This window comes from Kitasatospora cystarginea (assembly GCF_039533515.1).
In the GTDB taxonomy this organism is placed as follows: Bacteria; Actinomycetota; Actinomycetes; order Streptomycetales; family Streptomycetaceae; genus Kitasatospora; species Kitasatospora cystarginea.
On sequence record NZ_BAAATR010000019.1, the window covers coordinates 56,300 to 112,791 of the forward strand.

The following is a 56,492-nucleotide window of genomic DNA, read 5'->3' on the forward strand; positions in this document are numbered from 1 at the left end:
CCGGCCGGCGTCCCGGACCAGCACCCGGAGCAGCTCGAACTCCTTGGCGGAGAGGGTCAGCTCCTCGTCGCCGAGCCAGGCGCGGTGCGACTCGATGTCGATCTTCACGCCGTGCGCGCCGGTGGTGAGCTGGTCCACGTTGCCGCGCCGCAGCAGCGCCCGGACCCGGGCGAGCAGCTCGGCCAGCCGGAAGGGCTTGGTGACGTAGTCGTCCGCGCCGGCGTCCAGGCCGACGACGGTGTCCACCTCGTCGGCGCGCGCGGTCAGCACCAGCACCGGGCAGCTGCGGCCGTCGGCGCGCAGCCGCCGGCAGACTTCAAGGCCGTCCATCTCGGGCAGGCCGAGATCGAGGACGACGAGGTCGACCTCCTCGGTCAGGGCGGCGCCGAGCGCGGACGGGCCGTCCTCGCGAACGAGGACCTCGTAACCCTCGCGGCGCAGCGCGCGGGCCAGCGGTTCGGAGATTGCCGGGTCGTCCTCGGCCAGCAGCACACAGGTCATGGGGCGATGGTAGTCGGCTTGGCGGCCCGCGATCAGGCCCCCCGGAGTGCGGATTCTCCTCGGACGGCGCAATCCCGTCCGGTCCTGCCCGGCTCACCGGACGCCGGATCCCGACGTGATCTCTCACCGACGGCGGGCTCGGGAGGGCGAATGGTGGGCAGCACAGCCGAGTTGCGGGGCGGACGAGGTCCCGGTCGGCTCCCCGCGCCGGGCGCACCGCGCTGATCCGCGTGCCGGCCGTCCTGGGCGGCTGGGTGTCGGACCGCCTCTGCGGCGCCCGCCGGGCGGTGCTGGCCGGCGCGCTGACCACCATGACCGGGAAGCCGAACGTCTCGACGATCGCCGGCCGGCTGGCTCCGGCGAAGTGCGGCAGCCAGATGCCGGGTACGCGGTTCCTCTCGATGGCGACCGGGGACGCGTGGCCGGCTGGACGACACGGCTGCGGCGGCTGGTCGGTGGGTCCCCGTACTTCTGGCTCCAGGGCGCGCCGGCGGCGCTCGCCGGGGCCGTGTTCCTGCTGGCGGCGGGCCGGATCCGACGACTGACGGGCGCTGTGAGGTAGTTCACAGAGCGTGATTGTTATCAATCGTTGCCATGCCCCCCTTCAACCCGAAGGTCGCTCGGGGATGGCCAAAAATCCTCCCGCATAAACCTGCGGTTCGAAGGAATAGTCACCGACTTGCCATGGAACTCGTCAGTCAAGTGCCTTGATCCTTTACTTGGGCAATACGCTCATAGCCCGTTTTGTCCTCCGATTGAGAGGAATACCGCCACGTACAGTGGCCTGGTACCCGTTCGCCCCAACCCCCCTCATGGGCGAACGCTTCAGGCAAGGAACCACTTACCTATGGCGTCTACGACCGTGGCTGCCGACCTCCAGTCGGCTCCCTCCAGCGGCAAGACCTTCCTCGGGCACCCCCGGGGCCTCGCCACGCTCTTCATGAGCGAGATGTGGGAGCGCTTCAGCTACTACGGCATGCGTGCCCTGCTGGTGCTCTACATGACCGCCTCCGTGGCCGAGGGCGGCCTCGGAATGAAGGTGGCCATCGCCAGCGCGGTGTACAGCGTGTACACGGCCATGGTCTACCTGCTGGCCCTGCCCGGCGGCTGGATCGCTGACCGCTTCCTCGGTGCGCGCAAGACGGTCGCGGTCGGCGGCACGATCATCATGATCGGCCACTTCCTGCTGGCCGTCCCGGCCTCCGTGTCGTTCTTCGTCGGCCTGGCCTTCATCGCCATCGGCTCCGGTCTGCTCAAGGCCAACATCTCCACGATGGTCGGCCACCTGTACGACGGCCCGAACGATCCCCGCCGCGACGGTGGCTTCACCGTCTTCTACATGGGCATCAACCTCGGTGCCTTCGCGGCCCCGCTGGTCATCGGCACCGTCGGCCAGAGCGTCAACTGGCACCTGGGCTTCGCCCTCGCCGGTGTCGGCATGGCCCTGGGTCTGGGCCAGTTCCTGCTGGGCACCCGCCACCTGAGCGCCAAGAGCGACGTGGTGACCTCGCCGATCTCCGCCGAGGAGAAGAGCGCGATCTTCCGCAAGGCCGGCATGTGGCTGGCCGCGGCCGTGGTCTTCTACGGCGTCGTCGTGGCGACCGGCTCCTTCACCATCGACTGGGCGGTCTGGCCGCTGTCGATCGCCGGCATCGCGATCCCGGTGTTCGTCTTCGCCAAGGTGAAGAAGGACCAGGACCTCAACTCGGACGAGCAGTCCAAGATGAGCGGCTACATCTGGTTCTTCATCGCCGCCGCCGTGTTCTGGATGATCTACGACCAGTCCGGCTCGACGCTGAACGTCTTCGCCGACAAGAACACCGCCTCGGACCTGTTCGGGATCAACTTCCCGTCCAGCTGGTTCCAGTCGCTGAACCCGCTCTACATCATGGCGCTGGCCCCGGTCTTCGCCTGGCTCTGGGTCTGGCTGTCCAAGCGCGGCAAGAACCCCAGCACCACCATGAAGTTCGCCATCGGTCTGCTGATGATCGGCGCCTCCTTCCTGGTGATGATGATGGCGATGGCCGCCGCCTCCGGTGGCGTCAAGGTCACCCCGCTGTGGCTGGCCATGGTCTACCTGATCCAGACCGTCGGTGAGCTGACCCTCTCCCCGGTCGGCCTCTCGGTCACCACCAAGCTGGCCCCGACCAAGTACGCCAGCCAGATGATGGGTGTCTGGTTCCTCGCCGTCACCGCCGGTGACTGCGTGGCCGCCATCTTCCAGCTGGTCCTCGGCGACGCCGCCGTCGGCAGCACCTGGTACTTCGCGGTCCAGGGCGTGATGGCCCTCATCGCCGGTGTCGCCCTGACGATGTACCGCAAGAAGGTCGTCGCCCTGATGGGTGACGTGCACTGACGCACCGCTGATCCCCACCGGCGAAGGGTCGGTACCCCCACGGGTACCGGCCCTTCGCCGCTTTGGCTCAGACCATCCGCACGCCCGCGCGCCAGACCGCCGCCGTGAGCGGCACGCCGGGACGGTAGGCCAGGTGCACGTGCGAGGGGGCGTCGAGCAGCTGCAGGTCGGCCCGGGCTCCCACGGTGATGCCGCCGACGTCGGTGCGCCGCAGCGCCCGGGCGCCGCCGGCGGTCGCGGCGTACACGGCCTCGTCCGGGGTCATGCCCATCTCGCGGACGGCCACCGCGATGCAGAAGGCCATCGAGCTGGTGAAGCTGGAGCCCGGGTTGCAGTCCGTGGACAGCGCGACGGTGGCGCCCGCATCCAGCAGCCGGCGCGCGTCGGGGTACTTCGCGCGGGTGGAGAACTCCGCGCCGGGGAGCAGGGTGGCCACGGTGTCCGACTCCGCCAGCGCGGCCACGTCGGCGTCGGAGAGATGGGTGCAGTGGTCGGCCGAGGCCGCGCCGAGCTCCACGGCCAGCTGCACCCCGGGCCCGTGGGACAGCTGGTTGGCGTGCACCCGGGGGATCAGTCCGCGCTCGGCCCCGGCGGTGAGGACGGCCCGGGCCTGGTCCCCGTCGAAGGCGCCCTGCTCGCAGAAGACGTCCACCCAGCGGGCGTGCGGAGCGCAGGCGTCCAACATCTCGCCGGTCACCAGCTCCACGTAGGCCGCCGGGTCGTCGGCGAACTCGGGGGCCACCACATGGGCGCCCAGGTAGGTGGTCTCGGGGGTGTGCGAGGCGGCGATCCGCAGCGCGCGTGCCTCGTCGGCGACCGTGAGGCCGTAGCCGGACTTGCACTCCACGGTGGTGGTGCCCTGGCGGAGCGCCTCGTTCAGGAAGCGGACCAGGTTGGCGTCCAGCTCCTCGTCGCTCGCGGCGCGGGTGGCGGCGACGGTGGTCCGGATGCCGCCGGCGCTGTAGGACTGGCCGGACATCCGGGCGTTGAACTCGGCGGTACGGTCACCGGCGAAGACCAGGTGCGCGTGCGAGTCCACGAAGCCCGGCAGTAGCGCCCGGCCGCCCGCCTCGTACCGCTCGTCGGCGGCGGGCGCCGAGGCCGCCGGGCCGACCCACGCCACCCGCCCGGCCTCGACCAGCACGGCGGCGTCCTCCAGCAGGCCCAGCGGGCCGGTGCCGTGCGCGGGGTCGTTGGTGACCAGACTGCCGACATCGGTGATCAGGAGAGTGCTCAAGGGAAGCCTTTCGGGGGGTTTCGGGGCGCGGAAGGTGCACCACCGGGGGCGCTGCGACTTCCCGCGCCCGTGGCCGCGAACCGTCCGCGCGCCTGGCAGGACTCAGGACTGCAGTGCGGCGATGGAGTCGCGCAGCGCCGCCGGAACGTCCGCGACCAGCTGGTGCACCCCGTCGCGGACGATCTGCCGGCCGCCCACCACCACGTGCCGGACGTCGGCGGCCGAGGCCGCGAAGACGGCCGTCTCGGCACCGAGCGCGGGGGCGGGCCCGGCGGTGCGTACCGAGTCCAGCGCGACCACGGCGAGGTCCGCCAGCGCACCGGCCTCGATCCGGCCCGCCTCGGGCCAGCCGAGCGAGGCGTGGCCGTCCTCGGTGCCGGCCCGCAGCAGGGCGCCGGCCGTCCAGTGGCCCCGGGTGCGGCTGTGCAGGCGCTCGTTCAGCTCCAGCGCCCGGGCCTCCTCGAACGGGTCGATGACGGCGTGGCTGTCGCTGCCCAGGGTGATCGGGCAGCCGCCGCTGGCCAGCCGCCGGGCCGGTCCGATGCCGTCCGCGAGGTCGCGTTCGGTGGTCGGGCACATGCAGATGTTGGTCGAGGAGTCGGTGAGCAGCCGGATGTCCTCGTCGGTGAGGTGGGTGGCGTGCACGGCCGAGGTGCGCGGGCCGAGGACGCCGTGGTCGGCGAGCAGCCGGGTCGGGGTGACGCCGTGGGCGGTGAGGCAGGCGTCGTTCTCGGCGGTCTGCTCGGAGAGGTGGACGTGCAGCGGTGCCCTGCGCATCGCCGCCCAGTGCGCGACGGTGGCCAGCTGGTCGGCCGGGACGGCCCGGACCGAGTGGATGGCCGCGCCGATCCTGGCGTGCCCGCGCTCCTTGAGCTCGCCGGCCCGCGCCGCCCAGGCGTCCGCGTCGCCGTCGCTGAACCGCAGCTGCGGCTCGGTGGGCTCGGCGCCGAACCCGGAGGAGAGGTAGCAGGTGTCCAGCAGGGTGATCCGGATGCCGGCCCGGGCCGCCGCCTCGATCAGCGCCTCACCCATGGCGTTGGCATCGCCGTAGCGGCCGCCGCCGGGCGCGTGGTGCAGGTAGTGGAACTCGCCGACGGCGGTGATCCCGGCGAGGGCCATCTCCGCGTACACGGCGGTGGCCAGCGCCAGGTAGCTGTCCGGGTCGAGCGCCCCGGCGAACCGGTACATGGTGTCCCGCCAGGTCCAGAAGGTGCCCGAGCCGATCTGGACGTGGCCGCGCAGGGCGCGGTGGAAGGCGTGCGAGTGGGCGTTGGCCTGGCCCGGCAGGGTCAGGCCGGTGAGCTTGACGGCGTCCGGCGGGCAGGGCCCGCTGTCCGGGGTGACCTCGGTGATCCTGCCGTCCGGGCCGACACCGATCAGCACCTCGTGCCCGACCACCGGACCGCCGGCGTGCGGCAGCCAGGCGTGCTCCGCCCAGTACGTGGCTACGGCTGGCATGCGAGGTCCTCCAGTACGTCGGCGAGGGCGGCCACTCCGGCGAGGCAGTCGGGCTCCTCGGCGTGCTCGGCCGGGGAGTGCGAGACTCCGCTCGGGTTCCGCACGAACAGCATGGCGGTCGGGATCACCGATGCCAGGATTCCGGCGTCGTGTCCCGCCCCGGTGGGCAGCACGGGGACGTCGCCGAGCAGCTTGGCGAGGCGGTCGCGCAGCGGGGAGTCGAAGTCGACGACCGGCGTGAACGACTCCCGGGTCAGCTCGACCCGCACGCCGTCGCGGGCACCGCGCTCGTACGCCGCCTGCCGGATCTCCTCGACCAGCGCGTCCAGGGTCCGCTCGTCGGCGGCCCGGGAGTCCAGCCAGCCGCGGACCAGGGAGGCGATGGCGTTGGTGCCGTTGGGCTCCACCGCGACCTTGCCGAAGGTGGCCAGCGCACCCGCCAGCTTCGCCTTCTTGCGGGCGGCGAGCACCGTGTTGGCGTAGGTGAGCATCGGGTCGCGGCGGTCCTCGATCCGGGTGGTGCCGGCGTGGTTGGCCTCGCCGTGGAAGTCGAAGCGCCAGCGGCCGTGCGGCCAGATCGCGCTGGCCACCCCGACCGGCTGCCCCTGGGTCAGGTAGCGGCCCTGCTCGACGTGCAGCTCGACGAAGGCGCCGATCCGGGCGAGCCGGTCGCCGTCCGCGCCGATCGCGCCCGGGTCGTGGCCGGCCCGCTCCATCGCGTCGGGCAGCCGCACGCCGTCGGCGTCGCGCAGCTCAAACGCCTGCTCGCGGCTCAGCACCCCCGCGCTCAGCCGCGATCCGACGCAGGCGACGCCGAACCGGGCGCCCTCCTCGTCCCCGAAGTTGACGATCGCCAGCGGCCTGCTGAACTCGGCACCGCGCAAGCGGAGTTCGTCCAGGGCGGCGAAGGAGGAGACCACCCCGAGCGGGCCGTCGAAGGCACCGCCGTCCGGGACGGAGTCCAGGTGCGAGCCGGTGACGACCGCGCCCTCGCCGCTCGGATCGCCCAGCCAGGCCCACTGGTTGCCGTTGCGGTCCAGCTCGTAGGTCAGGCCGCGTGAGCGGGCCTGTTCCTCGAACCAGGCCCGGCACTCGGCGTCGGCGGAGTTCCAGGCGAAGCGGCGGTAGCCGCCGGAGGAGGCGGAGCGGCCCACGGGGAGCAGCTCCGCCCACATCCGTTCGAAACTGCCGGAGGTCACAGCTCGCCCATCGGGACGCGCACCCCGCGCTCGGCCGCGACCTCACTGGCGCGGTCGTAGCCGGCGTCGACGTGCCGGATGACGCCCATGCCCGGGTCGTTGGTGAGCACCCGGCGGATCTTCTCGCCCGCGAGCGCCGTACCGTCGGCGACGGTGACCTGGCCGGCGTGGATCGAGCGGCCGATGCCGACGCCGCCGCCGTGGTGGATGGAGACCCAGGACGCGCCGGAGGCGACGTTGACCATGGCATTGAGCAGCGGCCAGTCGGCGATGGCGTCCGAACCGTCCAGCATCGCCTCGGTCTCGCGGTACGGGGAGGCGACCGAGCCGCAGTCGAGGTGGTCACGGCCGATGACGATCGGGGCGGAGAGCTCGCCGGAGGCGACCATGTCGTTGAAGCGCTCGCCGGCCTTGTCGCGCTCGCCGTAGCCGAGCCAGCAGATGCGCGCCGGGAGGCCCTGGAAGTGCACCTTCTCCTGGGCCATCTTGATCCAGCGGTGCAGCGACTCGTTCTCCGGGAAGAGGTCGAGCACGGCCTTGTCGGTCTTGTGGATGTCCTGCGCGTCACCGGAGAGCGCCGCCCAGCGGAACGGGCCCTTGCCCTCGCAGAACAGCGGGCGGATGTACGCCGGGACGAACCCGGGGAACTCGAAGGCCCGCTGGTAGCCCGCGAGTTGGGCCTCGCCGCGGATCGAGTTGCCGTAGTCGAAGACCTCGGCGCCGGCGTCCTGGAAGCCGACCATCGCCTCGACGTGCCTGGCCATCGACTCTCGGGAGCGCTGGGTGAACTCGGCCGGCTTGGCGGCGGCGTACTCGGCCATGTCGGCGAACTCGACGCCGATCGGCAGGTAGCTCAGCGGGTCGTGGGCGCTGGTCTGGTCGGTGACGATGTCGATCGGGGCGTCCATCGCCAGCAGCTGCGGGACCAGCTCGGCGGCGTTGCCCAGCACGCCGATGGAGAGCGGCTGCTTCTTGTCCCGGGCGGCGGTGGCCAGTTCGAGCGCGTGGGCGAGGTCCTTCGCCTCGACGTCCAGGTAGCGGTGCTCGATCCGGCGGGCGATCCGGGAGGGGTCGCAGTCGATGCAGATCGCCACGCCGCCGTTCATGGTGACGGCCAGCGGCTGGGCGCCGCCCATGCCGCCGAGACCGGCGGTCAGCGTGATGGTGCCCGCCAGCGTGCCGTTGAACTTCTTGGCGGCGACGGCGGCGAAGGTCTCGTAGGTGCCTTGCAGGATGCCCTGGGTGCCGATGTAGATCCAGGAACCGGCGGTCATCTGCCCGTACATGGTGAGCCCGAGGCTCTCCAGCCGGCGGAACTCCTCCCAGTTGGCCCAGTCGCCGACCAGGTTGGAGTTGGCGATCAGGACGCGCGGCGCCCACTCGTGGGTCTGCATCACACCGACCGGGCGGCCCGACTGGACCAGCATGGTCTCGTCCTGCTTGAGCGTCTGCAGGGTGCGGACCATCGCGTCGAACGAGCGCCAGTCGCGCGCGGCCTTGCCGGTGCCACCGTAGACGACCAGCTTGGACGGGTGCTCGGCGACCTCGGGGTCGAGGTTGTTCATGAGCATCCGCATCGCGGCTTCCTGCTGCCAGCCCTGCGCGGTCAGCTGAGTCCCGCGCGCCGCACGCACCTCGCGCGGGCCACTGCCCGCCTGCTGCTGAACCATGCTCCCGGCCTCCTTGCGGATGGATTCATTCAGGATCGAACGCTCTGAATATATCCAAACAAGAGGGCCGAGACCAGAGGGCAGTCCTGAATAGATCCATACAGCAGCAGACGGTCCGCCGGGCGGCCATCCGACGGGCGGGCGGTGGCCCGGCCCCGGCTTCGGCCGCCCGGCTCAGCGACCGGTGGCCAGGGTGGCGCCGCCGGCGCAGTCCAGCACGGTGCCGGTGACGAAGCCGTTGCCCGCGAGGTAGGTGATGGCCCGGGCGATGTCCTCGGGCCGGCCGACCCGGCCGACCGGGAGGCTCGCGGCAACACCCTCGAAGAGCGCGGCACGGTCGGCCTCCGGCATCCCGGCCCACCAGGCGGTGTCGACCACGCCCGGCGAGACCGCGTTGATCCGCAGCGGAGCCAGCTCGGCCGCGAGCGGCGGCACCGCCGACTCCAGCGCCCCGTTGACCGCCGCCAGGCCGGCCGAACCGGGGAGCGCGGCCCGCGCGGAGGCCGCCGTGATCAGCGTGACCGAGCCGTCCCGGCGGATCCTGGGAAGCGCAGCCCGGAGGATGCGCAGGTGCGCGAAGACCTTGCCGTCGAAGGCCGTGCGCAGGTCGGCCTCGGCGAGCTCGGCGAAGGGGCCGAGACCGATCGCACCGGAGCTGAGCGCGATCACCAGGTGGTCCAGCGGCTCGACCGCGGCGAAGAAGGCGGCCACCGAGTCCGGATCGGTGGCGTCCATCTCGGCGACGGCGACCGGGTGGCCGATCCGGGTCGCGGCGGCGTCGAGGCGCACCTTGGCCCGCCCGGTGATGACCACCTGGGCCCCGGCCTCGGCGAACTCCCGAGCGGTGGCTTCGCCGATGCCGTGGCTGGCACCCATGACGGCGACGCGCTGGCCTGCGAAGGATGCGGACATGGTGACTCCCCCGTGAAGAGGCCGGCCCAAGGACCACGGGCCGGCGAGTTGTTGAGACGATCTGTCTCGACAAATCTTTGTCGAGACTCCTAGTCTCGTCAAGGTGTATTCTCGGCACATGGAAGAACCGCAGGTCAGCGCCGTGGAAGAGAGCGGCCGTCCGGCAGCCGCCCGGCCGCACACCGGTCGCAGGCGCAACGAGGCGGCCCGGCAGGCGGTACTGAGCGCGACCATGGAGCTGCTCCGCGACCCCGGGCAGCAGGAGCTGACCATCGACAAGATCGCCCGCGCGGCGGGCGTCGGCAAGCAGACCGTCTACCGCTGGTGGCCCACCAAGGGCGCGGTGGTCGCCGAGGCGATGGACCGGCACGCGTCCGCCGTGGTCGAACTGCCCGACACCGGCTCGTTGTCCGGGGATCTCGCCGAGTTCTTCCGGGCCTCCTTCGCCGCACTGGCGGACCAGGGCATGACCCGGCTGCTCGTCGAAGTGGTGTCCGGGGCGCAGCGCGAGCGGGCGGTCGCCGCGGTACTCGCCGACTTCACCGCCCGGCGCCGCTCCGCGCTCCGGCTGCTGTTCCAACGCGCCCAGGAGCGCGGCGAGTTGAGGCCGGACGCGGACCCGTCCGTACTGGTCGACCTCGGCTACGGCTTCCTCTGGTACCGGCTGCTGGTCGGCCACGAGCCGCTGGACGCGGCGGCCGCCCGGGCACTGGCCGAGCACCTGGCGGCCGCCGCGCGGCGCTGACGCCGAGGATCCGGGGGCAGGTGGCTCAGGCCGCCGCGCCGCCGTCCCAGTCGATGCCGATCTCGGCCAGCCAGGCGCGGTCCTCGGCGTCGGGCCCGACCAGGTCGCCCCGCGCGGCATCGGACCGCACGGCGTCGGGGGCGGCGGGAGCCGGCGGGCGCGGGATCTCCTGGATCGGGCCGAGGCCGTACTTCTCCGCCACCGCCGCGGCGGCCTCGTCCGGCTCGACGAGCCCGACGTGGACGGCGGACTCGTCGCCGACGTCCAGGACCACCACTTCCGTGTCGGGCGGACGCCGCAGCGCGATACGACGGCCGCAGGTGGGGCAGGACCACTCGTCGGCCCCCGAGGCGAGCCGGCCGGTCAGTCTCATCTGGTGGATCGGACGCATGGCTGGCACCCCCGTCCGGCCCCTGCACCGGGGCCTGTTGATGAGATGCCCGCCCACGGGGTGTCAGCAACCGCCCCGGAGCGAGCGGATGTCTCCGTTTCCCGGCCGACCGGAGCGGCCGGGCGGCTATTCCAGGAACAGCCCGCGCGCCGCAGCCGAGTGCTCGATGGCCTCCAACCTGGCTTCCGCACCCGGGAGTTCGTCGCACATGCTCTGCAGCAGGACCCGGCCGAGCATCATCGGCGCGCAGGCGGTGTCGAAGACCAGACCGGTGCCGACCGCCGCCGGGAGGAGGAGGTCGGAGAGCTTGGCGACCGGGGCGAAGGAGCTGTCCGCGACGGTGAGGACGGTCAACCCGCAGTCCCGGGCGACGGCGAGGGCGTCCATCAGCTCGCGCGGGTAGCGCGGCAGGGCGAAGCAGAGCAACGCGCTCGCCCCGGCGGCGGCGGCCTGTTCCAGCCGGTCGGCGAGCATGCTGCCGCCCTCGTCCAGCAGCCGGATGTCCGGGTGCACCTTGGCCGCGAAGTACGCGAAGCCCCTGGCCTGGGCGGAGGCCGCGCGCAGCCCGAGCACCGGCAGCGGACGGGAGGCGGCCAGCAGCCGGGCGGCGCGGACGATCGGCTCGGGGTCGGCCAGCAGCTCGGCGAGGTGGCGCAGGTGCTCGATCTCGGCGAGCACGGCCTGCTGGTGCTCGTTGCGGACCGCGTCGTCGGGCGTCTCGGGCGCCGCCTGCTCGCCCGCGCCCAGATCGCGCAGCTGCCGGCGCAGTGCCGGGTAGCCGTCGAAGCCGAGCGCGACGGCGAAGCGGGTGACCGAGGGCTGGCTGACCCCGGCGAGTTCGGCCACCTCGACGCTGGAGAGGAACGGCGCCTCGTTGGCGTGCCGGACCAGCGAGTGCGCGATCCGCCGCTGGGTCGGGGTGAGCCGGTGGCCCTCGAAGAGCTGCAGCAGTCGGGCGGAGGGGCCGGCCGTGCCGGTCTCGTCCATGGCGGTCATCAGCGGTACCTCCGGGCTCTGGTGGCAGCACACGCCGTCGGCCACGGGACCGGTCACGACGGGTGGGACGACTGTGGCGCAGTCCCGCCCGGGCGGGCAACGACGTATCGAACAGCGGGACGGCCCGCCGGGGGCGTCGGGCCAGGGTATCCGGGCCGCCGAACGGGCCCTTCCGGGCGGTCGGGCGAACCCGCGGGGCGCGGTGCCCGCCCGGTCGACCGCGTACGCGCCGCGGGCTGGCCGGGCAGGGCCTCGCGCCCCTGCTCGGACCGACCGGCGTTAGGGCCCGCGGCCGCGCTCCCTGCTGCCGGTCGGTCTTACACCCCGGGTGCTCAGGCCAGCGGCCCGGTCACCCGCTCGACGGCCCGGACCAGCTCGCCCGAGGCGACCAGCGCCGCGGCGGCCTCCAGGTCGGGCGAGAGGAAGCGGTCCCGCCCGGGCCCGCCGACACCGGCCGCGCGCGCGGCGGCGACGGCGGCGGCGGTGGCGGGCGCGGTCGGCCCGCTGCCGTTGTCGGTACGGATCTCCAACGCACGGGCGGCGGCGGTCAGTTCGACCGCCAGGATCCGGCCGAGGTTGTCCACGGCCGCTCGCAGCTTGCGGGCCGCGGACCAGCCCATCGAGACATGGTCCTCCTGCATCGCCGAGGACGGGATGGAGTCCACCGAGGCCGGGACGGCCAGCCGCTTGTTCTCGCTGACCAGGGCGGCCTGGGTGTACTGGGCGATCATCAGACCGGAGTCCACGCCCGGGTCGTCGGCCAGGAAGGCCGGCAGGCCGTGCGAGCGCGCCTTGTCCAGCAGCCGGTCGGTGCGGCGCTCGGAGATCGAACCCAGGTCGGCGGCGGCGATGGCGAGGAAGTCCAGCACGTACGCGACCGGGGCGCCGTGGAAGTTGCCGTTCGACTCGACCCGGCCGTCCGGCAGCACCACCGGGTTGTCGACCGAGGCGGCCAGTTCGCGGGAGGCGACCAGCTGGGCGTGCGCGAGGGTGTCGCGACCGGCGCCTGCCACCTGCGGGGCGCAGCGGATGGAGTAGGCGTCCTGGACGCGCGGAGCGTCGTCCTGGTGGTGCCCGGTCAGCCCGGAGCCCTGGAGCACGGCGAGCATGTTGGCCGCGCTGAGCGCCTGGCCGGGGTGCGGACGGATCGGGGCGTGCAGCTCGGGGGCGAGCACCTTCTCGGTGCCGAGCAGCGCCTCCAGGGTCATCGCGGCGGTGATGTCGGCGGTGGTGAACAGGCGGGAGAGGTCGGCGATGGCCATCACCAGCATGCCGAGCATGCCGTCGGTGCCGTTGATGAGGGCCAGGCCCTCCTTCTCCAGCAGCTCGACCGGCTCGATGCCGGCCTCCTCCAGCAGCTCACCGGCGGGGCGGATCCCGCCGTCCGGGCCGAACGCCTCGCCCTCGCCCATCAGGACCAGCGCGCAGTGCGACAGCGGGGCCAGGTCGCCGGAGCAGCCCAGCGAGCCGAACTCCCGCACCACCGGGGTGATGCCCGCGTTGAGGATGGCGGCCATGGTCTGCGCGACCAGCGGACGGACACCGGTGCGGCCGGAGGCCAGCGTCTTCATCCGCAGGAACACCAGCGCCCTGACCACCTCCCGCTCCACCGCGGGGCCCATGCCGGCGGCGTGCGAGCGGACCAGCGAACGCTGGAGCTGCGCCCGCAGCTCGGGGCTGATGTGCCGGACGGCGAGCGCACCGAACCCGGTGGAGACGCCGTAGACGGGACGCGGCTCGGCCGCGAGAGCATCGATCCGCGCCCGGGCACCCGCCATCTCGGCGAGCGCGTCGGGGCCGATCTCGACCCGGGCATTGCCCCGCGCGACGGCGATCACGTCCTCGGCGCTGACGTCGGCCTTGCCGACCAGCACGAGCGGCGCGTCGGGGGCCACAGCACTGTGCATATCCATATACATAATCAGAGCAGGTGAATGAGAATATGACAACCATCGTTCCGAGAGATCTCGTCCCACGGGATCCCCGGCCCGGGTCGGTGGCGGCGGCCGACGACGGCGTCCCGCGGGTGGCGGAGCCCGGCGGACCCCGCGGATTTCCGCCGTGGCGGCCGGGTGGCGCAAGCTGAGCGAGGAGACACGGGGAGGCGGAGGGCTGATGGCACGGGCAACGGTGCGGCGTCGGGTGATACGGCTGCGCGGGGACGAGCGGGGCGCACGGCCGGACGCGCTGGCGGCGGAGGAGCCGCTGGAGATCCGGGTCGGCGGCCAGGCGCTGACCGTGACCATGCGCACCCCCGGGCACGACTTCGACCTGGTGGCCGGGTTCCTGGTCGGCGAGGGGATGGTCGAGCGCTCCGACCAGCTCGCCGCGCTCCGCTACTGCGCCGGGACCGACGCCGACGGCGCGAACAGCTACAACGTGGTGGACGCGACCGTACGCGGCGGCGCCACCGCCCTCTCCAGCCACCGCAACCTGCTGACCACCAGCGCCTGCGGCCTGTGCGGCCGGGACACCGTCGACGCGGTGCGGATGCACGTCCGCCATCCGCTCGACCGGGACTCGCTCACGGTCACCCCCGAACTGCTCTACGCCCTGCCGGACCGGCTGCGCGCGGCGCAGCGCACCTTCGAGTCCACCGGCGGACTGCACGCGGCCGGCCTGTTCACCCCGGACGGCGAACTGCTCTGCGCCCGCGAGGACGTCGGCCGGCACAACGCGGTGGACAAGGTGATCGGGTGGGCCCTGCGCGAGGGGCGACTGCCGCTGACCGGCCACCTGCTGCTGGTCAGCGGCCGCGCCTCGTTCGAACTGACCCAGAAGGCGGCCCTCGCCGGGATCCCGCTGCTCGCCGCGGTCTCCGCGCCGTCCTCGCTCGCGGTGGACCTGGCCGAGGAGCTCGGCCTCACCCTGGTCGGCTTCCTGCGCGGTCACGGCGCCAACGTCTACACCCGCCCGGACCGCATCGCGGAGCCGGCCGAAGCCCGTCCGGGGCGCGGGAAGGGCACGACAGAGCCCGACGGGGGAGGGCGCCGGCCCCCTGGAGCGTGAGGCCCACCGGCGGGACACGGCCGGCCGGGCGCCCTCAACCGACCGTCGCAGCCTGCCGGTTCACGCCGGCGGCCCGCTCCGGCAGGGCCCGCGCCGGCGCCACCGGCCGCCCGGAGGCAGGGTCAGCCGGGAAGGTGCGCCTCGATCAGGTCGGCGGCCCTCGCGCTGCCGCCCTCCGCGCGGAGCTCGCTCCGGATCCCCTCCAGCCGCGCGGCGACCTCCGGGTCCGCGGTGAGCTCCAGCAGGGCCGCGCGCAGCTCGGCCGCGGTCGCCTCTGCGGTGTCGATCCGCCGCCCGACCCCGAGTTCGACCAGCCGGTCGGCGTTGGAGAACTGGTCCGCCGCCTGCGGCACGGCGATCATCGGCAGCCCGCAGTACAGCCCCTCGCTCGCACCGCCCATACCGGCATGCGTGACGAACGCGTCGGCCTGTTCCAGCACGGCGAGTTGGGGCACCCACGAGTGCACCTCGACGTTGCCGGGCAGCTCGCCCAGCCCGGCCGGGTCCACGTGCCTGCCGATCTGGAGCACCACGTGCCAGTCGGGCAGGTCACCGAAGGCCTTCAGGCACTCGCGGTAGAACGCGGGCTGCTGGGTGAAGGCCGAACCGAGCGAGATCAGCAGCACCTTCCCGGCGTCCGCCGGCCGCGTCCAACCGCCCTGCGCGGAGCGGTCGCCGAAGCACGGTCCGACGAAGGTGTACCGCCCGGGGTCGACCCGGTCCGCGTTGGGCTGCAGGGCCCGCGGGACGAGTACGAGGCTGCGCTCCGGCCGGCCGGTGAACGCCTTCGGGTCGGGGCGGTCGCCGCCCGCGCCGTTCTCGGCGAGCCAGCGGGCGAAGCGGGCGTAGTGCCCGAGGCCGCGAGGAGTGCCCATGACCGGTTCGAAGACCGGCGCCATCTCCTCCTCGTAGCCCTCCCAGGCGACATAGGTCGGCGAGAGCTGGACGATCGGCAGCCGCCAGCCCTCGGCCAGCACCCGGGCGGCGTAGGCGGCGATGTCGCACAGCACCAGGTCCGGCCTGTCGTCGTCGAAGGCGGCGCGCAGCTGCGGAAGCATCGCGATCGCGTCGTCCAGGAAGAGGTCCTGCACCTCGACCAGGTCATCGGGCCAGCCCGACGGGTCGTCGGCCAGTGGCAGGGTGGAGCCGCAGGGGACGAGGCGGGCACCGGTGGGCTCCACCACTGCGGCGAACGACGGGTCGTTGGCGTAGCTGACGCGGTGTCCGCGCGCGACCAGCTCACGGATGACCGCCAGGCTCGGGTTGACATGGCCGTGGGCCGGGATGGAGACCATGGCGATGTGCGCGGGGCGGGGCATACGTCCTCCAGATCGGGCGATCGATCCTGGCGAGACGCTCCGTCTCGCCACCCCTCCAGGGTGCACGGCTTCCGATGGTTCGTCAATACGAGACGTATCGTCTCGTCTGACTCGCTAGAATTCCCGCATGGCACGCACCAGCAGCACCCCGGACCCGGCCCGCCGCAACGAGCGCTCCAGACAGGCCATCCTCACCGCCGCCGCCGAACTGGCGACCGAGCTCGGGTACGCGAAGCTCACCATCGAGGCGATCGCCGCCCGAGCGGGCGTCGGCAAGCAGACCATCTACCGCTGGTGGCCCTCGAAGGGGGCGGTGGTCTTCGACGCCTTCCTGGCCGCCAACGAGAACGAGGCCGGCGGCCTGGACCTCCCCGACACCGGGGACCTGGCCGCCGACCTACGGGCCCTGCTCCGGCCGGCCGCCGAACAGCTCGCCGATCCCGCGTTCGAACGGGTCGGCCGCGCCATCTCGGCCGAGATCCAGCTCGACCCCACCCTGCTCCGGGAGTACCGGGCCCGACTGCTCGGCCCCCTCCTGGAGGTCACCAGGGACCGGCTGCGCAGCGCCCAGCGGGCCGGGCAGCTGGCCGAGGACCTCGACCTGGACCTCGCCGTGGACCTGGTCTACGGCCCGCTGCACTACCGCTGGCTGCTGGGCACCGGACCGATCGACCAGGCGTACGCGGACGCCATGGTCGAGGCCCTGCTGCGCGCGCTGCGCCCCTGACCGGCCCCGCCGCCGGGTCACCCGTTCTCGCGCCGGCGGCTGCCGCGCCGCGCCACGACCACCAGCACGATGACGACGAACAGGACCACGAACAACGCGACCAGGCCGAAGGCCGTCCCGACCAGCCTCCCGACGAAGCCCCGCTTCCTCCGGATCTTGGACTTGCCCCGTGCCAGCGGAACGGACGCGAGCGACCGTGCCCGGGCCCGCGCCCCGACCGGCCCCACCCCGTCCGACCGCTGTTGACCCTCCGTCGGCAGACTCTCCGTCGCCCGACTCGCCGTCGGCGCCTGGATCGCGAGTGGCGCGGCCGAGGCCGGCGGACCCGCCAAGGTGGCCCCGCCGGCGGCCAGGGCCAGCGCGAGCAGTACCGCGGCCGGACGTGTGCGCATGACATCCCCCGTTCCCAGCCCCGGCCCCGCAGCCAGCGGCAGTGTCGACTGTCGCACCCCGCAAGGCCGCTGCGACAGCACCCGGGTGCGGCCGTGCCACGACCGTGACCCGGCGGGCGCGAGGGCTCAGGGCGGCGGCGAGGTCGGTCCGGACAGGGCCACCGCGACCAGGGCCCGCAGTGCCGCGGTGACCGGGCCGAACGGCAGGGTGGACTCGTCCGCGAACAGCTCCACCAGCCAGCCGCCCGCCGCGTTGCCGCCGCCGGCCGCGAGCATGCCCTTGTAGCCGCTGACCATCATCATCGCCTCCTCCGCCGGGTCGTTCCCGGCGGCGCCGGAGCGCAGAGCGAAGGACCCGCCGCGCACGGCCCGGCGGGTGAGCGGGTAGTAGCCGAGGTCGAACACCGCGTCCGGGGCCTCGATCTGGGCCCGCTGGGTCTCGGCACCGCTGCTGGTCGGCCCGCTGGTCATCCGGTAGACGGCGTGCTGGACGGTGCGCATCAGCTGCGAGCCCGGCGGTACGTAACTGACCCACCAGCCGACCGCGTTCAGCAACCGGGCAGCGGTCCCGGCGACGGTGACCAGCCGGCCGAGGGTGTCCGCGGGGTGGTGGGTGCGGACCGCGCCGTGCTGGTCGAGCGAGGCGAGCACGACGGCGAGCAGCTGCCCCGGGTCGGCGCTGTTCGTGGCGCCCCGGAACCGGCGGCGGTCGCCGACGTGGGCGTGGCCCCGGCCGGGGCGGCGGTCGGTGCGGTGGTGCGGGTCGGCGGAGTCGGCCAGCAGCACGGTCGGGTCGGGGGCGAACCCGGGACCGTGGCCCCGTCCGGCGACCACGGGATGGGTGGCCCGGGCGGCCTTGGCCCGGTACTGGGCTGCGTCGGCGAGCCGGAACAGCCTGTCCGGGGTGGTGACCGGGCCGATCGAATCACCGGTGGAAGCCACCCCGCAGGCGACCCCCTCGCCGTCCGCGAGATCCAGCGAGTGGGCGACCAACTCCTCGGCCACCGCGACAACTTCGTCTGCTTTGCGGCCCTCGACCAGCAGGCAGAACTCGTCACCGCCGAGCCGGGCGGCCAGGCTGCCGGGGAGTTTGGCGGCGGCCAGCGAGAGCTGGTGGGCGAACCGTTCCAGCAGCCGGTCGCCGACCTCGTGGCCGAGCCGGTCGTTGACCCGCTTGAGTCCGTTGACGTCGCAGACCACCAGGCTGACCACGGTGTCGTCCCGGTTGTGGGCCGCCAGGGCGGTCTCCAGCCTGGCGTCGACCGCCCGGCGGTTGGCTAGACCGGTGAGCGGGTCGGTGAAGGCGAGCCGGCGCAGGTCGGTCAGCCGCTCGGTCTGGGCGAGCCCGGCGGAGATCTGGGCCGCCAGTAGCGTCGCGTAGTCGGCGTCCGCGTCGGTGAAGACCGGCAGGTCCGCCTTCCGGGCCAGATAGAGCTCACCCCATGCCTGGCCGTGCAGGACGATCGGCGCGACCAGGCAGCACTTCCGTCCGCGTCGGCGCAATCCCACGGCGCGCTGCTTACAGAACGCGCCGGCGCCCGGGTGCGCGTGCACGGAGTGCGTGGCATCGGCGTGCTCGGCGGTCTGCACCCAGGCGCGCGGGAGGCGGCCGGTGGTCCAGTGCTCCTCCAGATATGTGACGATCTCCGGGAAGTCCGCCACCGGGTAGGACTCGTCCTCCGGCAGCTCCTCCTCGCCCTGGGCCAACTCGCCGTGGTTGACCAGCACCCGCAGCCGGCCCGACTCGCGGTCCCACACCGAGACGGCGGCCATGGTGGCGCCGAGTGCGGTGGTGGCCCGCGCGGCCGCGGCCCGAACGGCGTCCAGCGGGGTGACGGCGACCGCCATGTCCTGGGCCAGCTCGACGACGGCCTGCAGTCGCGGATCGAGGGCCGGCGGTACGGACACGTGCACGGGTTCCGACATGGTCGCCTCGCTCACCGGCTCCGCCTCATCCCTGATCCCCCGGGGCCGCCCGGGAGCACTGGCCCGGGGCCTGCCCGGACGTGCCCAGAACGCTCCAGGACTACCGTCCTGGACCAAGGTTATGGTCCTTCGCCGGGACTTTGCCCCATTTGTCCGCGCGAATATGTGCGAATCCCGTGAGACCGGGTTCAGAGATCGTGGACGTGACGGCTCAGCAGCCAGGGCTCCACCAGGCCGAGCCCGCGCACCGGGCGGCGCCACATCGGCTGCAGGTGGAACCGGTGCTCGGCGGAGCCGGGCGTGTGGTGCTCCTCCAGCCCTTCCATCGAGGCGCAGACCGACGGCGGCACGACCGCGCCGTTCTGCTCCAGCGCGGCGGCGAACTCGCCGTCCACCAGCACCGCGTCCTTGGGCGCGATCGAGGTCAGCCGGCTGGCCAGGTTCACCGTGGTGCCGAAGACGTCGCCCATCCGGGAGGTGACGGTGCCGAAGGCCATCCCGACCCGCAGGGCGGGGATGGTGTCCTCCTTGGCCAGCGCCTCCACCAGGCTGAGCGCGATCTCGGCGGCGGTGGCCGGATCCTCGGTCACGTACAGGATCTCGTCGCCCAGCGTCTTGATCACCCGGCCGCCGAATCCGGCGATCAGGTCGGAGCAGGTGTTCTCGAAGTTCTCGACCAGCGTGCCGAGTTCCTCCTCCTCCAGGCGGCGGGAGAGCCTGGTGAAGCCGACCAGGTCGGCGAAGCCGACGGCGAGCCGGCCGCTGGTGATCTCGGTGTCCTCGGCGGCCTGCACCACCCGGCCGGTGACGGCGGCCAGCTGGCGCCGCCAGACGTACACCAGGAACTGCTCCAGCTCCGGCAGCAGCAGTTCGACCAGCGGGTAGGCCACCTCGGCCCTGGTCATGCCGGGCTCGATGGACTGGGTGAGGCTCTCCAGGAAGGTGTCCATCTGCCAGCCGGCCAGCCGGGCAGTGGTCTGGCCGGTGGAGCGGGCCACCTGGATCGCCATCGGCTCGCTGATCAACCCGGATTCCACCAGGCCGGCCAGCCTGCGCAGGGCGATCACGTCGCCGTCGGTCAGGGCCCGGGACTGGCCGATGTCCGGGAAGCCCATGGCCCGCCAGAAGCGGGTGGCCAGTTCCATCGGCACGTCGGCGGCGCGGGCGGCCTGGTACGGCGTGTACCGGCGCGGCGCGTCGAGGATCAGCCGTTCCAGGTCCAGCGCGACCGTCTGCTCCTCCGAGTCCGCCGCGTCGCCTTTGCCGCCGTTGCCACCGACGTTTTCGCCTACCACCGGTCCATCCCCGTGCGGTTGCCGCACTTGCCTCTCGCCCTGCCCTGTCCAGGGGCGCCCCGACCACCGCTCGGGTAGTGGCGCGCCTCACACCGCTGCCAGGTGGAATGTTCGCACGGAATCACGTGATCCGGGGCATCCGGCCGGGACAAGGCCGGATCAGAACCCCGCCGGGACTCCGCCGTTCCGTCCGCCCGGCCCGGTCACCCCTGGTCCGGCCGTACGTGTACGACGTCCCCGGCGGCGACCGGGTGGCGCTGCCCGTCGGCGGTGCGGACCACCAGCCGGCCGAGGCCGTCCACCGCCACGGCCTCGCCGAGCAGTTCGCGCTCGCCCGGGAGTTGGACCCGCACGGACCGGCCCAGGGTGGTGCAGCGGGCCGTGTAGGCGGGCAGCAGCCCGCTGGCGTACGGGTCGCCCGCCGCCGCCACCCACTCCTGGTACAGCTCGGCGAACTCCCGCAGCAGCGCGCGCAGCAGGGTCTCCCGGTCGGCCACCCCGGCCCCGGCCAGGACCAGCGAAGCGGCGGCGGGAACGGGCAGTTCGGACTCGCGCAGCGAGACGTTGACACCGAGACCGGCGACCACCGCGCCGGCGCTCAGCTCGGTCAGGATGCCGCCCACCTTGCGCTCGACGCCGTCCACGGTGACCAGCAGGTCGTTGGGCCACTTCAGGCCGATCTCCACCTCCGCCACCCGGCCCAGCGTGCTCGCCGCCGCGACACCGACCAGGATCGGCAGCCAGCCGTACCGCTCCATCGGCACGTCGGCGGGGCGCAGCAGCACGGAGAGGAAGAGGCCGGAGCGGGCCGGTGCGCTCCACACCCGTTCGAGCCGGCCACGGCCCGCGTTCTGCGCCTCGGCGACCAGGACGGCGCCCTCCGCTTCGCCCGCCCCGGCCCGGGCGGCGAGGTCGGTGTTGGTGGATCCGGTCTCGTCGACCACGTCCACGGCGGTCCAGAACCCGCCCGGGACCACCAGGTCCCTGGCGAGCCGGGCGCCGTCCAGCGGCGGGCGGTCGAGATCGGTCCAGGGGGACGGTCCGTCGTGGCCGAAGCCACGCAGGCCGCTACGACGAGGGCGGGTCGGCTCGGTCACCAGCTCAGCGTACCCACGCCGGCCCCCGAAACCCCTCAGGTGCACGGATGGGTGGACCGGGTGCCGGATGCCGCCCGGGCCCGGGCCCCCGCACCGCCACCCCAAGAGGCGCCAGGCCGCCCCATGCTCCCGCAGAAAGCCGGATGAACACACTGTGTCGCTGGCCATAACCGCAAGCCGCCCGCGCTGGCTACGCTACCCAACGGTAGTTCGCAGCGCCGCCCTGCCCGCACGCGCCCTCACGCACGGGACCGAACAGGCCGCGGCCCATGGACCAGGGAGAGCCACCGGATGACCGAGGCGCCGTACGACCCGCACACCACCGCCGGAAAGCTTGCCGACCTGCGGCGCAGGCTCGACGAGGCGGTGCACTCCGGCTCCGCCGCCGCGGTCGAGAAGCAGCACGCCAAGGGCAAGCTGACGGCACGTGAGCGAGTGACCGAACTCCTCGACGAGGACTCCTTCGTGGAGTTCGACGAGTTCGCCCGCCACCGTTCCACCAACTTCGGCCAGGAGAAGAACCGACCGTACGGCGACGGCGTGGTGACCGGTTACGGCACCGTCGACGGCCGCCAAGTGGCCGTTTTTGCCCAGGACTTCACCGTTTTCGGCGGTTCCCTCGGCGAGGTCTTCGGCGAGAAGATCGTCAAGGTGATGGACTTCGCGCTGAAGACCGGCTGCCCGGTCATCGGCATCAACGACTCCGGCGGCGCCCGGATCCAGGAGGGCGTGGTCTCGCTCGGCCTCTACGGCGAGATCTTCCGCCGCAACGTGCACGCCTCGGGTGTCATCCCGCAGATCTCGCTGATCATGGGACCGTGCGCGGGCGGCGCGGTCTACTCCCCCGCCGTCACCGACTTCGTGGTGATGGCCGACCAGACCTCGCACATGTTCATCACCGGCCCGGACGTCATCAAGACCGTCACCGGCGAGGACGTCGGCATGGAGGAGCTGGGTGGCGCGCGCACCCACAACACCAAGTCCGGCAACGCGCACTACCTGGCCGCCGACGAGAAGGAGGCCATCGAGTACGTCAAGAACCTCCTCTCCTACCTGCCCTCGAACAACCTCTCCGAGCCGCCGGTCTACCCGGAGCAGGCCGATGTGGCCATCACTGCCGAGGACCTGGAACTCGACACGCTCGTGCCTGACTCGGCGAACCAGCCGTACGACATGCACACGGTGATCGAACACATCCTGGACGACGGCGAGTTCCTGGAGACCCAGCCGCTGTACGCGGGCAACATCATCACCGGCTTCGGCCGGGTCGAGGGCCATGCGGTCGGCGTGGTCGGCAACCAGCCGATGGACCTGGCCGGCTGCCTGGACATCGCCGCCAGCGAGAAGGCCGCCCGCTTCGTGCGCACCTGCGACGCGTTCAACATCCCGGTGCTCACCTTCGTGGACGTCCCCGGCTTCCTGCCCGGCACCGGCCAGGAGTGGGACGGCATCATCCGCCGCGGCGCCAAGCTGATCTACGCCTACGCCGAGGCCACCGTCCCGCTGATCACCGTGATCACCCGCAAGGCCTTCGGCGGCGCCTACGACGTCATGGGCTCCAAGCACCTGGGCGCGGACCTCAACCTGGCATGGCCGACCGCGCAGATCGCCGTGATGGGCGCCCAGGGCGCGGTCAACATCCTGCACCGGCGCGAGATCGCCGAGGCCCAGGCCGCCGGGAACGCCGACGCCAAGCGCGCCGAGCTGCTCGCCTCCTACGAGGACACCCTGCTCAACCCCTACCTGGCCGCCGAACGCGGTTACGTGGACGCCGTGATCGCGCCGAGCGAGACCCGTCGGCACATCGTCCGCGGGCTGCGCGCACTGCGCGGCAAGCGCGAGGTGCTGCCGCCCAAGAAGCACGGCAACATCCCGCTGTAGTCGGACCTTTCGCGCACTTTCGGACCGGTCCGAACAGGAAGAGGATATGAGCATGCCTCCGATTCAGGTGCTGCACGGGCAGCCGACCCCCGAGGAGTTGGCCACCGTCCTGGCGGTGGTCCAAGCCCGGGCCGCCGCCGCACAGGCCGCGCTCGACGCGGCCCGGCAGGCGAGCGGCCCGGCCTCCGCATGGAACGACCGGGCCAGGCTGCTGCGCCGCATCCCACAGCACGGCGCCCACGCCTGGCGCACCTCCGGCTGGGCCGGCTGACCCCGGCAGCGGCCGTCCGCGCCCCGCGCGGCTCCGCGCGGAGCGGACGGCCGCCCGCCGGTCGGGCCACAGGGCGCGAGCGGCCACCACCCGCGGTGTCATGCGCGCACCAGAAAATGTGGACGAACTGAGTACGGATACTCAAGCGCCCGGCACACCTGCCGCCGCAGGCTTGGGGAATGCTGTGGTCAGATCCTCGGGACGAGCCCTCGGCCGAAACCCGCCAGGTGCAGGAGCGGCTGCGCCGGGCCGGCCCGGTGCTCGCCGTTCTCCTTCTGGTGGCCGCCATCGTGCTGATGGTGGTCTGAGGTTGCTGGTGGCCCGGGGTTGCTGGTGGCCCGAGGCTGTTGACGGCGTGGGGACGGCCCGGGCCCGCCCGCGACCGGCTCCACCGCCGAAGCGCATAGGCTTGGCCGCATGACCAAGCGCACCCTCGTCCTCGCCTCCGCATCCCCCGCCCGGCTCGGACTGCTGCGCCAGGCCGGCCTCGACCCGCAGGTGATCATCAGCGGTGTGGACGAGGACGCGCTGACCGCGCCCACGCCCGGCGAGCTGGCGCTGGTGCTGGCCGAGGCCAAGGCCCGCGCGGTCGCCGCCGAGCTCGCCGACGGCCAGCTGGTGGTCGGCTGCGACTCCGTCCTGGAGCTGGACGGCCGAGCCCTCGGCAAGCCCGCCGACGCGGCCGAGGCGCTCGCCCGCTGGCAGTCCATGCGCGGCCGGGACGGCGTGCTGCGGACCGGCCACTGCGTCATCGACACCGCCACCGGCAAGCAGTCCTCGGCGACCGCCTCCACCACCGTCCGCTTCGGCAACCCGGACGACGCCGAGGTCGCCGCGTACATCGCCACCGGTGAACCGCTGCACGTGGCCGGGGCGTTCACCCTGGACGGCCGCTCGGCGCCGTTCATCGACGGCATCGACGGCGACCCGGGCAACGTCATCGGCCTCTCGCTGCCACTGCTGCGCCACCTGCTGGCCGATCTCGACGTCCGGCTGACCGACCTCTGGAGCTGACGCCGGCTCAGGACGCGCCGATCCGGTTGCGCCGCGACGAGCCCCGGGGCCGTCGCGGCGTTTCCGTCCGGGGCTCCCCGCACCGGGGCACCGGAGCCCGGTGAAGCGTTCGGACCGATTCCGGAACCGCGCTGCGGATCCGGACAGATCCCGGCCCCGACATCTGTCACTCCGGTCCAGTCCCACAGGGCGGCCCGGCCGATAGGCTGGCGCCGCTGCCGTCGAGCGACTGTGGCGAAGACCACGACGCCCGACGGGGCGCCACGGGTTGCCGCGGACCACCGACGACCACCGTCCAAGACCTCTCCCACCTGCGAGGCGTCCCGCTCCGTGCTCAACTGATCACGAATCAGCGTCACGCTCCGTGTGGGCAAGCTCACCACCTGGGGCTACTCGCCGGTACGACCCGGCAATCCCTAGACTCAACGAGGTTCAAGAAGGGAGCCACAGTGCGCAAGGTGCTCATCGCCAATCGCGGGGAAATCGCCGTCCGCGTCGCCCGGGCCTGCCGGGATGCCGGTATCGCCAGCGTCGCCGTGTACGCCGAACCGGACCGGGACGCGCTGCACGTCCGCGCGGCCGACGAGGCCTACGCGCTCGGCGGCGACACCCCCGCCACCAGCTACCTGGACATCGCCAAGGTCCTCCAGGCCGCCGCCGACTCGGGTGCCGACGCGGTCCACCCGGGCTACGGCTTCCTGTCGGAGAACGCCGACTTCGCGCAGGCGGTCATCGACGCCGGCCTGACCTGGATCGGCCCGCCGCCGCAGGCCATCCGCGACCTCGGTGACAAGGTCACCGCCCGGCACGTCGCCCAGCGCTCGGGCGCGCCGCTGGTCGCGGGCACCCCGGACCCGGTCTCGGGTGCGGACGAGGTCGTGGCGTTCGCGACCGAGCACGGCTTGCCGGTCGCCATCAAGGCCGCGTTCGGCGGTGGCGGCCGCGGTCTGAAGGTCGCCCGCACGCTGGAGGAGATCCCGGAGCTCTACGAGTCGGCGGTCCGCGAGGCCGTGGCCGCGTTCGGCCGCGGTGAGTGCTTCGTCGAGCGCTACCTGGACAACCCCCGGCACGTGGAGACCCAGTGCCTGGCCGACCAGCACGGCAACGTGGTCGTCGTCTCCACCCGTGACTGCTCGCTGCAGCGCCGCCACCAGAAGCTGGTGGAGGAGGCCCCGGCGCCGTTCCTGACCGAGGAGCAGAACGCCGAGCTGTACCGCGCCTCCAAGGCGATCCTGCGCGAGGCGGGCTACGTCGGCGCCGGCACCTGCGAGTTCCTGGTCGCCCAGGACGGCCTGATCTCCTTCCTCGAGGTCAACACCCGTCTGCAGGTGGAGCACCCGGTCTCCGAGGAGGTCACCGGGATCGACCTGGTCCGCGAGATGTTCCGGATCGCCGACGGCGAGCCGCTCGGCTACGACGACCCCGAGGTGCGCGGCCACTCCATCGAGTTCCGCATCAACGGCGAGGACCCGGGCCGCAACTTCCTTCCGGCGCCGGGCACGGTGACGCTGTTCACCCCGCCGTCGGGCCCGGGCGTCCGGCTGGACGCGGGCGTGGAGAGCGGCTCGGTCATCGGCCCCGCCTGGGACTCGCTGCTGGCCAAGCTGATCGTCACCGGTGCGACCCGCAAGCAGGCGCTCCAGCGGGCCGCCCGCGCCCTGGCCGAGTTCAAGGTCGAGGGCATGGCCACCGCCATCCCGTTCCACCAGGCCGTGGTCACCGACCCCGCGTTCGCGCCCGAACTCACCGGCAGCGACGAGCCGTTCAAGGTCTACACCCGCTGGATCGAGACCGAGTTCAACAACACCATCCCCGCCTTCACCGGCGCGGGTGGCGACGGCGAGGAGCCCGAGGGCCGCGAGACCGTCGTGGTCGAGGTCGGCGGCAAGCGGATCGAGGTCTCCCTGCCGTCCTCGCTCGGCGTCTCGGCCGCACCCGCCGTCGGCGCGGGCGCCGGCAAGGCCGTGGCCAAGCGCCGGGTCGGCGCCAAGAAGGCCGGCTCCGCGATCAGCGGTGACACTCTCGCTTCGCCGATGCAGGGCACCATCGTCAAGGTCGCCGTCGAGGAGGGCCAGACCGTCGCCGAGGGCGAGCTGATCGTCGTCCTGGAGGCGATGAAGATGGAGCAGCCGCTCAACGCCCACAAGGCGGGCACCGTCGTCGGCCTCAAGGCCGAGGTCGGCGCCAGCGTCAGCAGCGGCGCCGCCCTCTGCGAGATCAAGGACTGACACCCTCGCAGCAGCCACGACCGGTCCGTACACCCCCGGGGTGTGCGGGCCGGCCGTCTTTTCACCGGCTGCAGCGCCGGTGACGAGGAGAGGCGGATCGGCCTCGCCCGGGTGGCGGCCGGTCGCCGTGAACCCGCGTCGCTGCGAGGCCCGCGCCGCCAGGCGGGAGGTCCGCGGACTGCCGCCGGCCCGTCACACCCGGCTGACCGCGGGCCCCACCGCGCGCCCGCGATCGGACCGGACAGCGCTCCCCGCGCCCCTGCGGGCTCACCGGTAGCTGAACAGGCCGGCCCGTCCGGGGTGTTGCAGCGCCCGCGCCCCTGCGGGCCCGCCCGTACGGGGGCGCAACGGCTTGGTGGAACGTTCCGCTAGCACTAGCGGCCGCGCGGTGCGCCCAACTCCGCCAGCCGGCCGGGGAGTTGCCCGGGCGGACCGCCGTGCACACCGGGCCGCCGCGGCCCGGGCAGCGGCGCGGGGGCGGACGGCGGCCCGCTGCGCCGCGGCACCACCGGGGCCGTCGACACCGACTGGTGCACCGGCGGCTCGGCGTGCAGCCCGAGCGGCGCCACGGCGATCTGCACGCCGCAGTCGGCCAGCGCGTCCAGCTCGCGCGCGGTCGGGTCCTCCGCGGCGGCCTGCTCGTCCGTCACCAGCCTGGTGATCGCCTCGATGGGCACGGTCTGGAACATGGTGTCCGCGCCGAGCTTGGTGTGGTCGGCGAGGACGATCACCTCGGCGGCCGACTGCACCAGTGCCCGGTCCACGCTCGCGGAGAGCATGTTGGTGGTCGACAGGCCGCGGTCGGCCGTCAGCCCACTGCCGGAGATGAACGCCTTGGCGACCCGCAGGCCGTGCAGCGACTGCTCGGCCCCGCTGCCCACCAGCGCGTAGTTGGAGCCGCGCAGGGTGCCGCCCGTCATCACCACCTCGACCCGGTTGGCGTGCGCCAGGGCCTGGGCGACGAGCAGCGAGTTGGTCACCACCGTCAGACCGGGGACCCGGGCCAGCCGGCGGGCCAGCTCCTGGGTGGTGGTGCCGGCGCCGACCACCACGGCGTCCCCCTCCTCGACCAGCCCCGCCGCGAGGTCGGCGATGGCGCTCTTCTCGGCCGCGGCGAGGTGGGTCTTCTGCGGGTAGCCGGGTTCCCGGGTGAAGCCGCCGGGGAGCACCGCGCCGCCGTGCCGGCGGTCGAGCAGCCCTTCGGCCTCCAGGGCCCGGACGTCTCGGCGTACGGTGACTTCGGAGGTCTGGACGACGCGGGCCAGCTCACGGAGCGACACGGCTCCGTTGGCGCGCACCATTTCGAGGATCAACTGGCGACGTTCTGCAGCAAACACAGAACCGACGGTAACCTGAATGACCGTCTGCTTTCAGGCGTTTGCTCCTGGTAACGGGAAATGCTCACGTCGGAGCAGCGCGCGACCGTACAATGCGCGCCGCCGACAGGCCTGCTCCACGCCCCGCCGCCCGGGTGACGGCGCACGCCCGCGCGAGCGGCGGCCGCGCCGGCGGCCGCCTCAACTCGCTTGGCCGGCTCAGGAGTCCGGGATCTCCCGCTTGCGGATGTGCAGCTGCCGGGCGGCCTCCGCGGTGGAGCCGGAGACGGACGGGTAGACCGTGAACGCGCTGGCCACCTGTTCGACCGTCAAGTTGTTGTCCACGGCGAGCGAGATCGAATGGATGAGTTCGCTGGCCCGGGGGGCGACCACCACGCCGCCGACCACGATGCCGGTGCCGGGGCGGCAGAACAGCTTCACGAAACCGTCCCGGATGCCCTGCATCTTCGCCCGCGGGTTGCCGCGCAGCGGGAGCTTGACCTCGACGGCGTCCATCTTGCCGCAGGAGACGTCCGCGGCGGTGTAGCCGACGGTGGCGATCTCCGGGTCGGTGAAGACGTTGGAGGCCACGGTCTTGAGGTTGAGCGGCTGCACCGCGTCGCCCAGCGCGTGGTACATCGCGATCCGGCCCTGCATCGCGGCGACCGAGGCGAGCATGAAGACACCGGTGCAGTCACCGGCCGCGTACACGCCGGGGGCGGAGGTGCGGGAGACCCGGTCGACCTGGATCTGGCCCCAGTCGTTGAGCTTGACCCCGGCCTCCTCCAGGCCCATGTCGGCGGTGTTGGGGATGGAGCCGACCGCCATCAGGCAGTGGGTGCCGCGGATGACCTTGCCGTCGGAGAGCGTGACCTCGACGTGGTCGCCGACCCGTCCCTCCTCGCCCGCCTCCGGCGAGGAGGGACCCTCCGCAGCGTCCGTCCGTGCCGAGATCCTCTTCACCGTCTCGGCCCGGGAGCGGCTCATCACGTTCATGCCGCGCCGACGGAAGACCTCCTCCAGCACCTCGGCGGCGTCCGGGTCCTCGCCGGGCAGCACGCGGTCGCGGGAGGAGACCAGGGTGACCTCGGAACCGAGCGCCTGGTAGGCGCCGGCGAACTCGGCGCCGGTGACGCCGGAGCCGACCACGATCAGCTCGCGCGGCAGCTCCTCCAGGTCGTAGACCTGGGTCCAGGTCAGGATGCGCTCGCCGTCCGGCTGGGCGTCGGGCAGCTCGCGCGGGTGGCAGCCGGTGGCGATCAGCACGGCGTCCGCACGCAGCGACTCGGCGCTGCCGTCCTCGTGTTCGACGATCACCTCGCGCGAGCCGTCCACGTGCTGGCCGCCGGCGCCCAGGCGACCCTTGCCGCGCAGGACCGTCACGCCCGCCCGGGTCACGGACTGGGTGATGTCGTGGGACTGGGCGATCGCCAGGCGCTTCACCCGTCGGTTGACCTTGCCGAGGTCCACGCTGAGCACCCGGGAGGGGCCCTGGCTGCAGTCAGCGATGGTGATGCCCAGCTCTTCGTAGGAACTGTCGAAGGTGGTCATCACCTCGGCGGTCGCGATGAGGGTCTTGGACGGCACGCAGTCCGTCAGCACCGCCGATCCGCCCAGACCGTCGCGGTCGACGACGGTCACCTCCGCGCCGAGTTGGGCAGCCACCAACGCTGCCTCGTATCCGCCGGGTCCGCCACCGATGATCACGATCCGAGTCACGTCCACCATTGTCCCGCACGCCGGAACCAAAGCCACGCCGGGGGCGTTGCCATATGCTCGCCCCCGAGCCGGTGTGACGGTGGACACTCCCCGCCCCGCACCCGCGCGCACACCTCACGTAGGCTGACGCCCATGCCCCTCTACGCCGCGTACGCCACCAATCTCGACGCCCGGCAGATGAGCCGTCGCGCGCCCCACTCCCCGCTGCGCGGCACGGGCTGGCTAAACGGCTGGCGGCTGACCTTCGGCGGCGAACACCTCGGCTGGGAGGGCTCGTTGGCCACGGTGGTGGAGGACGAGAAGCACCAGGTCTTCGTCTCCCTCTACGACGTGGCGCCGATGGACGAGGACGGTCTGGACCGCTGGGAGGGCCTCCAGCTCGGCCTGTACCGCAAGATCCGGCTGCGCGCCCAGACCCTGGACGGGGACATCCCGGTGTGGACGTACGTCCTCAACGACTACGAGGGCGGACTGCCCGCCGCCCGCTACCTCGGGCTCATCGCGGACGCGGCGGAGAGCGCCGGCGCCCCCGCCGACTACATCACGGAGCTGCGACACCGGCCCTGCTGAGCGCCTTCCAGGGAGAACGGCCGGGCGGGTACCCCCCCTTCGGGCGCGGTGCGCCCCTCACGGGCGCGGGGTGAGCCGCCCGGGGCGTCGCACCGCACCGCACCGCACCGCACCGCACCGCACCGCACCGCACCGCACCGCACCGCACCGCACCGCACCGCACCGCACCGCACCGCACCGCACCGAGAGTGTCCGGGTCCTGCCCCCGGGCGCGCCCGGCGCCCCCTTCTCCGGTGATTCCGGACTCAGAGGTTCCGACAGTCCCAAGTCGCGAATACCGCCCGTGGCCTGTCGTTTCAGGTCGGCCGGGTAACAAATCGGCATGGCTTGAGCGAACTGTCTACGCGCGTAGGCCGAATCTTGTCTATCCTCGGCGATGTGAATGCAACTCCTCAGTCGGTCGTCTCCGCCGACCCCTACGCCGCCGCCCAGGCCGCCGCTGCGCGCCTGCGCGAGCTGACCGGTGCCGAGCGCCACGACTTCGCCCTTGTGATGGGCTCCGGCTGGGTGCCGGCCGCCGACGCGCTGGGCGACCCGTCGGCTCCGGGCAACTTCGAGTTCCCCATCACCGAGCTCCCCGGCTTCCCGGCCCCCGCGGTCGCCGGCCACTCGGGCAAGATCCGCTCCGTCAAGATCGGCGACAAGCGCGCCCTGATCTTCCTCGGCCGCAACCACTACTACGAGGGCTACGGCGTGGCCACCGTGGTCCACGGTGTCCGCACCGCGGCCGCCGCGGGCTGCGAGGTCATCGTGCTGACCAACGGCTGCGGCGGTCTCCGCCGGGGCTGGACCCCCGGCCAGCCGGTCCTGATCAGCGACCACATCAACCTGACCGCGGACTCCCCGATCGTCGGCGCCAACTTCGTCGACCTGACGGACCTGTACTCGCCGCGCCTGCGCCAGCTCTGCCGCGAGGTGGACCCGTCGCTGGACGAGGCCGTGTACGTCCAGTTCCGCGGCCCGCACTACGAGACCCCGGCCGAGGTCAACATGGCCCGGGTGCTCGGCGGTGAGCTGGTCGGCATGTCCACCACCCTGGAGGCCATCGCCGCCCGCGAGGCCGGCGCCGAGGTGCTCGGCATCTCGCTGGTCACCAACCTGGCCGCCGGCATGACCGGCGAGCCGCTCAACCACGAAGAGGTGCTGGAGGCCGGCAAGGCCAGCGCCGAGCGGATGGGCGCGCTGCTGGCCAAGGTCCTTGAGCGGATCTGAGCCGGAGCTGACGCAGAATCAGTAGAGGGGTCTTCGGGTGCAGCTCGCCCGGAGACCCCGTCTGCGCGTCGACGTCCCTCCGACCCCTCGGAGGGAGCCGGCACAGCGTGACTCCGCCCTCCCGGCCCCGAGAGGGCTCCTCGCTCCCGCGACGGTCAGCCCCTGGCCGTTGCCCGAAGACACGCGGCGACCGTACCGCGACGCGCAACGCCTTGACCGGCAGAGCAGCTTCCCCCCTTCGGGTGACACCGAAGGTCTCACGAGAAGAGACGAGATGGCGCAGGCATCCACCACCGACCTCCTCGCCCGGGCCCGGACCTGGCTCGCCGAGGACCCCGACCCGCAGACCCGCGAGGAACTGACCGCACTGCTGGCCGCCGCCGAGGGCCCCGACGCGGAGAGCGAGGAGCGCCTCGCCTGGTCGCACCTGGCCGAGCGCTTCGCCGGCCGGCTCCAGTTCGGCACCGCCGGACTGCGCGGTGAGCTCGGCGCGGGCCCGATGCGGATGAACCGCGCCGTGGTGATCCGCGCCGCCGCCGGCCTCGCCGCCTACGTCAGGAAGCAGCAGCTCGGCGACCTCGTGGTGATCGGCTACGACGCCCGCCACAAGTCGTACGACTTCGCCCGCGACACCGCCGCCGTGATGGTCGGCGCCGGGCTGCGCGCCGCCCTGCTGCCGCGCGCGCTGCCGACCCCGGTCCTGGCCTTCGCGATCCGCCACCTCGGCGCCGCCGCGGGTGTCACGGTGACCGCCAGCCACAACCCGCCGCAGGACAACGGCTACAAGGTCTACCTGGGCGACGGCTCGCAGATCGTCCCGCCCGCCGACGCCGGCATCGCCGACGAGATCGACGCCATCGCCTCGCTCTCCGACGTGCCGCGCGCCGAGAGCGGCTGGGAGGTGCTCGGCGAGGAGGTCGTCGATGCCTACCTGAACCGCGCCGTCTCCACCGTCGAGGCCGGCGGCGCCCGCGACCTGAACGTCGTCTACACCCCGCTGCACGGCGTCGGCCGGGACGTCCTGCTGTCCGCCTTCGAGCGGGCCGGCTTCCCCGCCCCCACCGTGGTCGCCGAACAGGCCGACCCGGACCCGGACTTCCCGACCGTGGCCTTCCCCAACCCGGAGGAGCCGGGCGCGATGGACCTCGCGTTCGCCACCGCCGCCTCCGTCGGCCCGGACGTCGTCATCGCCAACGACCCGGACGCCGACCGCTGCGCCGTGGCCGTGCCCACCGGCGACAACGGCGGCTGGCGGATGCTGCGCGGCGACGAGGTGGGCGCGCTGCTCGGCGAGGCCCTGGTCGCCAAGAAGGCCGTCGGCACCTTCGCCACCACCATCGTCTCCTCCACCCTGCTGGGTCGGATCGCCGCCGCGGCCGGGCTGGACTACACCGAGACGCTCACCGGCTTCAAGTGGATCTCCCGTGCCGACGGCCTGCGCTACGGCTACGAGGAGGCGCTCGGCTACTGCGTCGACCCGTCCGGCGTCCGCGACAAGGACGGCATCACCGCCGCCCTGCTGGTCGCCGAACTGGCCGCCACCCTCAAGCAGTCCGGCCGCACCCTGACCGACCTGCTGGACGACCTGGCGCTGGCACACGGCCTGCACGCCACCGACCAGCTCTCCGTCCGGGTGCAGGACCTCTCGCTGATCGCCGACGCGATGCGGCGCCTGCGCGAGCAGCCGCCGACCGTGCTGGCCGGTCTGCAGGTCACCCGGGCCGACGACCTGGCCGCCGGCTCCGCCGAGCTGCCGCCCACCGACGGCCTGCGCTACTACCTGGCCGGCGACGGCGTGACCTCGGCCCGGATCGTGGTCCGGCCGTCCGGCACCGAGCCCAAGCTGAAGTGCTACCTGGAGGTCGTCCTCCCGGTCGCCTCCGCCGCCGAGCTCGCCGAGACCCGCCGCCGGGCCGCCGAGGTCCTGGACGCCGTCAAGCGCGACCTCGCCGCCGCGGCCGGCATCTGACCGCGGCGCGGCACGCGAACGGGCCCGGTGCCCCGACCTCCTTCGGTCGGGGCACCGGGCCCGTCGTACGTCCTGCGCCGCCAGCGCGGCCCGGCCCGGCCCGGTCGGTCTTGAATGATCCGGGTGCCGAAACGGCGCTCAGGTGGCCGCGATCAGCGTGACGAAGGCGACCAGGCCGGCCAGCGTGGGCACGATGATCCACCAGCACCAGCGGACCGCCACCTCGCCGGCCGCGTCGGGCCGGCCCGCATTGCGCTCGGCGATCTCCTGCAGGGTGTCGACCACCTGGTCCGACCAGGCGCGGGTCGGGTCCGAGTCCCCATGCCGCAGTCCGCGCCGGGCGGGCGCCGGGCGGCTCGACGCGGACGCACCGCCCTTGAACGCCTCGGCGGCGGTGACGGCGGCCCGGCTCGCCGCGCGGTTGGCCCGCTTGCGCTGCCGGAGCGACACCGGCACGGCCCAGACCTGGTACTTCTTGCCGCCGGCGAGCAGCTCCACCGAGTACCCCGCCCGCAGGGCCTCCACCGAGGCCCACGGCGCCTCCACCGTCCGCAGCGGGTTGCGGACCAGCAGCCGCCGGTCGTTCGCGTACACGACGGGCCGCAGGGTGTACGCGACCACCGGGAACCCGAAGACCGGGGCGGCGGCCAGCGCGACCCACGGCGTGCGGCCGGTACCGGTCACGATGGCGTCGATGATCAGCCACCCGGCGACGGCGAGCAGCAGCACGCCGGAGACGACACCGGGAACGGAGCGGTAGACGCGGTCGGCGTACTGCTCCTCGGGGGCGGCGTTGCCCGGGTCGGGCGTGCCGTCGGATTCGGTCATGGGGACGATTCTGCCCGATGGGAACCGGCTTCCCCATGGGCCCGAGATCACGAAATGCCGACACTCGCGGCCCCGCGCCGGTGACCTCCCTCCCCGCCCCGGCGGCCTCCGCCCCGGTCGGCGGACTCACCGGCCGGTGAGCGGCGCTCCCGGCCGCCGGCCGCTCAGGTCTCGGTCCCGCATCGATAAAGGGCACCCCCTATGCGGCTTGCTACGCGCGTAGATATGCTGCCCTTGTGACCATGTCCACTGTTGCAGCCAACGCCCTCGGCGCTGCGGGCGGCGGCCTTCAGGACGTTGCGGCGTCCGAGGCCTCGCTCCGTCGCTTCCTGCACGGCCTGCCCGGCGTCGACGCCGTCGGCCTGGAAGCCCGCGCCGCCTCCCTCGGCACCCGTTCGATCAAGACCACGGCCAAGGCGTACGCCATCGATCTGGCCATCTCGATGATCGACCTGACCACGCTCGAAGGCGCGGACACGGTCGGCAAGGTGCGCGCACTGTGCACCAAGGGCCGGAACCCCGACCCGACCGACCGGACCACCCCCCGCGTCGCCGCGATCTGTGTCTACCCGGACATGGTCGCCACCGCGAAGGAGACGCTGAAGGGGACCGACATCCAGGTCGCCTCCGTCGCCACCGCGTTCCCCGCCGGGCGCGCCGCGCTCCCGGTCAAGCTGGCCGACACCGCCGACGCGGTCGCGGCCGGCGCCGACGAGATCGACATGGTGATCGACCGCGGCGCCTTCCTCTCCGGCCGCTACCTCGACGTCTACAACGAGATCGTCGCGGTCAAGGAGGCGTGCAAGCGCCCGGACGGCACCTACGCCCACCTCAAGGTGATCTTCGAAACCGGCGAGCTGCAGACGTACGACAACGTGCGCCGCGCCTCCTGGCTGGCCATGCTGGCCGGTGCCGACTTCATCAAGACCTCCACCGGCAAGGTCGCGGTCAACGCGACTCCCCCGGTGACCCTGCTGATGCTGGAGGCCGTCCGCGACTTCCGGGCGCTGACCGGCATCCAGGTCGGCGTGAAGCCGGCCGGCGGCATCAAGACCACCAAGGACGCCATGAAGTACCTGGTGATGGTCAACGAGACCCTCGGCGACGACTGGCTGACCCCGCACTGGTTCCGCTTCGGCGCCTCCAGCCTGCTCAACGACCTGCTGATGCAGCGTCAGAAGCTGACCACCGGCCGGTACTCCGGTCCCGACTACGTGACGGTGGACTGAGACCATGGCCAAGACCAACAAGAAGGCGGAAGAGACCGTGACCCCCAAGGGCCGCCTCTTCGAGTACGCCCCCGCGCCCGAGTCCCCCGCCGCGGCGGGGGACATCCAGAGCTCGTACGGCCACTTCATCGGCGGCGAGTTCGTGGACTCCAGCGGCAGCGAGGCGCTGAAGACCGTCAACCCGGCCACCGAGCAGGTGCTGGCCGAGTTCGCGCAGGGTACCGAGGAGGACGTCGACCGCGCGGTCGCCGCCGCCCGCAAGGCGTTCACCGACTGGTCGGCGCTGCCGGGCAGTGAGCGCGCCAAGTACCTGTTCCGGATCGCCCGGATCGTCCAGGAGCGCTCGCGCGAGCTGGCCGTGCTGGAGTCGATCGACAACGGCAAGCCGATCAAGGAGACCCGGGACTTCGACCTGCCGATGGTCGCCTCCTGGTTCTTCTACTACGCGGGCTGGGCGGACAAGCTGGACTACGCCGGCTTCGGCCCGAACCCGCGTCCGGTCGGCGTGGCCGGCCAGGTCATCCCGTGGAACTTCCCGCTGATGATGCTGGCCTGGAAGATCGCGCCCGCGCTCGCCACCGGCAACACCGTGGTCCTCAAGCCCGCCGAGACCACCCCGCTGACCGCGCTGCGCTTCGCCGAGATCTGCCGCCAGGCCGGCCTGCCCAAGGGCGTCGTCAACATCGTCACCGGTGACGGCCGTACCGGCGCCGCGCTGACCGCGCACCCGGACGTCAACAAGGTGGCCTTCACCGGCTCGACCCCGGTCGGCCGGGCGATCGCCCGGCAGGTGGCCGGGACGCGCAAGAAGCTGTCGCTCGAACTCGGCGGCAAGGCCGCGAACATCGTCTTCGACGACGCGCCGATCGACCAGGCGGTCGAGGGCATCGTCAACGGCATCTTCTTCAACCAGGGCCACGTCTGCTGCGCCGGCAGCCGCCTGCTGGTCCAGGAGTCGATCCAGGACGAGCTGCTGGACGCCCTGAAGCGCCGGATGGCCACCCTGCGCGTCGGCGACCCGCTGGACAAGAACACCGACATCGGTGCGATCAACTCGGCCGGCCAGCTGGCCCGGATCACCGAGCTGGCCGCCTCCGGCGAGGCCGAGGGCGCCGAGCGCTGGGCCCCGTCCTGCGAACTGCCCAGCGCCGGTTACTGGTTCCGCCCGACCCTGTTCACCGGGGTCAGCCAGGCGCACCGGATCGCCCGCGAGGAGATCTTCGGCCCGGTGCTCTCCGTACTGACCTTCCGTACGCCGGCCGAGGCCGTCGAGAAGGCCAACAACACCCAGTTCGGTCTCTCCGCCGGCATCTGGACCGAGAAGGGCTCGCGCATCCTGTGGATGGCGAACCAGCTCAAGGCCGGTGTGGTGTGGGCGAACTCCTTCAACAAGTTCGACCCGACCTCGCCGTTCGGCGGTTACAAGGAGTCGGGCTACGGCCGCGAGGGTGGCCGCCACGGTCTGGAGGCCTACCTCGATGTCTGAGCTCATGAGCCGTCTTGACGTCTTCAAGACCTACAAGCTGTACGTCGGCGGGAAGTTCCCGCGCTCCGAGAGCGGGCGGGTGTACGAGGTGACCGACAGCAAGGGCCAGTGGCTCGCCAACGCCCCGCTCGGCTCCCGCAAGGACACCCGGGACGCCGTCCTCGCCGCCCGCGCGGCGGTCAAGGGCTGGTCGGGCACCACCGCGTACAACCGCGGCCAGGTGCTCTACCGCGTCGCGGAGATGCTCCAGGGCCGCCGCGAGCAGTTCGCCGCCGAGGTGTCGGCCGCCGAGGGCGTCGGTGCCAAGAAGGCCGCCGCGCTGGTGGACGCCGCGATCGACCGCTGGGTCTGGTACGCGGGCTGGACGGACAAGGTGGCGCAGATCGCGGGCGGGGCCAACCCGGTCGCCGGTCCGTTCTTCAACCTGTCCTCCCCCGAACCGACCGGCGTGATCGGCATCGTGGCGCCGCAGTCCGGGTACGGCTTCTCCTTCCTCGGCCTGGTCTCCGCGATCGCTCCGGTGATCGCCACCGGCAACACGGTCGTGGTGGCCGCCGCCGCCGACGCGCCGCTGCCGGCGCTCTCGCTGGGCGAGGTGCTGGCCACCTCCGACCTGCCGGGCGGCGTGGTCAACGTGATCTCCGGCCGTACGGTGGACATCGCGCCCACCCTCGCCTCGCACCAGGACGTGAACGGCCTCGACCTGTCGGGCGCGATCGCCGCCGAAGGACCGGGCTCCGCCGCCGAGTTGGAGGCCGCGGCCGCCGACACCCTCAAGCGAGTGGTCCGCCCGGCGCTCGACCCGGCCGCCCTGGACTGGACCGATGCGCCCGGCACCGAGCGGCTACTCTCCTTCATGGAGACCAAGACGGTCTGGCACCCGATGGGTATCTGACCGCCTCCCCACCAGCCGGCCGTCCCCAGTGCCCCTCTCCCCCCAGGGGCCCGGACGTGCCGAGGACGGACCCGCACCTCCCCCCTGGTGCGGGTCCGTTGCCTTGGACCGACCGGCAACGGGGCGCGCGGCGTCGCGCTCCCCGTTGCCGGTCGGTCTCATCCACCCGCCGTCCTTCGGGGCCACGAGCCGCCGACCGGCGGGCAACCGGCGCCGCGGCCGGGAGGTCCTCACTCACGGAGGACCGCGAAGGTGGGGAGGACAGCCGTGTGGGAGATCCTGGCCGAGCTTGCCGTGCTGGCGGGGGACGGGCTGCCGCGGGCGCTGCGGGCCCGCCGGGCGCGGCGGCGGCTGGCGGCCGGGCTGCCGGCCCGGATCCCGTGCTCCGTCCGCTCCGAGCGACCGGGCTGGCCGACCCGGTACACCCGCGGCAGCCTGCGGTTCACCCCCGCCAGCTCCACGGCGGCTTTCGGCTCACGGCACCACCCGTACCTGGGACTGCCGCCCGGCGGCGAGTTCTTCGACCCCGGGCCCGCGGCCCCCGACGACCAGGACTGGCTCGTCACCGTCTACCAGCCACCCGGCGGCGGGGCCGCGGTGAACATCCAGGTGCGCACCCGCTACCTCCCCTCGGTACGGCTGGCGTTGGGCGGCGGCTGAGCGCACGGGGGCCGGAAGCGAAGAGGTGACGTACGCCCGGTTTCGGCATCGGTGCCTGATGCGTCAGACTGGTGTCCCGTGAGTGACTCCCCGCTTAACCAGCCGTCGATGCTCCCTGCCCGCGTGGTACTGCTCTCCGGTCCCTCCGGTTCGGGCAAGTCCTCACTCGCCGCCAGGACGGGACTTCCGGTCCTCCAGCTGGACGACTTCTACAAGGACGGCGACGACCCCTCCCTCCCCCTCCTGCCCGACGGCGGGGTGGACTGGGACTCCCCGCTCGCCTGGCACCGCGAGCAGGCGGTGGCGGCGATCAGGCGGCTGGCGGAGGACGGCCGGGCCGAGGTGCCGGTGTACTCGATCCCCGACAACGGCCGGATCGGCACCCACGTCCTGGACCTCGGCGGCGCCCCGGCGTTCATCGCCGAGGGGATCTTCGCCGCCGAGATCACCGAGCAGTGCGCGGACGAGGGACTCCTCGGCGACGCGCTCTGCCTGCGCAACCACCCGCTCACCACGGCCTGGCGGCGCCTGCGGCGGGATGTCCGCGAGGGACGCAAGTCGCTCCCGGTGCTGCTGCGACGCGGCTGGCGACTGATGCGGGCCGAGCACGGCATCGTGTCCCGGCAGGTCGGGCTCGGCGCGTACGCCTGCGGCGGTCCTGAGGCCGAGCGCAGGGTGCGGACCGTCGCCGCGCGGACGCCGGCGGCCGTCGGGGTCTGATCCCGTGCGGCCCGCGGGTCAGTGCCGGACGGTGACCACCACCTTGCCGACCTGGTTGTTGGACTCCAGGTGGCGATGGGCCTCGGCGATCTCCGAGAGGTCGAAGGTGCGGTCGATCACCGGGGCCAGCGTCCCGGCCCGCAACCCGGCGTCGACGAAGTGCTCGGCGCGGCGGCGGGCGCCCGGATCGGCCAGCACGTCCAGATGGGCGTAACCGAGGATCCGCAGGCCCCAGTTGAGCGGCAGCGGGGCGGGCCGCGGGTCCAGCCAGCCGTAGACGATCAGCAGGCCGCCGGGGGCGACCGCCTGGGCGGTGGTCCGCAGGCCGGGACCGGCGACCGGGTCGAAGACGAACTCGGCGCCCCGGCCGTCGGTGATCTCCCGGACCCGGTCGAGCAGGTCCTCCTCGTCCAGCACGATGACGTGTGCGGCGCCGAGCTCCAGCAGCTGCTCGCGCTTGAGCGCGCTGCGGGTCACCGCGACGGGGATCGCGCCGAGGTGGCGCGCGATCTGGATCGCGGCGACGCCGACGCTGCTGGAGGCGGCGGTGACCAGCACATGGTCGCCGGGCCGCAGGCCGCCCTGCTCGACCAGGGCGCCGTAGGCGGTGCCGTACGACAGCCGGACGGCCGCGCCGGTGACGGCGTCCACCGTCTCCGGCCGGTGGACCAGGTTCGAGGCGGCGGTGACGACGTGGTCACCGTAGACGCCGTGCTCGCTCATCCCGCCGAACGCCACTGAGTCGACCTGGTCGCCGACCGCGAAGCCGGTGACGCCCTCGCCCACGGCCAGGACCTCACCGGAGGCCTCGTAGCCGAGCCGGGAGCCGGGCAGGGTCGGCTGGTAGTAGTAGGTGCCGGCACGGAACAGGGCCTCGGCCCGGTTCAGCCCGAGCGCGTCCACCCGGACCAGCACCTCGCCGGGCCCCGGCGCACCGAGCTCGGTCTCGACGATGCGCAGCACCTCGGGGCCGCCGATCTCGTCGAACACGACTGACTTGGCCATGCTGTCACTTCCCCCATGATGGATCGGTTATCTGACGCAACATCAGTTCTGCTGCGCCGTCGACCCGTTAACCGTACGGAGGGTGGACGCCGGCCGCCCATGCCGCAACCGCTCGCGATCATGTCCGATCGTCCACCGGAACGGCCCCCGGCTACCCTGCCGGACATGGACGTACTCAGCGACGCGATCACCGCGATGCGCACCGGCCTGCCGCACGCCGGCCGCTCCCGCAGGTCGGCTCCGTGGGGGATCCGCTTCCCCGACTCCGACGGCACCGGGGTGCACGTGGTGCTGCAGGGCTCGTGCTGGCTACTGCCCTCGGACGGCGCACCGCCGCTGCGGCTCGGCGTCGGCGACGTGCTGTTGCTGGCGCGCGGCGGCTCGTACGGGCTGGCCGACCACCCCGACACCCCGCTCGAGGACGTGGTGCTCCGGCCCGACGGCACCCTGCCGAGCCACCCGGACGAACCCGAGGACGGCCACCCGTCCGCCCGACTGCTCTGCGGCGCCTACCAGTTGAACCGGGCCAGGGCCCACCCGCTGCTGGCCTGCGTACCGCCGGTGGTCCATCTGCCCGCCCAGGTCGGCCGCCATCCGGGGCTGCGCGCCGTGGTCGACCTGCTCGGCAGCGAGGCCACCGGGCACCGGCCGGGTTCGGACGCGATCGTCCCGGCACTGCTCGACACGCTCCTGCTGCTGGTGCTGCGGGCGTGGTTCGAGGAGGAGTCCGACCGGGGCGCCACCGGGTGGGCGGCGGCGCTGGGCGACGGCGCGGTCGCCTCCGCCCTGCGCGACATCCACGGCGACCCGGCCCACCCTTGGACGGTCGAGGAACTGGCCGTCCGGGCCGGCCTCTCCCGGGCCGCCTTCGCCCGCCGCTTCACCGCCCTGGTCGGACAGCCGCCGCTCGGCTACCTCACCTGGTGGCGGATGACCACGGCCGGCCGGCTGCTGCGCTCGGACGACGCCCCGCTGCGGGTCGTCTCCCGCCGGACCGGCTACACCTCCGAGTTCGCCTTCGCCAAGGCCTTCAAACGCGAGTACGGCCTCTCCCCCGGCCAGTACCGCGACCAGCGCCGCCCGGCACGTCCCGGTCTCGCCGCGAGATCCGTCCGGTGAGCCTCCAGGAGCCCCGCGGGCTCGGGCCAGGCCCCGCCGCATCAGGTCCCGGCAGGTCTCCCGCCGCGCCACCGCCCGGGAGTGCCCGTCCCCGCAGAACACCGCCGGCGGCCGCCGGGCACCGTTGTAGTTGTTGCTGAGCGCGTACGTGTAGGCGCCGGTGGCCGGCACCGCGACCAGGTCACCGGGCCGCGGAGCCCGCAGCGGCACACCGTCGCCGAGCGTGTCCCCCGACTCGCAGTGCCGGCCGACCAGCCGGCACGGCTCGCCCCCGCCCACCCCGGCGCGCGGCCTGGACGGCAGAAGGCCCGGTGCCTCTCCCCGGCACCGGGCCCTTCCACCGGGTCAGATCTTCGGGTTCCCCCTCCGGCCGCCGCTCCCCCGAGCCGGCGATCGCGCCCTCGATCTGCCCTACCCGTCCCCCTACGGGAGTCCTTGTCAGGCGACGAGCTCCCCGAACGCGAGCACGGTGTCACCCGTGCGGTTCAGCTGCTCGTCGTCCCGCAGCCGGCGCAGCGCGCGCCAGATGCTGCTCTTCACCGTGCCGACGCTGATGCCGAGGATGTCGGCGATCTCCGGGTCGGTGCGGCCCTCGTAGTAGCGGAGCACCAGCATGGTCCGCTGGTTCTCCGGCAGCTTGGCCAGCGCCTGCCACAGCACGGCCCGCAGCTCGGTGCCGCCCATGGCGTCGGTGTCGCCGACCGTCTCCGGCAGTTCCTCGGTCGGGTACTCGTTGACCTTGCGGCGCCGCCAGGCGGAGATGTGCAGGTTGGTCATGGTGCGGCGGAGGTAGCCGCCGACCGCCGCCTTGTCGGTGATCCGACCCCAGGCGCGGTAGGTGCTGAAGAGCGCGCTCTGCAGCAGGTCCTCGGCCTCGTGGCGGTCACCGGTGAGGTGGTAGGCCGTGGCGTACAGCGAGGCGCGGCGCTCGCGGACGTACGCGGTGAACTCCTTCATGTGCTCCGCCTCGGCGGCCGGCGCGGAAGCCGCCACCGGTGCGGCCTTCTCCGCGGCCGGAAGCCGGAACACCGACGCCCCGGGGGCGGTGGCGGCGCGGCCGGCCGGCTCCCCCGAGCCGAGACCGACCGCGACGCCCTTGCCCGTTGCGCTCCCCTGACCCGTCACGCGGACGGGGAGGACTCCCCGCAGCGTGAGGGTCGAACCGGTCTCGGCCGCCGCCCCCCGGTGGCCGATCCCGAACAGGTCCCCCGACCTGCTCCCGCCGCTGATGCGGCGGTTCCCGGTGCTGTGTGCGCACCCCCGTACGATCACGGCACCGGAAGCCTCGTCCGTCCGTACCTCGAAGTGGGTCCTGGTGGCGACTGCCGACGAACGCGCGTTTCGGACGGCCGCGGTGCTGCGGGTCTTGAGCGTGGCGTTCATCGTGACACCTCCATGATCGGTACGAGCGGTTCGCTGTCCGCCGCCGCGCTCCCCCGTCCCTCGGGCCGGGGTGTCGTCGCGGCGACAGGGAAAATCCTGCCCGCCGGTCGTCATGGCGCTGTCCGCCGACTGTCACAGAGCTGTCACAGCGGCCGGGACTTTGGTCCACAATTCCCCCGCACCAGCCTGGACGCCCAGGGGCGCGTTCCGGTTCCCGATCCCCGCGGCCGTGACGCAGCAGGTGATTCGATCCGCCGAGTGGGCCAGAATGAGGCCGTGCCATACCTCCTTCTGATCGAGGACGACGACGCCATCCGGACCGGCCTCGAACTCGCCCTCACCCGCCAGGGTCACCGCATGGTCACCGCCGCCTCCGGCGAGGACGGGCTGAAGCTCTTCAAGGAGCAGCGCCCGGACCTGATCGTGCTCGACGTGATGCTGCCCGGCATCGACGGCTTCGAGGTCTGCCGCCGGATCCGCCGCACCGACCAGCTGCCGATCATCCTGCTGACCGCGCGCTCGGACGACATCGACGTGGTGGTGGGCCTGGAGTCCGGCGCGGACGACTACGTGGTCAAGCCGGTGCAGCCCCGGGTGCTGGACGCCCGGATCCGCGCGGTGCTGCGCCGCGGCGAGCGGGAGAGCTCTGACTCCTCGGTGTACGGCAACGTGGTGATCGACCGCTCGGCGATGACCGTCACCAAGAACGGTCAGGACCTCCAACTCACGCCCACCGAGCTGCGGTTGCTGCTGGAGCTGAGCCGCCGGCCGGGCCAGGCGCTGTCCCGGCAGCAGCTGTTGCGGCTGGTCTGGGAGCACGACTACCTGGGCGACTCCCGACTGGTGGACGCCTGTGTGCAGCGGCTGCGGGCGAAGGTGGAGGATGTACCCTCGGCGCCGACGCTGATCCGCACGGTCCGCGGGGTGGGCTACCGGCTCGACCCGCCCAACCAGTCCTGACGGCCGTCCGCGGCACTCTCCGGCAAACCGCCGGCCCGGCTCCGAACGACCGAGCACCCAGCCCTGGACGACCAGCGGCCCGGCTCTGAACGACATTGGTGAGAACCCCAGTTGACTGTTGACCCTCATACCTCGCGCCGTCCGCGCCCCTGGCGGTGGCAGCAGCTGCGTTCGCTGCGGGTACGGCTGATCGCGGTGTTCGCCGTCGTGGCGCTGTGCACCGCCGTCTCGGCGTCCGGGATCGCGTACTGGCTCAACCGCGACGCGGTGCTCAAGCGCGCCCAGGACACCGCACTGAACGACTTCCGGGTCTCCCTCACCCGCAATGTCTCCGACCTGCCGCTGAACGCGTCCTGCCCGCAACTGACCAACCTGGCGAACCTGGTGGCCACCTCCGGCCTCAACTACCAGGTGGTGGTGGTCGACGAGAACCAGCCCGACTGCGCCGCCTCCTCCGCCCCGTCGAGCTTCACGCTCGCCCAGGTGCCGCCGGCGCTGCGGGCCACGGTGGCCAGGCCGCGCGAGACCAACTCGGCCAACCCGTACGCGTACCACCTGTACTGGCAGCGGGTGAACCTGGACGGGAAGCCGTACGTGGTCGGCGGCACCAAGGTGGTGCCGAGCGGGCCGACGGCGTACATGTTCAAGTCGCTGGACAACGAGCGGGCCGACCTCAACACCCTGGGCTGGTCGCTGGCGATCGCCACCCTGCTCGCGCTGATCGGCTCCGCGCTGCTGGCGCAGGCCGCCTCGGCCACGGTGCTGCGGCCGGTGAAGCGCCTCGGCGAGGCGGCCCGGCGGCTCGGCGAGGGCGAGCTGGACACCCGGCTCGACGTCGAGGGCGGCGACGAACTCGCCGACCTGGCACGGACGTTCAACCGGGCGGCGGAGTCGCTCTCCGAGCAGGTGGAGGAGCTCAGCGCCCGGGAGGCGCAGAGCCGGCGGTTCGTCGCCGACATGTCGCACGAGCTGCGCACCCCGCTGACCGCGATGACCGCGGTGACGGACATCCTGGAGGACGAGGCCGAGCTGCTCGACCCGATGGTCGAGCCGGCCGTGCGGATCGTGGTCAGCGAGACCCGCAGGCTCTCCGACCTGGTGGAGAACCTGATGGAGGTGACCCGGTTCGACGCGGGCACCGCCAAGCTGGTCGCCGACGAGATGGACATAGCCGACCTGATCATGTCCTGCATCGACGGCCGGGCCTGGTACGACGCGGTCGAGGTGGACGCCCCGCGCGGGATCCTGGCCGTGGTCGACCCGCGCCGCCTGGACGTGGTCTTCGCCAACCTGATCGGCAACGCGCTCAAGCACGGCGGCTCGCCGGTACGGGTCAGGGTCCGCCAGATCGGCCAGACCGTGGTGGTGGAGGTCTCCGACAGCGGCCCGGGCATCCCGGAGGACGTCCTGCCGCACGTCTTCGACCGCTTCTTCAAGGCCGACAAGGGCCGCGCCCGCTCCGAGGGCAGCGGGCTCGGGCTGTCCATCGCGATGGCCAACGCGCAGATCCACGGCGGCACCATCACCGCCGCCAACGGCGAGGTCGGGGCGGTGTTCACGCTGACCCTGCCGCTCACCCCCGGCGGACCGCTGGACGGCCCGAGTGCCGCGGACCCGGCTCCCGCCGTGGCCACGGAATCGGAATCGGACCGGGGCCCGGCAGTGGCACCGACCGCGGAACAGGCTGGCGCGGCCGATCAGGAAGGTGCCCGGTGAACGTACCCAGGACCGCTGCGGCGGCCGCACTGCTGACCGCCGTCCTGGCGACCGCGACGGGCTGCGGCATCCGGCCGACCGCCGTGCCCGTCGACGCGGGCGCCCCGGCCAGTCGAACGGCCTGCCCCAACCCGTACACGGTTCCGACCGCGGTGCTGGCTCCGACGCCGAGCACCGCGCCCCGGCCGTCCGCCGCAGCGGGGAGCCCGTCGGCCGCTCCGTCCGGCACGCCGTCGTCCGCGCCGTCGGGGGTGCCCTCGACCGGCACGCCGGGTGCGACGGCGAGCGGCAGCCCCGGCGCGGACGCCACGGCCAAGGGGCCCGTCAGTGTGTTCAGCGCGGTCCCCTCACCAGGAGCGTCCCGCTGCCCATGAACGGGTTACCCCGAACCCGCGTGACCGAGCGCGGAACCGTGAACGACAAACGGGGCGTCCTCCCCGGCGTGCAGCGAGATGGCACCACCACGCGCCACGAGCGCGAGCGCGGGACCGGCGTACGGGCCGGCAGCAGCCCCACCCAAGGGGCGTACGCTCCGTCCTTCGCGCCGGATTCCTCCCGGTCCGGGCTTCCGCGGCAGCCGAAGGAGGCGCCGCAGGACGCATCCCCGGACGGACCACCTTCCCCGGACGGACCACCGGAGCAGTCGCAACCCTCCGGGGACGGTTACGGGCCCGAGGCGTCACCCCGGGCGCGGCGGATCGGTCTGACCGTGCTCGCCGGATATCTGGCGGTGGTCGGGTGGTTCACCCTCCGTCCGGTGACGGTCGGGTGGGCACCTCCGGCCAACCTGACCCCGTTCGCCTCGGTCGGCCAGGCGCTGGCCGTCGGCGGCCTGGCCGGTGCCCTGCAACTGGCCGGCGGGCTGCTGCCGCTGGCACCGCTCGGCGTCCTGCTCCCGCTGGCCGGCGGACGGCTGCGGACCGGCTGGCTGCCGTCCTTCCTGCACACCGTGGGCGGTTCGGCACTGCTGGCCACCGGCCTGGAGATCCTCAAGGGCTGGACGCCCTGGCACGTCTCGAACGTGGACGACATCCTGCTGGGCACGCTCGGTGTCGCCGCCACCCACCTGGCCTTCGTCCCGGCCGGCCGGAGCGCGCTGCGCCGACGGGCCCCCAGAACGCCCGCGACGCCCACGCCACCCTCCTGTGCCGCGCCTGCGGCCGAGCCCGCTGGCGAGCCCGCACCAGCACCCCGGATGACCGCGTCCGTGTCCCAGGGGCCCACGCCGATGCCCCAGGTGACCGCGGTGGCCGCCCCGCTGGGCGCCGCCCACCGACCGGTTCTCAGGGGCCATCCCTGAACCGACCCCGAGCCGCCGCTACGCCGGCCCGGTGAGAGCTCAGGGGGCCGGATCACCATCGCGGCTGACGTCCAGAGCGGCGGGAGAACCGAGGATGGAGACATGCCCGCCGGAGAGACCGGCACCGGGCCGAAAGACTTCGGAGAGCTCCATGAGCGTCCTTGCCCGCCCTCGCCACAACCGCGTCATCGCCGGCGTCTGCGCCGGGATCGCCGACCGCTTCGGACTCTCCCCGTGGACCGTCCGGCTCATCTTCCTGGCCTCCTGCCTGCTGCCCGGGCCGCAGTTCCTGATCTACCTGGCGCTCTGGCTGCTGCTCCCGCAGGAGCCGTGAGCCGACGGCGCCAGCCGCGCCTCGACGCACACCACAACGCCCCGAAGGGCCGCCGGTCCGGGCGGCCCTTCGGGGCGTTCGGGCGATTGCGCGCCGGCCGCGAGGCCGGCCCGCGGCCGGTGGGTCAGCCGGCGAGGCCGGGCAGCTGGGCGTTGCCGAGCGCACCGGTGAGCACACCGGCGCCGGGCACCTTGCTCAGGGCGTCCGCACCCGGCAGGCCGCGGGTCGCCTTCTTGGCGCCGGCCGAAGCGTCCTCGGCGGGCGCGTCGGCGGTCCCGTCGGCCGCGGGGTCCTGCGCCGCCGGGGCCGGGGCCAGGGAGGAGCCGACGCCGTGGTTGAGGTCGCCGACCGCGTTGGTGACCGGGGCGGTCGGCAGCTTGCCGGTCGCACTGGTGGCGGCGCCGGTCAGCACCCCGGACTTGTCCAGCACGTTGGCCGGGCTCCCGAACCCACCGGAGCCGGCGGCGGAGGCGGAACCGGCGGCAGCCGCCGCGAGCGCGACGCCGAGCGCCGCGGTTCCGGCGATCTTCAGAGTGGCCTGCTTCATGTGTTGGTCCTCGGTCCTCGTCGGTGGGCGGCGCGCGGACGCGCCCGGGGACGCACACCGCTACACCGTGTCAACAGTGACTGGCACACCGTAGTGACAAGGTTCCGGGAGGTACAACGACCGTTAACTCCCAGGGGTGACCGGTCGGATGAACGCAGGACCCGGGCAGTGGCCCCACGTTCATCCGACCGCTCGTCAGGCGCGGTTTCGGGCATCCCGGGACCGCGTCAACACGGAACGCGGTCGCCGAGGGCCGCCCGCGGCGACCCTCAGGCGCCGGCGCTGAACAGCCACTCCGCCTTGAGCTCGGCGTAGCCGGGCTTGATCACGTCGTTGATCATCGCCAGGCGCTCGTCGAAGGGCAGGAAGGCCGACTTCATGGCGTTGACGGTGAACCACTCCATGTCACCCAGGGTGTAGCCGAACGCCTCGACGATGTGCTCGAACTCGCGGCTCATGCTGGTGCCGCTCATCAGTCGGTTGTCGGTGTTCACGGTGACCCGGAACTTCAGCCGGCTGAGCAGGCCGATCGGGTGCTCGGCGTACGAGGTCGCGGCGGCCGTCTGCAGGTTGGAGGTGGGGCACATCTCCAGCGGGATGCGCTTGTCACGCACGTACGCGGCCAGGCGGCCCAGCTCGACCCGGCCGTCCTCGTGGACGGTGATGTCGTCGATGATCCGCACGCCGTGACCGAGCCGGTCGGCGCCGCAGCACTGCAGGGCCTCCCAGATCGACGGCAGGCCGAAGGCCTCACCGGCGTGGATGGTGAAGTGGTTGTTCTCGCCCTTGAGGTAGTCGAAGGCGGCCTGGTGGCGGGTGGGAGGGTAGCCGGCCTCGGCACCGGCGATGTCGAACCCGACCACGCCCTGGTCGCGGTAGCGGTTGGCGAGCTCGGCGATCTCCTGGGAGCGGGCGGCGTGGCGCATCGCGGTGAGCAGCGCGCCGACCCGGATCCGGTGGCCGTTGGCCTTGGCCCTGGCCTCACCGAGGCGGAAGCCCTCGTTGACGGCCTCGACCACCTGGTCGAGGGTGAGGCCGGCCTCAAGGTGCTGCTCGGGGGCGTACCGGACCTCGGCGTACACCACGCCGTCGGCGGCCAGGTCCTCGGCGCAGTCGGCGGCGACCCGGATCAGGGCCTCGCGGGTCTGCATCACGGCGCAGGTGTGCGCGAAGGTCTCCAGGTAGCGGACCAGCGAGCCGGAGTCGGCGGCCTCGCGGAACCACTCGCCGAGCTTGGCCGGGTCGGTGGTGGGGAGCCCCTCGTAGCCGCAGGCGGCTGCCAGTTCGACGATGGTCTGGGGGCGCAGCCCGCCGTCGAGGTGATCGTGCAGGAGCACCTTCGGGGCACGGGCGATCTGGTCGGAGGTGGGAATGCGGGGGCCTGTGGTGCCCGCAGCGACAGGGATCTGCTTCTCCATTGCGGGAGTGTAGCCCCTACGCGCGTAGATTCACCATGTCGATCATCGCCCGTCCACCCGGACAGCGCAACGGGACCACCCGAGGGGCGGGGGCGCCCCGGGCCGCGCGGAGAGCCGCCCATCAGACGGAGAGCCGCCCATCAGGGGCACCGGCTCCGGACGGCGGCCCGCCTCGTCCGGCACGGGGCGGGTCCGGTCCACCGCGGCAGGTCCCCGCGCAGCCCGCCAGCCCCGGGGGCGCCCTCAGTCGTGGTCGAGCAGCCGCCCCCGGCGGGAGAGGACGAAGTCGCGGAAGGCCGCCGCCGGCGGGGTCAGCGGCCGGCCCGCCACCCAGGCGAGGCCGATCGCCCGGCGGGTGCGGGGCGCCGTCACCTCCAGTTCGACCACGCCGGGGCGCGGGACGAGACCGGGCGGCAGCAGCGCCACCCCGAGCCCGGCCGCGACCAGCCCCCGCAGCGTCTCCGCCTCCTCCCCCTCGAAGGCGATCCGGGGCGCGAACCCGGCCTCCGCGCAGAACGCCTCCGTGATCGCGCGCAGGCCGTACCCCTCCTCCACCACGACGAACGGCTCCTGGGCCACCTCGGCCAGCCGGATCCGGCGCCGCCCGGCGAGCCGGTGGTCACAGGGGACGGTCAGATAGAGCCGCTGCTCGTCCAGCGGACGGGCCGTCAGGTCGGTCGCGTCCGGCAAGGGTGAGACCAGGCACAGGTCCAACTCGCCGTCGCGCAGCCGCTCCAGCATCGCCGCGACGTAGTCCTGCACCAGCTGGAACCGCACCTGCGGGTGATCGGCCCGGAAATCCCGCAGCAGCGCCGGCACCGCGTCCGTCCCCATGGTGTGCAGGAAGCCGAACGCCACCCGCCCGGACACCGGGTCGGTCTCCGCGCGGGCCAGCTCGACGCCGCGCTCCAGTTCGGCCAGCGCCCGCTCGACCGAGCCCAGCAGCAGCCGGCCCGCCCGGGTGAGCCGGACGGTACGGCCCTGCCGGGCCAGCAGGTCCACCCCCAGCTCGCCCTCCAGCCGGGCCACCGCCCGGGAGAGCGTCGGCTGCGGCATCCCCAGCAGCTGTGCCGCCTGCGTGACGTGTTCCAGCCGGGCGACCGCCGCGAACTGGGCCAACTGCGGCGCGAGGTTGGCGACGGCGGACTCCCGGCCGAGTTCGGCCGGGTGCAGGGGCGGCGAGCTGCTCTCATGCGTCACAGCATCGATTCTCCGTCAGTCATGCATTGGACGCATCAAGCAGCACGGTCCTACGTTCTAACCATGTCGCCTGCCATTGAGGGGGCATCCGCACCGGCACGACCGGGCGCCCCCGCCCAGCCAGCTTCCACCGCTCCCACCGACGCCGGGCCCGAGGACTCGCGGCACCGCCCGGGTGAGCGCGGCTTCCGCCACGCCAACCTCGCGCTGTTCGCCGCCGGGGTCGCCACCTTCGTCCTGCTGTACTCCACCCAGGGCTTGCTGCCGATCCTCTCCGCCGACCTCGATCTCACGCCGGGGCAGGCGAGTTGGACCTCCTCGGCGGCAACCCTGGGACTGGCTTTGGCGCTTCTCCCGGCAAGCGCGCTGTCCGACCGGTTCGGCCGCACCGCGGTGATGACCACCTCCACCGTGGCCGCCTCGGTGGTCGCCCTGGCCCTACCCCTCGCGCCGGACCTCTCCACCATGGTGGTGCTGCGGGTGCTCCAGGGCGCCGCCCTCGCCGGGCTGCCCGCGACCGCGATGGCCTACCTCGCCGAGGAGGTCCACCCGAGCGCGCTGGCCTCCGCGATGGGCCTGTACGTGGCGGGCAACAGCATCGGCGGCATGGGCGGCCGCCTGGTCTCCGGCTGGGTGGCCGCCGCCTGGGGCTGGCGCTGGGGCCTCGCCGCCTCGGCCGCCATGGCCGTGCTGGCCACCCTGGCGTTCCGGCTGCTCATCCCGGCCGCCCGGAACTTCCGCCGGGCCCCGGTGGACGCCCGCGCCCTGACCCGTACGGTCTCGGCCCACCTGCGCAATCCGCTGCTGCTGCGGCTGTACCTGCTCGGCCTGCTCTTCATGGCCGTGTTCGGCGCGGTCTACAACACCGTCGGCTACCGGCTCATCGCCGCGCCGTTCCACCTGCCCGAGTCGCTGGCCGCCTCGGTCTTCGGGGTGTACCTGGTCGGCACCGCCACCTCGGCCTACGCCGGCAGGCTCGTCGGCCGCGTTGGCCGGCGCGGCGCGCTGTACGCCTCGATCGGCACCACCACCGCCGGGCTGCTGCTCTCGCTCGGCGACTCGCTGGTCTGCGCGCTGCTCGGCCTGGTCCTGATCACCGCCGGCTTCTTCGCAGGCCACGCCACCGCCTCGTCGTCGGTCGGCCGCACCGCCACCCACGGCCGCGCCCAGGCCTCCGCGCTCTACCTGATCGCCTACTACCTCGGCAACAGCCTCGGCGGCACCGTCGGCGCCGACGAGTACCACGCCACCGGCTGGACGGGCACCGCCGCCGTCGGCCTCATCGCGATGGCTCTCGCCGCCGCCGTCACCCTCTACGCGACCCGGCAGGCCGCCGCCGCCCGACGGGAGTCGGCCGTCGGTACACTCCGGACATGAGCATCGATCCGGCTGCGTACGCCCGGCTGCGGGAGATCGCCGACCAGCTGCCGCAGATCCCCGGGATAAGCAAGGTGGAGATCGCCGACGGCGAGATCGTCATGATGATGTCACCGGTGAAGAGGCACGAGTTGGCCGTCGTGCGGATCGCCCGTCAGCTCAACCTGCAGCTGCCGAAGACTCATCCTGGCCACATTGCGCACCCGGGCGCAGATCTGGAGGACACGGGTCTCGGCCGGTTGCGGTGCCCTGACCTCATGGTCTTTCCCGAACAGGTGCTTGAGGGCGAGGAGCCGGCAGTCCAGCCGCACGAGGTGCTGCTCGTAGTCGAGGTCGTCTCCAAGTCCAACCCCGAGAACGACTACCAGAACAAGGTCCGCGACTACGCGGCCATGGGTATCCCGCTGTACTTGCTGGTCGACCCGCGCAAGGGCACCGGTATCGTCCACGACCAGCCCGGCTACGTCTCCCGCAAGGAGTTCGCGTTCGGCGACACCGTCACCGTCGGCCCCTGGACGATCGACACCTCGGTCCTGCTGACGTACGCCTGAGACCGGCGTACGTCAGCAGGACCTCGGCGGATCACGCGATGCGGTCGAGGATGATCGGGGTCGGGGTGAATCCGGTGCCCGCCGGGGAGATCTCGATGCCGCCGGACAGCGCCTCGATCGCGTAGTCGTAGCGCTCGGGGGTGTCGGTGTGCAGGGTCAGCAGCGGCTGGCCGGCCACGACGGTGTCACCCGGCTTGAAGTGCATCTCGACACCGGCACCCGCCTGCACCGGGTCCTCCTTGCGGGCGCGGCCGGCACCCAGGCGCCAGGCGCAGACGCCCACGCCGTAGGCGTCCAGCTTGGTGAGCACGCCGCTCTCCGCAGCGGTGATCACGTGCTGCTCGCGGGCGACCGGCAGCGGGGCGTCCACGTCGCCGCCCTGGGCGGTGATCATGCGGCGCCAGTGGTCCATCGCGGAGCCGTCGCGCAGCGCGTCCGCCGGGTCCTTGCCGTGGACGCCCGCCGCGGCGAGCATCTCGCGGGCCAGCGCGATGGTCAGCTCGACCACGTCGGCCGGGCCGCCACCCGCCAGCACCTCGACGGACTCGCGGACCTCCAGCGCGTTGCCGGCGGTGAGCCCGAGCGGGGTGGACATGTCGGTCAGCAGGGCGACCGTGTTGACGCCCGCGTTGGTGCCGAGACCCACCATGGTGCGGGCGAGCTCCTGGGCGTCGGCGAGGTTCTTCATGAACGCGCCGGAGCCGACCTTGACGTCCAGGACCAGTGCGCCGGTGCCTTCGGCGATCTTCTTGGACATGATCGACGAGGCGATCAGCGGGATCGCCTCGACCGTGCCGGTGACGTCGCGCAGCGCGTACAGCTTCTTGTCGGCGGGGGCCAGGCCGTCGCCCGCCGCGCAGATGACCGCGCCGGTGTCGCGCAGCACCTGCATCATCTCGTCGTTGGAGAGCAGCGCCCGCCAGCCGGGGATGGACTCCAGCTTGTCCAGGGTGCCGCCGGTGTGGCCGAGGCCCCGGCCGGAGAGCTGCGGGACGGCCGCACCGCAGGCCGCGACCAGCGGGGCCAGCGGCAGCGTGATCTTGTCGCCGACACCGCCGGTCGAGTGCTTGTCGGAAGTCGGCACGCCCAGCTCGGAGAAGTCCATCCGGACCCCGGAACGGATCATCGCGTCGGTCCAGCGGCTGATCTCCCGGAGGTTCATGCCGTTCAGCAGGATGGCCATGGCCAGCGCGGACATCTGCTCGTCGGCGACCTCGCCGCGGGTGTAGGCGTCGATCACCCAGTCGATCTGAGCGTCGGTCAGCTCACCGCGATCGCGCTTGGTGCGGATAACGGAGGGGGCGTCCATGGACATGGAATCTCCAAGAGGGTGGGTCAGGTACTCACATGCATGCGATCGGCGACTCGCTTGCGGGAGTTGCCGCAGGAACATCGCCGCGAAAAACGGAGAGTGCCGCGAAAAGACCGGATTTCAGTCTCCTCGCGACACTCTACGCGCGTAAAAAGAGCTGCTGCTAGAGCCGCTCGGGTCCGAACGCGTCCGGCAGGACCTGCGCCATGGTCTTCACGCCCGAGGGCAGGTCGATCAGCAGGTCCGGACCGCCGTGCTCGTACAGCAGCTGGCGGCAGCGGCCGCACGGCATCAGCAGCTCACCGGCGCCGTCCACACAGGTGAACGCCACCAGCCGGCCGCCGCCCGAGGCGTGCAGCGCGGAGACCAGGCCGCACTCGGCGCACAGCCCGAGCCCGTACGAGGCGTTCTCCACGTTGCAGCCGGTGACGGTGCGCCCGTCGTCGACCAGGGCCGCGGCCCCGACCGGGAACTTGCTGTACGGCGCGTACGCACGCGACATCGCGTCCCGGGCGGCGGCCCGCAGCCGCTCCCAGTCCGGGGCCCCGGCGGCGGTCACTTGCCCTGGCCCTTGCGGTAGATCTGCCCGTCGGCCTTCGGCGGGCGCAGTCGCTGCGAGGCCAGCGCGAGCACCACCAGGGTGATCACGTACGGCGTGGCGACGATCAGCGGACGCGGCACCGAGTCGGTGGTCGCGTACCAGGCGGCCAGACCGCCGGCCACCACGAAGCTGACGATCGCACCGGTGACCTTGCGGCGGTACAGCTGCCACAGCGCCATCAGCGCCATCGCCACGGCGACCACGATCAGCAGCACGTGCACCGAGTCGGCGTCGCGCAGCTGGAGGCTGTCGGTGAAGCCGAACAGGCCCGCACCGGCGGCCAGGCCGCCCGGCAGCCAGTTACCGAAGATCATCGCGGCCAGACCGATGTAACCGCGACCCTGGGTCTGCCCGTCCTTGTAGAAGTGGGCCGCCACCAGCGAGAGGTACGAGCCCGCCAGGCCGGCGAAGGCACCGGAGACGATGACCGCGATGTACTTGTACTTGTAGACGTTGACGCCCAGCGACTCGGCGGCCGTCGGGTTCTCGCCGCAGGAGCGCAGCCGCAGACCGAAGACGGTGCGCCAGAGCAGGAAGTAGCTGGCGACCACCAGGGCGGCGGCGATCAGGATGACCACCGAGAGGTTGGTGACCACGCCACCCAGGATGCCCGCGACGTCGGAGACCAGGAACCAGTGGTGCGACTCCACGGTGTCCAGCCAGTGCGACAGGCCCGGCACCGTGATGTTCGGCAGCGAGTTGGCCGGCGGGGACTGGTTGGCGCCGGCGCCGTCGGCGACGTAGTCGGTGTAGTAGATCTTGTTGATGTACGCGCAGATGCCGGGGATCAGCAGGTTGATGCCGACGCCGGAGACGATGTGGTCCACACCGAAGGTGACGGTGACGACCGCGTGCAGCAGACCGCCGAGCGCGCCGCCCGCCATGCCGGCGAGCAGGCCGACCCAGGGGTTGACCAGGAAGCCGGCCCAGGCACCGCAGAAGGTGCCGGCGACCATCATTCCTTCCAGACCGATGTTGACCACACCGGCCCGCTCGGACCACAGACCGCCGAGGCCGGCGAGCGCGATCGGCACGGCCGAGCCGAGCGCGGCGGCGACCTGGCCGGAGGAGGTCAGACCGTGGTTGCCGGTCAGCATGCCGACCACGGAGAACAGCGTCAGGACGCCGGCGATCAGCAGCAGCACGACCGGGGTCGAGAGCTTGGCCTTCTTGGCGGGCGTGCCGCCGGGGGCCTTGGGCTTAGCAGCAGCGGTTGCGGTACTCATGCCGCCACCTCCTTCTTGGCGGCCGCCGCGGCCTGTGCGGCGAGCTGGGCGCCGACCTTCTGCTGCTGGCGCTTCAGACCGAAGCGGCGCACCAGCTCATAGGCGACGACGACACAGATGACGATGACACCCTGCATGACCGCGGCGATCTCCTGCGGGTAGCCGGAGAACGGCAGCTGGACCGCGGTGGCGTCCAGGAAGGCGAACAGCAGCGCCGAGAAGGCGATGCCGATCGGCGAGTTCCGGCCGAGCAGCGCGATCGCGATGCCGAGGAAGCCGAGACCGGGCTGGAAGCTCTGGCCGTAGCTGTACGAGTTCTGCAGCAGGTCGGGCAGACCGATCAGACCGGCCAGCGCACCGGAGACCAGCATGCTGGTCAGCACCATGCGCTTGACGTTGACGCCCGAGGCGTGCGCGGCGCTCTCCGAGCGACCGGTGGCGCGCAGGTCGAAACCGAACCGGGTGCGGGTGAGCACCAGTTGGAAGACCACGCCGACCAGGACCGCGATGAAGATGAAGCCCCAGAGGCTGCCGCCCTGGGTGTCCAGGGCGAAGAAGTGGCTGGAGGCCGAGACCGGGTCGGTCTGGATGGAGTTGCTGACGCCGCCCTTGCTCGACGGCGCGAACACGCCGGGGACCAGCAGCAGACCGACCACCGCGGTGGCGATGGAGTTCAGCATGATGGTCGAGATGACCTCGCTGACACCCCGGGTGATCTTCAGGACACCGGCGACACCGGCCCAGATGGCGCCGACCAGCATGGCGACGACGATCAGCAGCGGGATCTGGACGACCGCGGGCAGGTCCACCTGGGAGCCGACGAACGCCGCGAACAGCGCGGCCAGCTTGTACTGGCCCTCGGCGCCGATGTTGAACAGGTTCATCCGGAAGCCGAAGGCGACCGCGACACCCGCGAGGTAGTAGGTGGTGGCCTTGTTGAGGGTGGCCACCTGGGCGTCGGACTTGACGCCGTAGCTCAGCATCGTGCTGAACGCGTTGAACGGGTCCAGCCCGGAGACGGCGAGCAGGACGGCACACAGCACGACCGAGAGCAGCACGGCCAGCACCGGCGCGGAGAGGCCGAGCAGGACGCGCTCGCCGTCGAAGCGCTTGGCCGCCGGGCGCGTGGCGGTTTCAGGACTACTGGTCATGGGTTACTCCCCCGCCTGCGCGTTGCCGTCGGCGGTGTCGGTGGGCTCGTCGGCGGACTCGCCG

General features: G+C 72.7%; 51 protein-coding genes and 2 pseudogenes (2 of these 53 running past the window's edge). 25 read left to right on the top strand and 28 right to left on the bottom strand.

All coding sequences use genetic code 11. The features are described from left to right. Nucleotides 1–501, bottom strand: the 5' portion of a protein-coding gene (locus ABD369_RS21135; RefSeq protein ID WP_344638040.1) for a response regulator transcription factor. The gene continues 174 nt to the left of window position 1, outside the view; only the first 501 of its 675 coding nucleotides appear in the window; the start codon lies at nt 499–501; its stop codon lies beyond the left edge, outside the window. An 847-nt stretch (nt 502–1,348) separates the two neighbouring features. Between ABD369_RS21135 and ABD369_RS21140 the strand changes: the two genes are divergently transcribed. Continuing rightward, complete coding sequence (locus ABD369_RS21140) at nt 1,349–2,857, top strand: peptide MFS transporter (RefSeq protein ID WP_344638041.1); 1,509 nt, start codon at nt 1,349–1,351, stop codon at nt 2,855–2,857. Nucleotides 2,858–2,924: 67 nt separating this feature from the next. On the opposite strand, the gene hutI is transcribed toward ABD369_RS21140, so the two are convergent. The 5 genes from hutI to ABD369_RS21165 all read right to left on the bottom strand — a co-directional run bounded on the left by hutI (nt 2,925) and on the right by ABD369_RS21165 (nt 9,333). Continuing rightward, nucleotides 2,925–4,094, bottom strand: a complete 1,170-nt coding sequence (gene hutI, locus ABD369_RS21145; protein WP_344638042.1) for an imidazolonepropionase — start codon at nt 4,092–4,094, stop codon at nt 2,925–2,927. 102 nt (nt 4,095–4,196) lie between these two features. Further along, entirely contained in the window at nt 4,197–5,552 is a 1,356-nt protein-coding gene (locus ABD369_RS21150; protein ID WP_344638043.1) for a formimidoylglutamate deiminase, read from the bottom strand. Further along, complete coding sequence (locus tag ABD369_RS21155) at nt 5,540–6,727, bottom strand: allantoate amidohydrolase (RefSeq protein WP_344638128.1); 1,188 nt, start codon at nt 6,725–6,727, stop codon at nt 5,540–5,542. The genes ABD369_RS21150 and ABD369_RS21155 overlap by 13 nt, the downstream gene beginning before the upstream one ends. 20 nt (nt 6,728–6,747) lie before the next feature. Then, on the bottom strand, nt 6,748–8,421 hold the full coding sequence (gene hutU, locus ABD369_RS21160; RefSeq protein ID WP_344638044.1) for a urocanate hydratase: 1,674 nt from the start codon (nt 8,419–8,421) through the stop codon (nt 6,748–6,750). Nucleotides 8,422–8,595: 174 nt separating this feature from the next. Further along, entirely contained in the window at nt 8,596–9,333 is a 738-nt protein-coding gene (locus ABD369_RS21165; protein ID WP_344638045.1) for an SDR family oxidoreductase, read from the bottom strand. A gap of 118 nt (nt 9,334–9,451) precedes the next feature. Here ABD369_RS21165 and ABD369_RS21170 point away from each other — a divergent pair, with 118 nt between their 5' ends. After that, nucleotides 9,452–10,078 (top strand): TetR/AcrR family transcriptional regulator, encoded by a 627-nt coding sequence (locus tag ABD369_RS21170; protein WP_344638046.1) that lies wholly within the window; start codon nt 9,452–9,454, stop codon nt 10,076–10,078. Between the two features lie 25 nt (nt 10,079–10,103). On the opposite strand, the gene ABD369_RS21175 is transcribed toward ABD369_RS21170, so the two are convergent. The 3 genes from ABD369_RS21175 to hutH all read right to left on the bottom strand — a co-directional run bounded on the left by ABD369_RS21175 (nt 10,104) and on the right by hutH (nt 13,372). After that, nucleotides 10,104–10,451: a hypothetical protein gene (locus ABD369_RS21175; RefSeq protein WP_344638047.1), complete on the bottom strand. Its 348-nt coding sequence runs from the start codon at nt 10,449–10,451 to the stop codon at nt 10,104–10,106. Between the two features lie 144 nt (nt 10,452–10,595). After that, complete coding sequence (locus ABD369_RS21180) at nt 10,596–11,465, bottom strand: MurR/RpiR family transcriptional regulator (RefSeq protein ID WP_344638129.1); 870 nt, start codon at nt 11,463–11,465, stop codon at nt 10,596–10,598. A 332-nt stretch (nt 11,466–11,797) separates the two neighbouring features. After that, entirely contained in the window at nt 11,798–13,372 is a 1,575-nt protein-coding gene (hutH, locus tag ABD369_RS21185; RefSeq protein ID WP_344638048.1) for a histidine ammonia-lyase, read from the bottom strand. 208 nt (nt 13,373–13,580) lie between these two features. On the opposite strand from hutH, the gene fdhD reads away from it, so the two are divergent. Then, nucleotides 13,581–14,474, top strand: coding sequence for a formate dehydrogenase accessory sulfurtransferase FdhD (gene fdhD / locus ABD369_RS21190; RefSeq protein WP_344638049.1), 894 nt, complete (start codon nt 13,581–13,583; stop codon nt 14,472–14,474). Nucleotides 14,475–14,596: 122 nt separating this feature from the next. On the opposite strand, the gene ABD369_RS21195 is transcribed toward fdhD, so the two are convergent. Beyond that, nucleotides 14,597–15,844: a macrolide family glycosyltransferase gene (locus ABD369_RS21195; RefSeq protein ID WP_425557703.1), complete on the bottom strand. Its 1,248-nt coding sequence runs from the start codon at nt 15,842–15,844 to the stop codon at nt 14,597–14,599. Nucleotides 15,845–15,920: 76 nt separating this feature from the next. On the opposite strand from ABD369_RS21195, the gene ABD369_RS21200 reads away from it, so the two are divergent. After that, nucleotides 15,921–16,520: a TetR/AcrR family transcriptional regulator gene (locus ABD369_RS21200; protein WP_344638051.1), complete on the top strand. Its 600-nt coding sequence runs from the start codon at nt 15,921–15,923 to the stop codon at nt 16,518–16,520. A 17-nt stretch (nt 16,521–16,537) separates the two neighbouring features. Here the strand turns inward: ABD369_RS21200 and ABD369_RS21205 are convergent, their stop codons facing one another. The 4 genes and pseudogenes from ABD369_RS21205 to ABD369_RS21220 all read right to left on the bottom strand — a co-directional run bounded on the left by ABD369_RS21205 (nt 16,538) and on the right by ABD369_RS21220 (nt 21,230). After that, nucleotides 16,538–16,912, bottom strand: coding sequence for a hypothetical protein (locus tag ABD369_RS21205; protein ID WP_344638052.1), 375 nt, complete (start codon nt 16,910–16,912; stop codon nt 16,538–16,540). Between the two features lie 690 nt (nt 16,913–17,602). Then, nucleotides 17,603–18,760 (bottom strand): annotated as a pseudogene (locus ABD369_RS21210) (GGDEF domain-containing protein); the annotation flags it as partial. Between the two features lie 266 nt (nt 18,761–19,026). Next, entirely contained in the window at nt 19,027–20,133 is a 1,107-nt protein-coding gene (locus ABD369_RS21215) for an adenylate/guanylate cyclase domain-containing protein (protein WP_344638053.1), read from the bottom strand. Between the two features lie 203 nt (nt 20,134–20,336). Continuing rightward, the gene (locus tag ABD369_RS21220; protein ID WP_344638054.1) at nt 20,337–21,230 is read right to left on the bottom strand and encodes a biotin--[acetyl-CoA-carboxylase] ligase; all 894 of its coding nucleotides are present in this window, start codon (nt 21,228–21,230) and stop codon (nt 20,337–20,339) included. Between the two features lie 291 nt (nt 21,231–21,521). Here ABD369_RS21220 and ABD369_RS21225 point away from each other — a divergent pair, with 291 nt between their 5' ends. The 5 genes from ABD369_RS21225 to ABD369_RS21245 all read left to right on the top strand — a co-directional run bounded on the left by ABD369_RS21225 (nt 21,522) and on the right by ABD369_RS21245 (nt 26,624). After that, nucleotides 21,522–23,111 carry an acyl-CoA carboxylase subunit beta gene (locus ABD369_RS21225; protein WP_344638055.1) on the top strand — a complete coding sequence of 530 codons (1,590 nt, stop codon included), beginning with the start codon at nt 21,522–21,524 and terminating at the stop codon, nt 23,109–23,111. Nucleotides 23,112–23,163: 52 nt separating this feature from the next. Then, nucleotides 23,164–23,382 (top strand): acyl-CoA carboxylase subunit epsilon, encoded by a 219-nt coding sequence (locus ABD369_RS21230; RefSeq protein ID WP_344638056.1) that lies wholly within the window; start codon nt 23,164–23,166, stop codon nt 23,380–23,382. A gap of 179 nt (nt 23,383–23,561) precedes the next feature. After that, the gene (gene mmpB / locus ABD369_RS21235) at nt 23,562–23,690 is read left to right on the top strand and encodes a morphogenic membrane protein MmpB (RefSeq protein WP_344638057.1); all 129 of its coding nucleotides are present in this window, start codon (nt 23,562–23,564) and stop codon (nt 23,688–23,690) included. Between the two features lie 109 nt (nt 23,691–23,799). Beyond that, nucleotides 23,800–24,396, top strand: a complete 597-nt coding sequence (locus ABD369_RS21240) for a nucleoside triphosphate pyrophosphatase (RefSeq protein ID WP_344638058.1) — start codon at nt 23,800–23,802, stop codon at nt 24,394–24,396. Nucleotides 24,397–24,845: 449 nt separating this feature from the next. Then, nucleotides 24,846–26,624, top strand: a complete 1,779-nt coding sequence (locus ABD369_RS21245; protein ID WP_344638059.1) for an acetyl/propionyl/methylcrotonyl-CoA carboxylase subunit alpha — start codon at nt 24,846–24,848, stop codon at nt 26,622–26,624. A 374-nt stretch (nt 26,625–26,998) separates the two neighbouring features. On the opposite strand, the gene ABD369_RS21250 is transcribed toward ABD369_RS21245, so the two are convergent. Together ABD369_RS21250 and ABD369_RS21255 are read right to left on the bottom strand one after the other, a co-directional pair. Further along, nucleotides 26,999–27,925 (bottom strand): DeoR/GlpR family DNA-binding transcription regulator, encoded by a 927-nt coding sequence (locus ABD369_RS21250; RefSeq protein ID WP_425557712.1) that lies wholly within the window; start codon nt 27,923–27,925, stop codon nt 26,999–27,001. A 234-nt stretch (nt 27,926–28,159) separates the two neighbouring features. Then, nucleotides 28,160–29,770 (bottom strand): NAD(P)H-quinone dehydrogenase, encoded by a 1,611-nt coding sequence (locus tag ABD369_RS21255; RefSeq protein WP_425557704.1) that lies wholly within the window; start codon nt 29,768–29,770, stop codon nt 28,160–28,162. A 21-nt stretch (nt 29,771–29,791) separates the two neighbouring features. Here ABD369_RS21255 and ABD369_RS21260 point away from each other — a divergent pair, with 21 nt between their 5' ends. From ABD369_RS21260 to ABD369_RS21270, 3 genes are all read left to right on the top strand, one after another. After that, nucleotides 29,792–30,229, top strand: coding sequence for a gamma-glutamylcyclotransferase family protein (locus tag ABD369_RS21260; RefSeq protein WP_344638062.1), 438 nt, complete (start codon nt 29,792–29,794; stop codon nt 30,227–30,229). Nucleotides 30,230–30,607: 378 nt separating this feature from the next. Beyond that, the gene (locus ABD369_RS21265) at nt 30,608–31,441 is read left to right on the top strand and encodes a purine-nucleoside phosphorylase (RefSeq protein WP_344638063.1); all 834 of its coding nucleotides are present in this window, start codon (nt 30,608–30,610) and stop codon (nt 31,439–31,441) included. 274 nt (nt 31,442–31,715) lie between these two features. After that, a complete protein-coding gene (locus tag ABD369_RS21270; RefSeq protein ID WP_344638064.1) occupies nt 31,716–33,410 on the top strand; it encodes a phospho-sugar mutase in 1,695 nt (564 codons plus the stop codon). Nucleotides 33,411–33,548: 138 nt separating this feature from the next. On the opposite strand, the gene ABD369_RS21275 is transcribed toward ABD369_RS21270, so the two are convergent. After that, on the bottom strand, nt 33,549–34,238 hold the full coding sequence (locus ABD369_RS21275; RefSeq protein ID WP_344638065.1) for a PH domain-containing protein: 690 nt from the start codon (nt 34,236–34,238) through the stop codon (nt 33,549–33,551). Between the two features lie 242 nt (nt 34,239–34,480). Here ABD369_RS21275 and deoC point away from each other — a divergent pair, with 242 nt between their 5' ends. The 5 genes from deoC (at nt 34,481) to ABD369_RS21300 (ending at nt 39,228) form a co-directional block, all read left to right on the top strand. Then, entirely contained in the window at nt 34,481–35,467 is a 987-nt protein-coding gene (gene deoC, locus ABD369_RS21280) for a deoxyribose-phosphate aldolase (protein ID WP_344638066.1), read from the top strand. 4 nt (nt 35,468–35,471) lie between these two features. Continuing rightward, the gene (locus ABD369_RS21285; protein ID WP_344638067.1) at nt 35,472–36,953 is read left to right on the top strand and encodes an aldehyde dehydrogenase family protein; all 1,482 of its coding nucleotides are present in this window, start codon (nt 35,472–35,474) and stop codon (nt 36,951–36,953) included. After that, on the top strand, nt 36,946–37,848 hold the full coding sequence (locus ABD369_RS21290) for an aldehyde dehydrogenase family protein (protein ID WP_344638068.1): 903 nt from the start codon (nt 36,946–36,948) through the stop codon (nt 37,846–37,848). Before ABD369_RS21285 ends, ABD369_RS21290 begins: the two co-directional genes overlap by 8 nt. A 252-nt stretch (nt 37,849–38,100) precedes the next feature. Beyond that, nucleotides 38,101–38,508, top strand: a complete 408-nt coding sequence (locus ABD369_RS21295) for a hypothetical protein (RefSeq protein WP_344638069.1) — start codon at nt 38,101–38,103, stop codon at nt 38,506–38,508. Nucleotides 38,509–38,586: 78 nt separating this feature from the next. Beyond that, a complete protein-coding gene (locus tag ABD369_RS21300) occupies nt 38,587–39,228 on the top strand; it encodes an ATP-binding protein (protein WP_425557705.1) in 642 nt (213 codons plus the stop codon). Between the two features lie 18 nt (nt 39,229–39,246). Here ABD369_RS21300 and ABD369_RS21305 read toward each other — a convergent pair whose 3' ends face one another. Beyond that, nucleotides 39,247–40,233 carry a zinc-dependent alcohol dehydrogenase family protein gene (locus tag ABD369_RS21305; RefSeq protein WP_344638070.1) on the bottom strand — a complete coding sequence of 329 codons (987 nt, stop codon included), beginning with the start codon at nt 40,231–40,233 and terminating at the stop codon, nt 39,247–39,249. 165 nt (nt 40,234–40,398) lie between these two features. On the opposite strand from ABD369_RS21305, the gene ABD369_RS21310 reads away from it, so the two are divergent. Continuing rightward, on the top strand, nt 40,399–41,352 hold the full coding sequence (locus ABD369_RS21310) for an AraC family transcriptional regulator (protein WP_344638071.1): 954 nt from the start codon (nt 40,399–40,401) through the stop codon (nt 41,350–41,352). A gap of 168 nt (nt 41,353–41,520) precedes the next feature. On the opposite strand, the pseudogene ABD369_RS21315 reads toward ABD369_RS21310, so the two are convergent. Both ABD369_RS21315 and ABD369_RS21320 read right to left on the bottom strand, forming a co-directional pair. Next, nucleotides 41,521–41,631 (bottom strand): annotated as a pseudogene (locus ABD369_RS21315) (hypothetical protein); the annotation flags it as partial. Between the two features lie 159 nt (nt 41,632–41,790). Further along, a complete protein-coding gene (locus tag ABD369_RS21320; protein WP_344638072.1) occupies nt 41,791–42,735 on the bottom strand; it encodes a SigE family RNA polymerase sigma factor in 945 nt (314 codons plus the stop codon). Between the two features lie 276 nt (nt 42,736–43,011). On the opposite strand from ABD369_RS21320, the gene ABD369_RS21325 reads away from it, so the two are divergent. From ABD369_RS21325 to ABD369_RS21345, 5 genes are all read left to right on the top strand, one after another. Next, nucleotides 43,012–43,695 carry a response regulator gene (locus tag ABD369_RS21325; protein ID WP_344638073.1) on the top strand — a complete coding sequence of 228 codons (684 nt, stop codon included), beginning with the start codon at nt 43,012–43,014 and terminating at the stop codon, nt 43,693–43,695. A 111-nt stretch (nt 43,696–43,806) separates the two neighbouring features. Further along, nucleotides 43,807–45,411: an ATP-binding protein gene (locus ABD369_RS21330; protein WP_344638074.1), complete on the top strand. Its 1,605-nt coding sequence runs from the start codon at nt 43,807–43,809 to the stop codon at nt 45,409–45,411. After that, entirely contained in the window at nt 45,408–45,785 is a 378-nt protein-coding gene (locus ABD369_RS21335) for a sortase-dependent protein (protein ID WP_344638075.1), read from the top strand. The genes ABD369_RS21330 and ABD369_RS21335 overlap by 4 nt, the downstream gene beginning before the upstream one ends. 38 nt (nt 45,786–45,823) lie before the next feature. Further along, nucleotides 45,824–46,711 (top strand): VanZ family protein, encoded by an 888-nt coding sequence (locus ABD369_RS21340; RefSeq protein WP_344638076.1) that lies wholly within the window; start codon nt 45,824–45,826, stop codon nt 46,709–46,711. A 151-nt stretch (nt 46,712–46,862) separates the two neighbouring features. After that, a complete protein-coding gene (locus ABD369_RS21345) occupies nt 46,863–47,045 on the top strand; it encodes a PspC domain-containing protein (RefSeq protein ID WP_344638077.1) in 183 nt (60 codons plus the stop codon). A 124-nt stretch (nt 47,046–47,169) separates the two neighbouring features. On the opposite strand, the gene ABD369_RS21350 is transcribed toward ABD369_RS21345, so the two are convergent. From ABD369_RS21350 to ABD369_RS21360, 3 genes are all read right to left on the bottom strand, one after another. After that, nucleotides 47,170–47,592, bottom strand: coding sequence for a hypothetical protein (locus tag ABD369_RS21350; protein WP_344638078.1), 423 nt, complete (start codon nt 47,590–47,592; stop codon nt 47,170–47,172). 269 nt (nt 47,593–47,861) lie between these two features. Beyond that, complete coding sequence (locus ABD369_RS21355; RefSeq protein ID WP_344638079.1) at nt 47,862–49,010, bottom strand: adenosine deaminase; 1,149 nt, start codon at nt 49,008–49,010, stop codon at nt 47,862–47,864. A 243-nt stretch (nt 49,011–49,253) separates the two neighbouring features. Further along, complete coding sequence (locus ABD369_RS21360) at nt 49,254–50,210, bottom strand: LysR family transcriptional regulator (RefSeq protein WP_344638080.1); 957 nt, start codon at nt 50,208–50,210, stop codon at nt 49,254–49,256. Between the two features lie 63 nt (nt 50,211–50,273). On the opposite strand from ABD369_RS21360, the gene ABD369_RS21365 reads away from it, so the two are divergent. After that, nucleotides 50,274–51,587 (top strand): MFS transporter, encoded by a 1,314-nt coding sequence (locus ABD369_RS21365; RefSeq protein ID WP_344638081.1) that lies wholly within the window; start codon nt 50,274–50,276, stop codon nt 51,585–51,587. Then, entirely contained in the window at nt 51,584–52,138 is a 555-nt protein-coding gene (locus ABD369_RS21370; protein ID WP_344638082.1) for a Uma2 family endonuclease, read from the top strand. The genes ABD369_RS21365 and ABD369_RS21370 overlap by 4 nt, the downstream gene beginning before the upstream one ends. Before the next feature lie 31 nt (nt 52,139–52,169). Here ABD369_RS21370 and ABD369_RS21375 read toward each other — a convergent pair whose 3' ends face one another. The 5 genes from ABD369_RS21375 to ABD369_RS21395 form a co-directional block, all read right to left on the bottom strand. Beyond that, on the bottom strand, nt 52,170–53,453 hold the full coding sequence (locus ABD369_RS21375; RefSeq protein ID WP_344638083.1) for a thymidine phosphorylase: 1,284 nt from the start codon (nt 53,451–53,453) through the stop codon (nt 52,170–52,172). Between the two features lie 160 nt (nt 53,454–53,613). Then, a complete protein-coding gene (locus ABD369_RS21380) occupies nt 53,614–54,009 on the bottom strand; it encodes a cytidine deaminase (RefSeq protein WP_344638084.1) in 396 nt (131 codons plus the stop codon). Then, entirely contained in the window at nt 54,006–55,277 is a 1,272-nt protein-coding gene (locus ABD369_RS21385) for an ABC transporter permease (protein ID WP_344638085.1), read from the bottom strand. The genes ABD369_RS21380 and ABD369_RS21385 overlap by 4 nt, the downstream gene beginning before the upstream one ends. Then, the gene (locus ABD369_RS21390) at nt 55,274–56,428 is read right to left on the bottom strand and encodes an ABC transporter permease (protein ID WP_344638086.1); all 1,155 of its coding nucleotides are present in this window, start codon (nt 56,426–56,428) and stop codon (nt 55,274–55,276) included. Before ABD369_RS21390 ends, ABD369_RS21385 begins: the two co-directional genes overlap by 4 nt. Nucleotides 56,429–56,431: 3 nt before the next feature. Further along, a protein-coding gene (locus ABD369_RS21395) for an ABC transporter ATP-binding protein (RefSeq protein ID WP_425557707.1) crosses the window boundary here: on the bottom strand, nt 56,432–56,492 show its end. It continues 1,547 nt past the right edge of the window; only the last 61 of its 1,608 coding nucleotides appear in the window; its start codon lies off the right edge, out of view — the gene reads right to left on this strand; its stop codon occupies nt 56,432–56,434.

Coding starts and splice junctions, on each gene's coding strand:
- fdhD (WP_344638049.1), top strand. CDS start 13,581: ATGGCACGGGCAACGGTGCGGCGTCGGGTGATACGGCTGCGCGGGGAC.
- ABD369_RS21390 (WP_344638086.1), bottom strand. CDS start 56,428: ATGACCAGTAGTCCTGAAACCGCCACGCGCCCGGCGGCCAAGCGCTTC.
- ABD369_RS21290 (WP_344638068.1), top strand. CDS start 36,946: ATGTCTGAGCTCATGAGCCGTCTTGACGTCTTCAAGACCTACAAGCTG.
- ABD369_RS21170 (WP_344638046.1), top strand. CDS start 9,452: ATGGAAGAACCGCAGGTCAGCGCCGTGGAAGAGAGCGGCCGTCCGGCA.
- hutU (WP_344638044.1), bottom strand. CDS start 8,421: ATGGTTCAGCAGCAGGCGGGCAGTGGCCCGCGCGAGGTGCGTGCGGCG.
- ABD369_RS21240 (WP_344638058.1), top strand. CDS start 23,800: ATGACCAAGCGCACCCTCGTCCTCGCCTCCGCATCCCCCGCCCGGCTC.
- ABD369_RS21305 (WP_344638070.1), bottom strand. CDS start 40,233: ATGGCCAAGTCAGTCGTGTTCGACGAGATCGGCGGCCCCGAGGTGCTG.
- ABD369_RS21370 (WP_344638082.1), top strand. CDS start 51,584: ATGAGCATCGATCCGGCTGCGTACGCCCGGCTGCGGGAGATCGCCGAC.
- ABD369_RS21140 (WP_344638041.1), top strand. CDS start 1,349: ATGGCGTCTACGACCGTGGCTGCCGACCTCCAGTCGGCTCCCTCCAGC.
- ABD369_RS21155 (WP_344638128.1), bottom strand. CDS start 6,727: ATGTGGGCGGAGCTGCTCCCCGTGGGCCGCTCCGCCTCCTCCGGCGGC.
- ABD369_RS21365 (WP_344638081.1), top strand. CDS start 50,274: ATGTCGCCTGCCATTGAGGGGGCATCCGCACCGGCACGACCGGGCGCC.
- mmpB (WP_344638057.1), top strand. CDS start 23,562: ATGCTGTGGTCAGATCCTCGGGACGAGCCCTCGGCCGAAACCCGCCAG.
- ABD369_RS21385 (WP_344638085.1), bottom strand. CDS start 55,277: ATGAGTACCGCAACCGCTGCTGCTAAGCCCAAGGCCCCCGGCGGCACG.
- ABD369_RS21205 (WP_344638052.1), bottom strand. CDS start 16,912: ATGCGCACACGTCCGGCCGCGGTACTGCTCGCGCTGGCCCTGGCCGCC.
- ABD369_RS21355 (WP_344638079.1), bottom strand. CDS start 49,010: ATGGAGAAGCAGATCCCTGTCGCTGCGGGCACCACAGGCCCCCGCATT.
- ABD369_RS21320 (WP_344638072.1), bottom strand. CDS start 42,735: ATGAACGCCACGCTCAAGACCCGCAGCACCGCGGCCGTCCGAAACGCG.
- ABD369_RS21345 (WP_344638077.1), top strand. CDS start 46,863: ATGAGCGTCCTTGCCCGCCCTCGCCACAACCGCGTCATCGCCGGCGTC.
- ABD369_RS21310 (WP_344638071.1), top strand. CDS start 40,399: ATGGACGTACTCAGCGACGCGATCACCGCGATGCGCACCGGCCTGCCG.
- ABD369_RS21285 (WP_344638067.1), top strand. CDS start 35,472: ATGGCCAAGACCAACAAGAAGGCGGAAGAGACCGTGACCCCCAAGGGC.
- ABD369_RS21250 (WP_425557712.1), bottom strand. CDS start 27,925: ATGGTGCGCGCCAACGGAGCCGTGTCGCTCCGTGAGCTGGCCCGCGTC.
- ABD369_RS21375 (WP_344638083.1), bottom strand. CDS start 53,453: ATGTCCATGGACGCCCCCTCCGTTATCCGCACCAAGCGCGATCGCGGT.
- ABD369_RS21350 (WP_344638078.1), bottom strand. CDS start 47,592: ATGAAGCAGGCCACTCTGAAGATCGCCGGAACCGCGGCGCTCGGCGTC.
- deoC (WP_344638066.1), top strand. CDS start 34,481: ATGTCCACTGTTGCAGCCAACGCCCTCGGCGCTGCGGGCGGCGGCCTT.
- ABD369_RS21175 (WP_344638047.1), bottom strand. CDS start 10,451: ATGAGACTGACCGGCCGGCTCGCCTCGGGGGCCGACGAGTGGTCCTGC.
- ABD369_RS21165 (WP_344638045.1), bottom strand. CDS start 9,333: ATGTCCGCATCCTTCGCAGGCCAGCGCGTCGCCGTCATGGGTGCCAGC.
- ABD369_RS21230 (WP_344638056.1), top strand. CDS start 23,164: ATGCCTCCGATTCAGGTGCTGCACGGGCAGCCGACCCCCGAGGAGTTG.
- ABD369_RS21225 (WP_344638055.1), top strand. CDS start 21,522: ATGACCGAGGCGCCGTACGACCCGCACACCACCGCCGGAAAGCTTGCC.
- ABD369_RS21270 (WP_344638064.1), top strand. CDS start 31,716: ATGGCGCAGGCATCCACCACCGACCTCCTCGCCCGGGCCCGGACCTGG.
- hutH (WP_344638048.1), bottom strand. CDS start 13,372: ATGCACAGTGCTGTGGCCCCCGACGCGCCGCTCGTGCTGGTCGGCAAG.
- ABD369_RS21275 (WP_344638065.1), bottom strand. CDS start 34,238: ATGACCGAATCCGACGGCACGCCCGACCCGGGCAACGCCGCCCCCGAG.
- ABD369_RS21150 (WP_344638043.1), bottom strand. CDS start 5,552: ATGCCAGCCGTAGCCACGTACTGGGCGGAGCACGCCTGGCTGCCGCAC.
- ABD369_RS21180 (WP_344638129.1), bottom strand. CDS start 11,465: ATGACCGCCATGGACGAGACCGGCACGGCCGGCCCCTCCGCCCGACTG.
- ABD369_RS21200 (WP_344638051.1), top strand. CDS start 15,921: ATGGCACGCACCAGCAGCACCCCGGACCCGGCCCGCCGCAACGAGCGC.
- ABD369_RS21260 (WP_344638062.1), top strand. CDS start 29,792: ATGCCCCTCTACGCCGCGTACGCCACCAATCTCGACGCCCGGCAGATG.